Source organism: Kribbella sp. DT2, from assembly GCF_049844575.1.
In the GTDB taxonomy this organism is placed as follows: Bacteria; Actinomycetota; Actinomycetes; order Propionibacteriales; family Kribbellaceae; genus Kribbella.
In genome coordinates, this window is record NZ_JBNCLH010000006.1 from 382730 (window position 1) to 440218 (window position 57489).

Consider the following 57489-nt stretch of genomic DNA (forward strand, 5'->3'; position numbering starts at 1 on the left):
ACCAGCAGCAGGCACACGACAGGGTTCCGGATCCGTCGACCCGACTGGACCGCCCGGCGCCCCACGACGCACGTCCGATGCACGACCAGCCGGCCCCGCCGCGGAACCCCGGCGACATCGAGTCGCGTCTGCACCCGGACGGTCCGCCGGCGCCGCGTGCGCCGCGTGCGCCGCACGACCCGAACCGGATTGACAACCGTCTGCACCCGGACGGACCTCCCGCTCCGCGTGCGCCGCATGACCCGAATCGGATCGACGACCGTCTGCACCCGGACGGTCCGCCCGCTCCGCGTGCTCCGCACGATCCGAACCGGATCGACAACAGGCTCCACCCGGACGGACCGCCGGCGCCGCGTGACCCGAATCGGATCGACGACGGACTGAACCCCGACGGCCCGCCGGCACCGCGCGACCCGAACCGGATCGACGACCGGCTGAACCCTGACCGGCCGCCGGTGCGGGATCCCCGCGAGGACTTCATGCAGCGCCCGCCGCGGGACCCGCGTGAGGACTTCATGCAGCGCCCGGAGACGCCTCCGCGCGATCCCCGGCTCGATTACCGGCAGGACGGTCCCGGCGACGGTCCGGCCCCCGCCGGTGGGCACGACGGTCCGGCTCCGGCCGGTGGGCACGACGGTCCGCAGCAGGGACCTGACCGCGGCAACGGTCCGGACCCCCACGAGCCGGTCGCCGGGGGCAGCCACGACACCGGATCGAGCGGCCCCGACCAGCGGCACGGCGATCACGACCCGTTCGCCGACGACCGGATGGATCCGCAGCCGGCCGAGGACGGGGAGTTCATCGAGGGCGCGCAGGACGCCGAGGACCTCGCGGCCCAGAAGGTCTACCAGCGGGCCCGGGTGGCGACCGACGACGTCCCGAAGGTGGCCGACGAGATCGGTGTCGACCCTGACATCGTGCAGGTCGCCAAGGACAACCTGTTCACCAACAGGAACCAGGTGGTCGCGGTCGCTCCCGGCGTCGTGCGGGAGGGGTACTTCACCCCGCTCGGCCAGGTCGCCGACCTGTGGAAGAAGGTGATGAACGGAACGCCGCTGAAGCCTGGTGAGACGAACGCGTTGCGCGGCCTGATCGCGCACGAGTACGTCGAGGCCAAGCTGATGGAGTCCGGTGTGCCGTACAACTCGCCGCAGCCGGGCGCGTGGAAGAACGGCCGGTACGACGACAGCCGGGAGGCCGCGCGGGCCCACACCGTCGCGCCGCGGCCGTTGCAGGAGTGGGCCGAGGCGGATTTGCTGAAACACTGGAAGAAGATCGGCATCACGCCGCCCCCGGGCGGCCTGGCCGCCGACCTGTCGAACCTGGACGACATCGTCCGGGCCGCGAGAGAGGGAATGGGATGGTGACCGACGTCGCCGCCGCCGAGCGGATGATCGACCGGCTGGCGGCAGTCCGGTACGACGACGACAAGGCCTACGCGCAGCGGGAGTCGCGGGGCCGGCTCGCCCACGAGTTCCTCCGGCGTACGGCGCGGTGGGCGCTGGCGCTCGGCGCCGAGAACAAGTGGCCGCACTCCGACCTGGCGACGGCGCTCGACCCGGAGCTGGCGGTGGATCCCGGGCTGATCGAGAAGAAGATCGACTTCGACGGCGGGACCCGGGGGGAGTTCCCGGTTCGGCGCGAGATCGTCTACCCGATCGTGCACTGGGCGGCGCTCGGCGACCTGCCGAGGCAGCGCTTCCCCGAGCTCGACGACCCGTACGAGCCGTTGCTGCTGATGTTCGAGCGCAGCGGGGGCTACCTGGAGTACAACCGCTTCCTGGAGCTCGGTTACGGTGCTTTCCCGGTCGGGAAGCTGGCCGAGCGGGCCGAGCTGGAGGCCCTGCCGATCGATGTGCCGACGCTGGACGCGCTCGACGCGCAGAACGAGGAGAGCTGAGACATGAGCGAGGACGAGATCGGTCAGGACGAGCTGGAGCAGGCGCACGTGGCGCTGGCGCAGTGGTTCAACGCACGCTCGGGCCCGAACGAACCGCAGTTCGTGCCGGGGTCGTTCTCGGACTGGGATGCGGGCCGCCGGGAGGAGTTCCTGGTGATGGCGCCGTCCGGCGGCATGTCGAACCAGCTGTACCTGGTCGGCGGCGGTCTGGTGCACGCGTACTCGCCGGCGCACGAGACGCACCTCCAGGCGCTGGAGATCGCGCGCGGCGAGCGGGACGGAACGATCCCGGTCACGCCTCCGCAGCCGTCGCCGTTTTGAAGAGATCCTGAGATCGACCGCGGGGTACGGCGCGGAGGCGTGACCTCGCAGTACGGCGAGCGTCCCGCGCACCGCGCCGGACCGGGCGCTCCCAGCCACGGCCGGGAGCGCTGACCGAGGTCAGTTCCTGCGGCGCCGCCAGAACGGGGATCTGAGCGCCTTCGGCAGGGTCACCGAGGGCGTGACGTCCAGGTCGACCGGTAGCTCGGCCAGTAGTTCGCCGACGAGCCAGTAGACGCCGGGCGAGCACGGGTCGGTCGCGTCGGCGTGGGCCTTCGCGACCCAGCGGGCGAACTCGTCGACGCGTGCCTGCATGTCCTGCTTGCGGTCGACCGGGCAGACGACGAGCTGGTCGGTCGACGGCAGCGCCAGCACGGACCCGCGGCCTTTGCCGCCGCCCGGCAGGAGCTTGTCGTGGTCGACCAGCGCCATGCCGACAGTCTGGTCGCCAGGTCGTGTGAAGCGCTGGTACGGCGTACCGGCGACCTCCTGCAACGTCAGGCCTGTCAGGCCGTTCAGCGTCAGCTCCAGACCGGACGGACTGCCAGGCAGGTGCAGTCCGTGCATGACGCGCCGGGCCTGCGACAGCCGGTGCCAGTCCGGGCCACTCTGGATGCCGAACACGATCTCGAAGTACCGGCCGAACGGGACGCTGAGTCCGGCCAGCACGCTGTCGTACGACGCTGTCCAGCCCTGCGGCCGCAACGTGACCCGCTGGCGGTCGGCGACCGCGCCGTACAGGTGCTCGTCGGTGGCCGTGCCGATCTCGGCGACGACCGCGCGCAGCCAGTCGTCGACGGTGCGCGGCCACAGGTGGTTCGGTTGCTGACGGCATCGATCGACGAGCTCGGTCAGTCCGACCTCCGCGCTGGAGACCAGACCCCCGCGGCTCCAGCGGAGCTTGACGATCGGCCCGGCCGGGTCCAGCTCGGCGTCCGGCAGCAGGACCGGCAGCAGGTCGGCGACCAGGTCGAGGACCTGCCGCGGGTCGAACGGTGTATCGGTCATCGGTAGTGAGCCGCCCCTCCACTAGAGTCCGGTGCAGCATGCCATCTGAGGCGTTCATGTCGTGCAGTCGAGGGGCCGGTCGGGCCCAGCTGAGGAGAGACAGTGTCGACACGACTCGTGCACCGCCCGGCGCGGAGCACCCGGAGTATCGACACCGGGCAGCCGCGGGTCATCGAGACCCCGCCGCCCGGCGCGCGAGGCAAGGCCGGCGGCAACGCGATGCAGGCACTGATGCCGGCGGTCGGTGTGCTCGGCTCGGTCGGGATGATGAGCACGATGCGGACCGGGACGTCCGCGGTGATCGGCGTCGGTGTGCTCGCGCTGACCGTGGTCGGCACGTTCGGGATGATGTTCTCCCAGCGCGGCCGGTCCGGCAAGGAGAGCCGCGAGCAGCGCAACCGGTACCTGGACTACCTCGAGCGGCTGCGCGAGGAGTTCGGCAAGATGGAGCGGCAGAACCGCAAGACCGCGCTCGCGCTGAACCCGCCGGCCGACGCGCTGGTGGACTGCGTCCGCGACCCGGCCCGGTTGTGGGAACGCCGGCGCGGCGATCCGGACTTCCTGCTGGTCCGCTGCGCGACCGGGCGGATGCCCGTGGTGCCCGCGACGCTGGCACAGAGCGGTTCGATGATGGACCCGCCGGACCCGTTCATGATGGCCGAGGCCGAGGCGCTGGCCCGCCGGTTCGCGCTGATGCCGGACATGCCGCTGACCATCCCGCTGGACCTCGCGGGCAACGTCAGCATCGTCGGTGACCGCGACGGCGTCGTACGGATCGCGCGGGCGCTGATGCTGCAGGCGGCCGTGTTCCACGCGCCGGAGGACCTCGAGGTGGCGGCCACCTTCCCGGCCAGCGCGCTCGACCAGTGGCAGTGGGTCGGCTGGCTGCCGCACACCGTCGACCCGGAGCGCCGCGAAGGCCCGCACCCGTTCCGCCGGATCGCGTCGAAGCCGGGTGACCTGGCCGAGCTGATCCGGGACGACGTCGCCTCCCGCGTCACGCTGGCCAGCGAGGCCCGCCGCGGCTCGCTCGGCAGCGACCAGCGCCGGATGATCCAGCGCATGATCGTCCTGCACGACACGTACGGCGACGTGGCGACCGAGGTCGTCCCGGCCGACCCGACGCTGGGCATCGGCGAGCTGGGCGTGACCGTGCTGCACCTGGTCCAGGACCGGATGCAGGAGCCGAGCAACGTGGCCATCCGGATCACCGTCCAGGAGGGACGCGTCCTGGTCGAGGACCTGCGCGGCGGTGGCTACATGACCGCCGAGGGGCAGCTCGACGACACCCCGCTGGCGACGGCGGAGGGCCTGGCGCGTTCGCTGGCCCCGCTCCGCCTGTCGGAGGAGTCCCTCGAGGAGGACGCGTCGCTGAAGACCGTCGACTTCATGGGTCTGCTGCAGATCCAGGACCCGGGTGACCTCGACCTGCAGCAGATGTGGGTGCCGCGGCACGAGCGAGCCTTTCTCCGGGTGCCGCTGGGCGTGGACAGCCACGGTCAGCCCGTCGTACTGGACCTGAAGGAGTCGGCCCAGCTGGGCATGGGTCCGCACGGTCTGTGCATCGGTGCGACCGGTTCCGGCAAGTCCGAGGTACTACGGACGCTGGTCATGGGTCTGCTCGCGACGCACTCGCCGGAGGACCTGGCGATGGTGCTGATCGACTACAAGGGTGGCGCGACGTTCGCGCCGTTCGACGGCGTACCGCACGTGGCCGGCATCATCACCAACCTGGTCGACGACCCGAGCCTGACCGAGCGCGCCTACGCCAGCCTGGCCGGTGAGGTGCAGCGCCGGCAGCAGATGCTCAAGGACGCCGGCAACGTCGCCAACATCACCGACTACCGCCTCCTGCGCCAGCAGCGGCCGGAGATGCCGCCGTACCCGCACCTGTTCGTGCTGATCGACGAGTTCGGCGAGTTGCTGACCGCGCGGCCGGACTTCATCGACCTGTTCCTGTCGATCGGCCGGATCGGCCGGTCGATCGGTGTGCACTTGCTGCTGGCCAGCCAGCGGGTCGAGGGCGGCAAGCTGCGCGGCCTGGAGACCTACCTGTCGTACCGGCTCGGTCTGCGGACGTTCTCCGAGGAGGAGAGCCGCACGGTGCTCGACACGGAGGACGCGTTCCACCTGCCGCCGCTGCCGGGCTTCGGGTACCTGAAGGTCGACACCAGCGTCTACCAGCGGTTCCGCGCGGCCTACGTGTCCGGGCCGTACAAGGGCCGCGTGGTGCCGGAGGAGGAGAAGGCCAAGGACGGTCCCGCCGTCCGGCCGTACCTCGTCACGCCGTACCAGCAGCCCGACCTGGCCAAGCTCGCGGCCGAGGACGAGAAGAAGGACGACAAGGACGAGTCGACCGAACGCAGCACCGGGCCGACGGTGCTCGGCGTGTTCGTCGACCAGGTCAAGCCGGCCGCGACGCCGGTCCCGCAGGTGTGGCTGCCGCCGCTGCCGAAGGTCTGCACGCTGGACCAGGTCGGTGGCCCGGTCGACATCACCGCGGCGAGAGGTCTGCAGTACGCCGTACCGGCGCCGCCGATGGCGCCCGCGATCGGTGTGGTCGACGACCCGCGCAAGCAGAGCCAGAGCGTCTTCCGGCTCGACCTGACCCACACCGGTGGGCACGTCGCCCTGGTCGGTGGGCCGTCGTCGGGCAAGACGACGTTCCTGCGTACCCTCGTCACGTCGCTGGCGCACAGCTACACGCCGCAGGAGGTCGCGATCTACGCGATCGACCTGGCCGGTGGTGGCCTGCAGCCGCTGGCCGACCTGCCGCACGTCGGTGGCGTCGCGATCCGGACCGACCGGGAGAAGATCCGCCGGACGCTGGAGGAGGTCCGCGGCATGCTCGACCAGCGCGAGATCGTCTTCCGCGACCGCGGCATCGACACGATGGAACGGTTGCGCACGATGCACGCCGCCGGTGAGCTGCCCGAGCTGCCGGTCGCCGACGTCGTCCTGGTGCTCGACAACTACGGCGCGATCAAGACCACGTTCGACGAGCTCGAGGAGCCGATCGCGGACCTGGTCCAGCGCGGCAGCAGCTACGGGATCCACATGGTCACCGCGATGCTGCGCTGGAGCGACGTCCGGATGGCGACGCAGACGCTGTTCGGGACGGTGCTGGAGCTGCGGCTGAACGACCCGTCGGACTCCAACATCGACCGCCGGCTGCAGGAGACCATGCGCAACGCCGGCGCGGGCCGGGTGCTCACGCCGCGCAACAAGCTGTTCGGTCAGCTGGCGCTGCCGCGGACGGACAGCATGCTGCAGGACGACGACCTCAGCGAGGCGATCCAGGGCCAGGCGCTGGCGCTGAGCTCGGCCTGGCAGGGGCCGATCGCGCCACGGGTCCGGGTGCTGCCGCACAAGCTGGAGCGGTCGACCATGCCCGGTCCGCAGCAGGAGCCCGTCCGGGTGCCGATCGGTCTGGACGAGACGGCGATGGCGCCGGTCCTGCTCGACCTGTTCGAGCGCGACGGGAACCTGGTCATCTTCGGCGACACAGCGTCCGGCAAGACCAACCTGCTGAAGCTGATCATGGAGCAGCTCACCGACCGGTACAGCTCGGACGAGGTCGTGTTCGCGGTGATGGACCCGCGGCGTGGCCTGCGCGGGTTCCTCCCGGACAAGTACCTGGGTGGTTACGCGACCAGCGGCCGGGTCGGTGCCGGGCTGGCCGCAGGTGTGGCGGGCGAGCTGGAGAAGCGGCTGCCGGACGACCTGAACGACGCGGCTCCGCCGCCGGTCGCCGGTCCGAAGGTCATCGTCGTCGCGGACGACTACGACCTGCTGACCAGTGGCGGGCAGGCGCCCATGGACCCGTTCCTGCCGTACATCGCCTCCGGCCGCGACATCAGCCTGCATTTCGTGATCGCCCGCCGCGCCGCCGGTGCCGGGCGTGCAATGTACGAACCGTTCCTGACCACCGTGATGGAGTCCGGCACCGCCGGACTGGTGCTGTCGGGGGACAAGGCCGAAGGTGCCCTGTTCACCGGTGCCGCCCCGGGCAACTACCCGCCAGGTCGCGGGTTGTTCGTCCGGCGCGGCGAGCGGCCATCCCTGATCCAGACCGCGCTGGCGGACGGAACCACGTCCGCGGCCGACCCGAAGGCGGAGTGAAGTGAGCTACGACGTGGTGGCACTGATCGACGGCAGGCCGTCGTACCAGGACGTGCTCGCCGGCATGATGGCCGCGGGACCGGACTGGCTGGTGCGTGAGGTCTCGGACGGCGCCGTACTGCAGCTGTGCAGCCCAGAGGGGACTCCGCTGGCCTCGCTGGAGGCGCCGGTCCTGATCCAGGTGCCCGGTGAGGTCGAACGGCTGCTCGGCGCCGAGCTGGCCGGCACCAAGACCCCCGTGTGGTGGATGGAGGTCCGGGCCAACCCGCAAGAGGGTGGTCCGGAGCTGGCCGACCGGTACGCCGAGACGCTGGTCGAGCGGCTCGGTGGCAGGGTGTGGAAGCCGGTTCCGCCGCCGTTCAACCCGCCGACGCCGGCCGCTACCGCCCAGAACGTTGCTGGAGGCCAGAATGCCTAACCCGGTCGAGCTCAGTCCGGCGATCGACATCCGGACCGACAAGGTCGTCGTGATCATGCAGGACCGCCCGGTGGTCGGCATGTCCGCCTGGATGGTGGACGCGCTCGCCGCGGCGGAGGCGGACGGCCTCGGCCTGCAGCTGGTCACCCCGGCCACCACACAGCTCACCTTCAACGCCCGGACCACGCTGTTCCGGGGGCACGAGTCGCGCTGGGTCGTGACCGAGCCGAACGGTGAGGGCGCGTACGACGGCCAGGGCGGCTCGAAGCTGCAGTGGGACGGCGAGATGTTCTCGGCCGTCGCCGCCGGTGAGCAGGACAAGGTCGACATGAGCCCGACCTTCGCGGCGGTCGAGCTGGAGCTGCCCTGGCAGCTGATGATCACCGCCCGGGTCCGCTACCAGGCCCTGGAGACGACGGTGGTCGGCAAGGCCGCCGAGCAGCTGTTCAAGGACCTGACCGGTGCCGCGCCGGCGGGCTGGGGCACGGCCGAGCCGGTCACCCAGCCCTGGAACGTCGGCCAGCTCACGGCGTACTGCCGGCGGCGGGCACCGAAGCCGACCTGGCTGTCGCTGAGCGGTGGCAAGGACGGCCTGAGCGCGGCGGGTGCGGTCGAGATCCACCGCCGGCCCGCTGGGCTGGAGGAGGTCATCACGATGGCCGTCTCCACTCCGGAGGACCTGCCGTCGCCGGACGACGTACGCAAGGTGGGGGAGCGGCTGGCGAACTCCTTCGAGCTGGTCTCGTTCTTCGCCCAGGGCACGCGCGGCAACGGCAAGGACACCAACGCGATCCCGCACTGGACCGGCGTACCGGCTCCGATGGCGATGGCGGTCGGGAACGAGGCGCTGCAGGGCACCAACGCGGAGAAGGCGCTGGACCTGAACGGCGTCGCCGACATCACGCCGGTCAAGATCGGCCCGTCCGGTACGCCGGCGGTCTGGTACCCGATCGGTGACGGCAAGAACCAGCTGGACTGGAACGTCTACAGCGCGCTGCTCGGCCGGCTGGTCCCGCCGGGTGCGCCCGTGGCCGGCCAGTAGTAGTTCTCGCTCAGCACTAGCAACGATCAGAGAGGTGTGACGGTGGCTGCGGTCTACAGCCGGGTGACGATCATCGGGCGGCAGCGTCAGATGGACGCCGTACTGCCGGTCGACGAGCCGTTGGGCCGGCTGATGCCGGACCTGCTGCGGATGCTCGGCGAACCGGTCGATCCGTCGCCGCGGCGCCGGTACCTGACCACCCCGACCGGGCAGACGGTCTCGCTGGAGCTGACGCTGGGCTCGGCCCAGATCGGTGACGGCGCCGTGCTCCGGCTGGCCGCGGAGGGCGAGGTCCCGCCGCCGCCGACCGTGTACGACGTGGCCGAGGAGGCGGTGGACGACCTCGAACGGCGGGGCACCACCTTCCAGCACAAGCACCGCCAGTGGGCCGCCGGGGCCGCGCTGATCTTCGCCCTGCTGGCCGGAGCGATCGCGTTGGTCCGCGGGACCGAGCCTGACATCGCCGCGTTCGTGGTGCTCGTCGTCGGGATCGTCACCGGTCTCGGCGGCGTCCTCCTGGGCCGGGCCAATCAGCGGGCGACCGCGATCGCCCTGCTCGTGGTGACGCCGGTGCTGCTCGCCATCGTGGCCTGGTCGCTCGGGATGTCCGAGGACTGGTCGGTGCCGATGCGCGGTGGCATCGTCGCGCTCGCCCTGGGCGTCGGCCCGCTGCTGTTCGCGATGGCCGGCCTGGCCGGTGGCGGTCTGGTCGGCGGCGGTACGGCGATGATCTTCGCGGTGATCTGGATCATCGGCGTCGGTGCCGGGGTCTCCGCGGACAAGCTGAGCGCGCTGATCGCGGTCGTCGCGGTCCTGCTGCTCGGCGTCCTGCCTCGCCTGGCGCTGTCGCTGTCCGGGCTGACCGCGCTGGACGACGTACGGGCCCGTGGCAACGAGATCGGGCGCCCGGACGTCGAGGCGGCGCTGAACGCCGCCCACGTCGGTCTGGCGCTCTCGGCCACGGCGATCGCGCTCTGGTCGGCGGCAGCCGGCCTGGTGCTCGCGCTGCACGGCTCCGCCTGGACGGTGAGCATCGCGGCGCTGCTGGCACTGCTGCTGTGCTCCCGCTCGCGGCTCTACCCGCTGGCCGCCGAGGTGCTCGGACTGTTCGCCGCGGCCGGAGTTGTGATCGCCGCGCTGGTCCAGGATCTGTCCCAGCAGTCGGTGGGTGGCACACTGGTAGCAGTCGGGCTGCTCGTGGTGGTGGCGATGGTCGGAGGCTTCGGCCTCTGCTGGACACCGCAGGACCACGTGCAGGTCCGGCTCGGTCAGGTCCTGGACCAGGTCCAGGTGCTGGCTGTGGTGGCGCTGGTCCCGTTGGTGCTCGGCGCCTTCGGAGTGTTCAGCGATCTGCTCGACGTCTTCTGATCGGATGGTATGACCGGGCCGAACTGGCAGGCGGACATGATGGCCCGCCTCGACGACACGGCGGCAGCAGCCGGCCCACCGGCCGCTCAGCAGCCGCCTGCCCCTCAGCAGGCGCCGACGGGGCAGCCGATGACGCCTCCGCCCGCGCCGACGGGCCGCGGGTGGGGTGCGCCTGTGCCTCCGCAGCAGCAGGTTCCTCAGTACGAGCAGCAACCGCAGCAGTACCAGCAGCCTGGGCCGCCGCCCGCGCAGCAGCAGCAGGATCCCCGGTACCAGCAGCAGCAATGGCAGCAGCCGCCTCCTCCTCAGCAGCCGTACCAGCAGCAGGCGCCGTACTATCCGCCGCCGCAGCAGCAGTACGCGCCGCCGCCTCCTCAGCAGCAGTACCAGCAACCGCCGTACCCGCAGTACCAGCAGCCGCCGGTGCAGCAGTACGAGCAGCAGCCCCAGTACCAACCTCAGTACCAGCAGCAGTACGACCCGAACTACGCGCAGCAGCAGCAACCGCAAGGTGATGGCAGCTGGAACACCCCGCAGGCGCAGGAGCCGAGCGGCTGGGACAACCCCATGCCGGACGGCGGTCCCGGCCGCCAGGCCTACACGCCGCAGTACCACGATCCGCTGGGCGGTGCGTTGCCGGTGGCAACGAACACCGTCGGCCTGCAGCACGAGGAGAAGCCCGGCGGCTTCCTGCGCAAGGTGGGCCGGTTCGCGGCCGAGGCGGCGTACATCGCCGGTGCCTCGGGCCGGATGCAGCGCGACGTCGAGAACATCGCGGTGATCCGCCGCCCGATCGGGATCGGCCGGATGATCGGCGTGCTCGGCCCGGTCCCGCAGAGCGGTACGTCGACGGTGACCGCGTTGCTCGCCGACACGATCGCCTCCCAGCGCAGCGACATGGTGCTCGCGGTCGACGCGTTCCCGCTCGAGGGCAAGCTGACCCACCGGCTCGACCAGGGCATCGCGAACACGCCGAGCTCCCGGGTCCAGCTGGCCCGCGCCGAGTCGACCGCGGACGCGATCAGCGACGTCCTGGCCTCCCGCAACGTCGGCGGCGCGAACCAGATCCCGATCTCGCTGGTCGACTGCCCGGCCGGCCTGTTCGACGAGGCCACGGCGTACGTCGCAGGCTCGTCGCACGCGGTCGCCCTGGTGATCCCGACGGCCCGCGAGGACGCTCCGGCGAGTATCGCCCAGCTTGACCAGCTCAGCCCGGAGGGCCAGCAGATGCTGGTCCAGAAGGGGCTGGTGATCATCGCGGAGAACCGGCCCGACGACCCGGAACCGGTCCGCTGGCTGCAGTCGGCCGTGTCCGACCGCGGTCTCGGGTACGTCGTGCTCCCGTACGACGCGCACTTCCAGCACGCCTGGCCGCTGCGCCCGGAGATGCTCGAGCCGGCCACCCGGCGCGCGGCGCTGGAGATGGCCGCCCGGCTGGTCGAGCGCGCGACGCGTTGAACAAGTTTCTCGTCGCGCTTGAACCGATCGGTTGATCCAGCCGTTCCTCCTGGTACGACCCGGTTTGGCCGGGTCGGGTAGAACAGCAGGTAGCAAAGCGTTCAACTACATCCAGCTCACGGAGGTCCAGATTCATGAGCGACGACAGAACGGCCAAGCTCGACCGGGTGCCGCTCGACCAGGTGGTGGCAGACGTGCGGGACCGCCGATCGGTGCTGCGCGGTGCCGCCGTGGTAGGGCTGGCGGGCGTGAGCGTGCCGTTGCTCGCGGCGTGCGGTGACGACGGCGAGGCCGGCGGTACGCCGAGCAGCACCCAGACCAGCGCACCCCCGTCCGACGCCCCGACGTCGGCCCCCAGCTCGGCGCCCTCGTCGGCTCCGTCCGCGGGCGGCCCGGTGCTCGGCCCGGCCTCGGACGTCCCGGTCGGCGGCGGCGCGGTCTTCAAGGACGCGAAGGTGGTCGTCACCCAGCCGACCGCCGGGCAGTACAAGGGCTTCACCGCGGTCTGCACCCACATGGGCTGCATCGTGGCGAAGGTCGAGAACGGCGAGATCGACTGCAACTGCCACGGCAGCAAGTTCAGCGCGACCGACGGCAGCGTGAAGAGCGGACCGGCGCGCGACCCGCTCGCCGCGGTGACCGTCTCGGTCCAGGGCGGGAACATCGTCGGCTCCGCCTGACCCCGGTCCCGCACGCTTCCGACTTTGTGCACCGGCCGGCCACGAACTCGACGTTCGAACGGCTGACCGGTGCACAAAGTCGGAAGAGGTTGGCGCCGGCGATCGACTTTGTGCACCGGCCAGCCGGGAATTCGGGGGTCGGTTGGTTGATGGGTGCACAAAGTCGATCGGGCGACGGGGTGGGTTACTTCTGCGCGGCCGGGTCGACGGCGCCGACGAACAGCAGCTTGTTCGGCGAGCCGGTGCCCGGGTCGCCGACCTTGTCCGGCGTGGAGGCACCGAGCAGTCCGGTCGCCACCTCGGCCGGCGTGGCGTCCGGGTGGTCGGCCAGGTAGAGCGCGACCCCACCGGCGACGTGCGGCGTGGCCATCGACGTACCGCTCATCGTGTCGGTCGCGTCCGGTGCGGTGATGCCGACCGACTCGACGTCCACGCCCGGCGCGAACAGGTCGACGCACTCGCCGAAGTTCGAGAACGACGCCTTCGCGTCGGCGTCGTCGGTCGCGCCGACGGTGATCGCCGAGGGCTCCTTGGCCGGCGAGGTGCTGCACGCGTCCGCACTGTCGTTGCCAGCAGCAACGGCGTACGTGACGCCGGAGCCGACCGACGCCTTCACGGCCGCGTCGAGCGCCGCGTCCGCGCCGCCGCCGAGGCTCATGTTCGCGACCGCCGGCTTCTTCGCGTTGGCGGTCACCCACTCGATCCCGGCCACCACGGACTCGGTCGAGCCGGAGCCGGCGCAGTCGAGCACGCGCACGCCGAACACCTTCGCGCCCTTGGCGAGCCCGTAGGTCTCACCGGCGATCGTGCCCGCGACGTGGCTGCCGTGCCCGGCGCAGTCGATGCCCTCCTTGCCGTCGCCGACGGTGTCGGTGCCGACCGAGGCGCGGCCGCCGAAGTCCGTGTGCTCGGGGTAGATCCCGGTGTCGATCACGTAGACGTTCACGTTCTCCGCGGTCGACGAGCCGGTGTACTTCTTGTCCAGCGGCAGATCACGCTGGTCGGACCGGTCCAGGCCCCACGTCGGGTTGTCCTGGCTGGCCTGCATCTTCTGGTTCTGCTGCACGAACGCGACCCGCGCGTCGCCGGCCAGCTTCTTCGCCTGGTCCTCACTCATCGCGGCGGAGAAACCCTGGATCGACGCGCTGAACTGCTTGCGCACGGTCGCGCCGTACGACGTCGCCAGGCTCTGTGTGGTGGCCTTGGTCGCGGCGGCCGACCGCTCGCCCTTGAGGACGACGACGTAGCTACCGGGAATCGCCGTCGCGCTGCCGGCGCCGCGGACGGTGGCGGCGGCTGGCTCGTCGGCGTTGCTCGCGACGCCGGTGGCGACGAGGCCCGACACGGCCAGCGCCGAGGCGGCGGCCACGCCGAGCACTGCTCTGGTACGACGGGATGGGGTGACTGGGGACATGGGCGGTATCTCCCTCTGCAAGTGCGTGCGGCCCGGTGCCTCACGCTCGGTCCTGCCGTACACCCTGGGTGACAGACCGTGCAGACCGCTCATCCCAACCGGTGATCAGGTCTGAGGTATGGGGCGGTCCGCAACGAAACCGCCGGGGGACCGCAACGTGTGGCTCGGCGTGCCGACCGGTGTCGTGCTCGGCGTGACCACCGGTGTCCCGGTCGGCGTCGGCGTCGGCGTCGGCGTAGGCGTCGGGGTCGGCGTGGGAGTCGGCGTGACCGGGGGAGTGACCGGCGGGGTCACCGGCGTCGGCGGCACCAGGTACAGCAGCTTGTTCGGTGAGCCGGTGCCGGGATCCTTCACCGCGTCCGAGGTCGCCGCGTCCAGCAACGCCTTCGAGACCTCCTCCGGCGTCGCCTCCGGGTTGTCGGCCAGGTAGAGCGCGATCGCGCCGGCGACGTGCGGGGTGGCCATCGAGGTGCCGCTCTTCACGTCGGTCGCCTCAGGCCCGGTGATGCCGACCGACTCGATGTCGACGCCGGGTCCGAACAGGTCGACGCAGGAGCCGAAGTTGGAGAAGTCGGCCCGGGTGTCGCTGCGGTCGGTCGCGCCGACGGTGATCGCGGACGGCTCCCGCGACGGCGACACCCCGCAGGCGTCCGCACTTTCGTTGCCCGCAGCAACGGCGTAGTTGATGCCGGTGGCCACCGACGCCTTGACCGCCGCGTCCAGGGCCGGGTCGCTGCTGCCCCCGAGGCTCATGTTCGCGACGGCGGGCTTGACCGCGTTCGCGGTGACCCAGTCGACGCCCGCCACCACGGACTCGGTGGTGCCGCTGCCGGAGCAGTCGAGCACCCGCACGGCAACGATCTTGGCGGCCTTCGCGACGCCGTACTTGGTCCCGGCGATGGTGCCCGCGACATGGCTGCCGTGGCCGATGCAGTCGACCCCGTTCTGGCCGTCGGCGATGGTGTCCGTCCCGATCGAGGCGCGGTCGCCGAAGTCCTTGTGCTCGGCGTAGATGCCGGTGTCGATCACGTAGGCGTGCACCGTGCCGGCCGTGGTGTCGGACTCGAACTTCTCGTCCAGCGGCAGCTCGCGCTGGTCGCTGCGGTCCAGCCCCCACGGCGGATCGTCCTGGTCGGCCTTGATGACCTGGTTCTGCTGCACGAAGCCGACCCGGGGGTCGGCCGCGACCTGCTGGGCCTTCTCCTCGCTCATCGCCGCCGAGAAGCCGCGGACCGACGCGTGGAACTCACGGCGTACGGTCACCTCGTACGTCGACGCGAGGCTCCGGTTGGTCGCCCGGGTCAGCTCCTCCGACGGCGTTCCGCTGAGGACGACGATGTAGCTGCCCGGGACCGCTGTCGGGGTGTTCGCCTCCCGGATCAGCGGCTCGAAACGGTCGAGCTCCGGCGCGACCCGCGCGGCCGCGGGCAGGGCCGGAGCGCAGACCAGGACAGCGGCAAGAGCGGCGGCCAGGCCGCGCGAGTTCGTGGACAGCTTCATGAATGCTCCCTGACTCGGCACACAGCGGGTCGTTCGCACGCTAAAACCGGGTCGTTGCCCAGGTGTGCCGCCGACCGGGAGCAGAGGAGAAGCCGTAACACGATCTCAGCGCTGCCGAGACGTCAGCGGCCGCGGAAGTTCTCGTACTTGCGGACGGCGAACCGGTAGGCCAGCTCGGCCAGGGGCTCGAGCTCCTTCAGGGTGGTCTCCGACGGCGACACGACACAGATCCAGTACTGCGGGGCGTAGACCGGATGCGGCATCACGGTGTCGAGAGCTGTGTGGTCGACGTCGTCCGGCACGGTCGGGAACAGTCCCAGGTAGTCAGCCTTCGACAGGCCGAGGTTGAGCCGTTCGACGCCGGGACGGTCGAGGTTCGAGGCGCTGTCGTAGACGTCGGAGGTGACCAGGGTGGCCCAGGGCATCTGCCGCTCCGGCGGGAGGTCGCCGGCCGGGTCGTAGATCCAGAAGGTGTCGCCGTTGGCGGTCAGGGTTCGGCCGCCGGGCCGGTCGAGGTACTCCACGAGGTTCATGCCTTCAAGCGTCTCATTGAAGCTGCAGTAGAGACTTTCGCGCTTCGGCGACGGGATCGGCGAGAGTTGTCGGCGGGGCGAACTAGGGTGGTGCGGTGGCTGATCCATCGTCCTACCGCCCGGCTCCGGGCTCCATCCCCGACTCGCCCGGGGTGTACCGCTTCAGCGATGCCAACAACCGGGTGATCTACGTCGGCAAGGCGAAGAACCTGCGCGCCCGGCTGTCGTCGTACTTCCAGGACCTGGCGAACCTGCACCCGCGGACCCAGTCGATGGTGACGACCGCGGCGAAGGTCGACTGGACCGTGGTCTCGACCGAGGTCGAGTCGCTGCAGCTGGAGTACTCCTGGATCAAGGAGTACGACCCGAGGTTCAACGTGAAGTACCGGGACGACAAGTCGTACCCGTGGCTTGCGATCACCCTCAACGAGGAGTACCCGCGGGTGATGGTCGGCCGCGGCCCGAAGAAGAAGGGCGTGCGGTACTTCGGCCCGTACAGCCATGCCTGGGCGATCCGGGAGACCGTCGACCTGCTGCTGCGGGTGTTCCCGATGCGCTCGTGCAGCAAGGGTGTGTTCAACCGGCACCGCCAGATCGGCCGGCCCTGCCTGCTGGGGTACATCGGCAAGTGCGCCGCGCCCTGCACCGGCCAGGTCAGCCAGGAGGAGCACCTCGAGATCGTCGACGACTTCTCCGCGTTCCTGTCCGGCCAGACCGCGACGTACGTGCGCCGGCTGGAGAAGGAGATGAAGGCCGCCGCGGCCGAGCTGGAGTACGAGCGGGCCGCGAAGATCCGCGACGACCTGTCCGCGCTGGAGAAGGCGCTGGCCAAGAACGCGGTCGTGCTCGGCGACGGCACCGACACCGACGTGGTCGCGCTGAGCGAGGACCCGCTCGAGGTCGCGGTGCAGATCTTCTCCGTGCGCGGCGGCCGGATCCGCGGTCAGCGCGGCTTCATCGCCGACAAGGCCGACGGCACGGCGACGACCGGCGACCTGGTCTCGCGGTTCATCCAGCAGATGTACGCCGCCGAGACCGTCGACGCGATCCCGCGGGAGATCCTGGTCCCCGTCGTACCGGACGACGAGGCGGCGCTGACCGAGTGGCTGTCGCAGCGGCGCGGGTCGCGGGTCGCGATCCGGGTCCCGCAGCGCGGCGACAAGAAGGACCTGATGCAGACCGTCGAGCGCAACGCGCTGCAGACGCTCACCATGCACAAGACCAAGCGGGCCAGCGACCTGACCACCCGCAACCAGGCGCTGGAGGAGATCCAGACCGCGCTCGACCTGCCCGAGGCGCCGCTGCGCCTGGAGTGCTACGACGTCTCCAACCTGCAGGGCACCGAAGTGGTCGCCTCGATGGTGGTCTTCGAGGACGGCCTGCCGCGCAAGAGCGAGTACCGGCGATTCGTGATCAAGGGCGTCGAGGGGCAGAACGACGTCGCCTCGATCGCCGAGGTGCTGACCCGGCGGTTCAAGCGGATGCTCGACGAGCGGGTCAACGTCCCCGAGGGAGAGGACCCGACCGCCAACCTGATCGATCCCGAGACCGGGCGGGCGAAGAAGTTCTCCTACGCGCCTGGACTGGTCGTCGTCGACGGTGGACCGCCGCAGGTTGCGGCCGCACGGCAGGCGATGGACGAGCTCGGGCTCGGCGACATCCCGGTCTGCGGCCTGGCCAAGCGGCTGGAGGAGGTCTGGCTGCCCGACGAGGAGGACCCGGTGATCTTCTCCCGGACCTCCGAGGGGCTCTACCTGCTCCAGCGGCTGCGCGACGAGGCGCACCGGTTCGCCATCACCCACCACCGCAACCGGCGGTCCAAGTCGATGGTCGAGAGCGTGCTGGACGACGTACCAGGGCTTGGTGAGGTCCGGCGCAAGACGCTTTTGCGGCACTTCGGGTCCCTGCGCAAGCTGCGCGGCGCGACGGTCGACGAGGTCGCCGAGCTGCCCGGGTTCGGCCGCCGTACGGCGGAGTCGGTGGTCATCGCCGTGAACACCGCGGCAACGAAGGCCGACACCGGCCGGGCGCCGTCGGTGAACACCGCCACAGGCGAGATACTGGACGACGACGGACCGGGGCCCGCCGGTCCGCCGAACGGGGAGAACGTGAACTGATGGACGAGTCGAGCGGCAACCTGATCATCGTGTCCGGAATGTCCGGCGCGGGCCGGAGCTCGGTCGCGGACGTGCTGGAGGACCTCGGCTGGTTCGTGGTCGACAACCTGCCGCCGATGTTCCTGACCACGATCGTGGAGCAGGTCGTCGGGACCGGGGCGTCGCCGCGGCTGGCCGTCGTGGTCGACGTCCGGACCGGGATGTTCTTCGACGAGCTGGACTCGGCGCTGGAGGACCTGCGCACCAAGGGCTACCGGCCCCAGGTGCTGTTCCTGGAGGCCTCCGACGACGTGATCGTGCGCCGGCAGGAGAGCGTCCGGCGGCCGCACCCGCTGCAGGGCGAGGGCCGGCTGCTGACCGGGATCCAGCGCGAGCGCGCACTGCTCGGCGACATCCGGGCCGGCGCGGACCTGGTGATCGACACCTCGAACCTGAACATCCACCAGCTCGCCGCGAAGATCGTGAACGCCTTCGGCGACGAGGAGAACGCCGAGCTGCGGGCCACCGTGGTGTCGTTCGGCTTCAAGTACGGCATCCCCGTCGACGCCGACGTGGTGGCCGACATGCGGTTCGTCCCGAACCCGTACTGGCAGCCCGACCTGCGCCCGATGACCGGGCAGGACAAACCTGTGTCAGACTTCGTCCTCGGTCATCCGCTGGCCCAGCAGTTCCTGCAGAACTACGTGGACGTGCTGGACACCCTGCGGACCGGCTACCTGAACGAGGGCAAACGGTTCGTCACGGTCGCGATCGGCTGCACCGGTGGGAAGCACCGGAGCGTCGCGATGGCCGAGGAGATCGGGCGCCGGCTGCGCGAGAAGGGGTCACCGACGTTGGTGGTGCACAGAGATCTGGGGCGGGAGTGACGAGGGCTCCTCGAGTCGTCGCACTGGGTGGCGGGCATGGCCTCGCCGCATCTCTGTCTGCCCTCCGGCAGGTCACTGACCAGCTGACCGCTGTCGTCACGGTTGCCGACAACGGCGGGTCGTCAGGGCGGTTGCGCAAGGAGCTCGGTGTACTGCCGCCGGGCGATCTGCGGATGGCCCTGGCCGCGCTGTGCCGGGACGACGAGTGGGGCCGGACGTGGGCCGACGTGCTGCAGCACCGGTTCCGGAGCGACGGCGCGCTGCACGACCACGCGGTCGGGAACCTGCTGATCGTCGCGTTGTGGGAGCTGCTGGGCGAGGCCGTCGACGGGCTCGACTGGGTCGGTCGGCTGCTCGGAGCCCAGGGCCGGGTGCTGCCGATGTCCGCCGTACCGCTGGACATCACCGCACGGGTGATCGGGCTGGATCCGCTGCATCCCGAGGCGGTCACCGAGATCCGCGGGCAGACGGAGGTGGCGACGACCGAGGGGCACGTGGTCGACGTCGCGCTCGACCCCGCCGATCCGCCGGCCTGCCCGGAGGCGCTGGTCGCGGTCGCCGAGGCCGACTGGGTCGTGGTCGGGCCCGGGTCGTGGTTCACGTCCGTGATCCCGAACCTGCTCGTCCCGGCGCTGTGCCGCGGGCTCGAGCAGACGAGCGCGCGGCGGCTGGTGACGTTGAACCTGGGCGAGCAGAAGGGCGAGACCGACGGGTTCTCGCCGGAGACGCATCTCGAGGTCCTCGCCGCGCACGCTCCCGAGCTGCGCATCGACGTGGTCCTGGCCGACGAGGGCCACGTGCCGGACCCGGCGTCGCTGCGCCGTACGGCGGCCTCGCTGGGCGCGGAACTGGTGATCGCCGACATCGCCGACGACCACCAGTTGCTGCACCACGACCCCGCCAAACTGGCCAAGATCTACCGCGAGGTCTTCGCCTGACCCCGAGCGGCCCCGAACCCCTCAGATCGGGGCCGCCCAGGATCAGCCGTTTCGGAGAAGCCGGTTCAGCGCTTCGGGAAGATCGGGGCCCGCTCGACGGTCTTGCTGCCGGGGACGCCGACCTGGTCGTTCTGGAACGGGTTGGCGTTGAAGCGGGCCACCTCACGGCCCTGGGCGTCGGAGAAGATCGCCCAGATCGGCGCCGACGGGTCGCCGACGGTCGTCCGGTGTGACGGCCAGAGGAAGAAGCCGTCCTTCACCACGGCCGGCGTCACCGCGCCGTCGGCCGTCTTGAAGTCGACCTTGGCGACGCCCGCCGGGACGACGCCCTTCGAGCCGTTGCCGTCCGCCCAGACGACGTACGGCTTGTCGGCGGTCACCGACTGGCGCAGGTAGTCGTCCTTGGGGCCACTGGTCCCGGTGTTGTCGAGGCAGTAGGCGTACCGCTGGCGGTCCGGCGAGACCAGGACAGCCTGGAACCAGCTGCCGGAGCCCTGGGCGACCGCGACCTTCCAGCTGCTGATCGCCTCGGAGCCGCCGCCGGCCTTCGCCGCGCTCTGCCGGTACTGGTTGTCGCCGGTCGCGCAGCGGGCGAGCACCTGGGCGTCGCTCAGCACGGCCTTGCCCGTGACCTCACCGGTCGTGGTGTCCACGGTGACGGTGTTCTCCGGCAGGCCGAGGCCGGCCACCGGGGCGTCGTCGCCCTGGTTCGGCCAGACCGAGACCGCGGTGGCGATCCCGGCGACGGCCAGCGCGCCGCCGGCCACCGCGCCGATCCGGCGCAAGCGCTGGCCGCGCCGGCCACGTCGTACGACGTCGTCGACGGTGTGCCGCATCGGCTCCGCGGAGTCGTCGGCCGCGTCGACCAGCAGGTCCTCGATGTCGCTGCTCATGAAAGAACCCCTTCTTTGGTGTCGGCCGGGTCAGGGGCCGGTCGATTGAGCTGTTCGCGCAAAGCGCTGAGCCCTCGGGAGGTCTGGCTCTTGACCGCTCCGGTGCCGATCCCGAGCACCTGGGCGGTCTCCTCGATGCTGAGGTCGGCGTAGTGCCGCAGGACCACGCACGCCCGCTGCCGGGTCGGCAGGCCGGTCAGCGCCTGGACCACCGCGAGCCGCTCGTCGACGGCCGCGGAGGGGTCGGCCAGCATCTGGTCCGGCACCGCGTCGTCGGCGAACTCCCGCCGCCAGGGCCGCTTGGCCTGGTCGAGCACCACCGAGACCACCGCGCGGTGGGCGTAGGTGGTCAGTCCGGCGTCGTGGTCCAACCGGTCCCAGGCGCGGTAGATCCGGACCAGGGCGTCCTGGGCCGCATCCTCCGCCCGATGCCAGTCACCGCACATCAGGTACGCCGTACGGCGCAGGCGGCGCAGGGCCGCTTCGGCGAACTCCGTGAAGTCCGCCTCACTGCGTCGTCGCATCGTGCTCCTCCCGTGGCTGTCGGAAGAGGAACGACAGCCGTACCCCGAAAGGTTGCCACGAGGCGTAACACTGATCCAGGTGGGGGAGTTGAACCCTGAGTCCGCGGCGATCGGGAACACCGGGCCCGGGCCGGTGGTTGGTCCGGATACCGGGCGAGGGTCTTTGACAGCAGTGGGAGGATTTCGTACATGGCGATGACAGCACAGGTGAAGTCCGAGCTGACCAGCATCCAGGTCACCAAACCCTGCTGCCGCAAGGCCGAGGTCTCCTCGGTCCTGCGCTTCGCGGGCGGGCTGCACCTCGTCTCCGGCCGGATCGTCGTGGAGGCGGAGCTGGACAGCGCCCGCGCGGCCCGGCGGTTGCGCAAGGACATCGCGGAGATCTTCGGCCACCCGTCCGAGGTGGTGGTGATCTCGCCGTCCGGGATCCGCAAGCAGACCAAGTACGTCGTCCGCGTGGTGCGGGACGGTGACGCGCTGGCCCGGCAGACCGGCCTGGTGGACAACCGGGGCCGTCCGGTCCGCGGTCTCCCGCCCGCGGTGGTGTCCGGCGCCTCCTGCGACGCCGTGGCGGCCTGGCGTGGGGCGTTCCTGGCGCACGGCTCGCTGACCGAGCCCGGCCGCTCCTCGTCGCTCGAGGTGACCTGCCCGGGGCCCGAGGCAGCGCTGGCACTGGTCGGTGCGGCTCGGCGGCTCGGGATCGGTTCGAAGGCCCGCGAGGTGCGCAACGTCGACCGTGTGGTGATCCGCGACGGCGACGCGATCGGCGCGCTGCTGACCCGGCTGGGCGCGCACGAGTCGGTGCTGGCCTGGGAGGAGCGCCGGATGCGCCGCGAGGTGCGCGCGACGGCCAACCGCCTGGCGAACTTCGACGACGCGAACCTGCGGCGCTCGGCGCGGGCCGCGGTGGCCGCCGGGGCGCGGGTCGAGCGGGCGCTGGAGATCCTCGGCAACGACGTACCGGATCACCTGCAGGTCGCGGGCAGGCTGCGGCTGGAGCACAAGCAGGCGAGCCTGGAAGAGCTCGGCCAGCTGCACGAGCCGGCGCTGACCAAGGACGCCGTGGCCGGCCGGATCCGCCGCCTGCTGGCGATGGCCGACAAGCGTGCCTCCGACCTCGGCATCCCGAACACCGAGGCCAACCTGACGCCGGAGATGCTCGACCCGGCGTGATCGTGGGGATTCACCAGTAGGACCAGTGGTATTCACGTGGCGGCCCCGGGGAAATCCCCGGGGCCGTTGTGCGTGGGGTGGTCTGGTCCGGTGGCCTTCGGGGTGCTGGTGGTGGTCTCATGTGGACGCTACCAGTGGATCAAGTGGGCTGTTGGGCTAGTGTTTCGGCTGTAGCGGCAGTGCTCGACAGCTAGTTCAAGGAGACGTAGTCCCGTGACCGTACGCGTAGGTATCAACGGCTTCGGCCGGATCGGCCGTAACTTCTTCCGCGCCGTGCAGGCGTCCGGTGCCGACATCGAGGTCGTCGCCGTCAACGACTTGACCGACAACCAGACCCTCGCTCACCTGCTGAAGTACGACTCGATCCTGGGCCGCTTCCCGGGCGAGGTCACGGCGACCGACGACGACATCACCGCCGCCGGCCACACCTTCAAGGCGTTCGCCGAGCGCGACCCCGCCAACCTGAAGTGGTCCGACGTCGGCGCCGACGTGGTGATCGAGTCGACCGGCTTCTTCACCGACGCCACCAAGGCCAAGACGCACGCCGACAACGGCGCCAAGAAGGTCATCATCTCCGCCCCGGCGAAGAACGAGGACCTGACCGTGGTGATGGGCGTCAACCACGAGCTGTACGACGCCGACAAGCACACGGTCATCTCGAACGCGTCCTGCACCACGAACTGCCTCGCCCCGATGGCCAAGGCCATCCACGACGAGTTCACGATCCAGCAGGGTCTGATGACCACGGTCCACGCCTACACCCAGGACCAGAACCTCCAGGACGGCCCGCACAGCGACCTGCGTCGCGCCCGCGCCGCCGCGCTGAACGTCGTACCGACCTCGACCGGTGCCGCCAAGGCGATCGGCCTGGTCATGCCCGAGCTCAAGGGCAAGCTGGACGGCTACGCGCTGCGCGTCCCGATCCCGACCGGCTCGGCCACCGACCTGACCGTCAACGTCGGCCGGGAGACCACCGCCGAAGAGGTCAACGCCGCCGTCAAGGCCGCGGCCGAGGGCCCGCTCAAGGGCTACCTGCGCTACACCGAGGACCCGATCGTGTCGAGCGACATCGTCACCGACCCGGCCTCCTGCATCTTCGACGCCGGCCTGACCAAGGTGCTCGGCAACCAGGTCAAGGTCGTCGGCTGGTATGACAACGAGTGGGGTTACTCCAACCGCCTCGTCGACCTGGTCACCTACGTCGGCGCCTCGCTCTGACGTTCCACCACCCACAGCTTGCGTCCGGTCCGCCTTGTGCGGAGCCCGGGCGCAAGCCTGTTTGCTGAGGACTGCTGAACTGTGAAGACCATCGCGGTGAAAACTATTGAGGGCCTCGGGGACGTCGCCGGCCTGCGGGTGCTGGTCCGCTCCGACCTGAACGTGCCGATCAAGGGTGACCAGATCGGCGACGACGGCCGCATCCGGGCCTCCGTGCCGACCCTGCTGAAGCTGGCCAAGGCCGGCGCCAAGGTGATCGTCACCGCGCACCTGGGCCGCCCGAAGGGCAAGCCCGACCCGGAGTTCACTCTCGCCCCGGTGGCCAAGCGGCTCGGTGAGCTGCTGCAGGCCGAGGGCGTGAAGGTGCACTTCGCCACCGACGTGACGGGCGAGAGCGCGCAGGAAGCCGTCCAGGAGCTCGACGAGGGTGAGGTCCTGCTGCTCGAGAACGTGCGGTACGACCCGCGCGAGGAGAGCAAGGACGAGGCCGAGCGCGGCGCGCTGGCCGACGAGCTGGCCGGGCTGGCCGACGTGTTCGTCAGCGACGGCTTCGGTGTCGTGCACCGCAAGCAGGCCAGCGTGTACGACGTGGCCCGCAAGCTGCCGCACGCGGCCGGCGGCCTGGTGCTCGCCGAGGTCGAGGTGCTGAAGAAGCTGACCGAGGACCCGGCCCGCCCGTACGTCGTCGTGCTCGGTGGCGCGAAGGTGTCGGACAAGCTCGCGGTGATCGACAACCTGCTCGCCAAGGCCGACAAGCTGCTGATCGGTGGCGGCATGGTCTTCACCTTCCTCAAGGCCCAGGGCCACGAGGTCGGCAAGAGCCTGCTCGAGACCGACCAGCTCGACACGGTCAAGGGCTACCTGGAGACCGCGAAGGCCAAGGGTGTCGAGATCGTGCTGCCGACCGACATCGTGGTCGCGCCCGAGTTCAAGGCCGACGCGCCCGCGACCGTGGTCGCCGCCGACGCGATCCCGGCCGACCAGCTCGGCCTGGACATCGGCCCGGACTCCGGCAAGGCGTTCGCCGCCGAGGTCGCCGGCGCGAAGACCGTCTTCTGGAACGGCCCGATGGGTGTCTTCGAGATGGAGGCGTTCGCCGGCGGAACCAAGGCCGTCGCCGCAGCGTTGACCGAGGTGGACGGACTCAGTGTCGTCGGAGGTGGCGACTCGGCTGCCGCCGTACGGCAGCTCGGCTTCGCCGACGACCAGTTCGGGCACATCTCCACCGGAGGTGGCGCGTCGCTGGAATACCTTGAGGGCAAAGAGCTCCCTGGTCTCGTAGTTCTGGAAGAGGACTGACACCGATATGGCTGACAACGCTGCCCGTACGCCGTTGATGGCGGGCAACTGGAAGATGAACGTCAACCACGTCGAGGCCGTGCACCTGCTGCAGAAGCTGAGCTGGACGCTGCAGGACAAGAAGCACGACTTCGCGCGGGTCGAGGTGGCGGTGCTGCCGCCGTTCACCGACATCCGCAGCGTGCAGACGCTCGTCGACGGCGACAAGATGAAGATCGTGTACGGCGCGCAGGACGTGTCGGTGCACGACGAGGGTGCCTACACCGGCGAGATCTCGGCCGCGATGCTGACCAAGCTGGGCTGCACCTACGTCTTGGTCGGGCACTCCGAGCGTCGCCAGTACCACGGTGAGGACGACGCGCTCGTCAACGCCAAGGCGACCAAGGCGCTGGCGGCCGGGCTGACCCCGATCGTCTGCGTGGGTGAAGGTCTGGAGGTCCGCAAGGCCGACGGTCACGTCGCGCACTGCGTGAACCAGATCGACGGCGCGCTGGCCGGGCTGAAGGCCGACGACGTGCGCAAGCTCGTCATCGCCTACGAGCCGGTCTGGGCGATCGGCACCGGCGAGGTCGCGACCCCGGAGGACGCGCAGGAGGTCTGCGCCGCGATCCGTGCCCGGCTCGAGGAGTCGTTCTCACCCGCAGTGGCCGACTCGGTCCGAATTCTGTACGGGGGGTCGGTGAAGATGAGCAGCGCAGGTGGCATCATGGCCCAGCCGGATGTCGACGGCTGCCTGGTCGGGGGAGCGAGCCTCAAGGCGGACGAGTTCGCCGGTATCTGCCGTTACCTGGACCTTCAGTTAGGCTACTCCTCGTGATTCTCGCTTTTCAGATCGTTGTCGTCATCTGCAGCCTGATCCTGACGCTGCTCGTGCTGCTGCACAAAGGCCGCGGTGGTGGCCTTTCCGACCTGTTCGGTGGTGGGGTGTCGTCCAGCCTGGGCGGGTCCTCGGTCGCCGAGCGGAACCTCGACCGGATCACCATCGGTGTCGGTTTGATCTGGTTCGCCGGCGTGGTCGCGCTCGGACTTCTGTACAAGCTCGGCTGAGAGGCGTAGCCGTGGCTGGTAGTGGTGGTGCGATTCGTGGCAGCAGGGTCGGAGCAGGACCGATGGGCGAGGCGGAGCGTGGTGAGTCCGCGCCCCGGCAGCGCGTGGTCTTCTTCTGTGCCAATGGGCACGAGACCGCGACCGTCTTCGCCGTCGAGGCGGCCGTTCCGGAGGCGTGGGACTGTCCGCGGTGCGGTCTGCCGACCAGCACCGACGTGAACAACCCACCACCGCCGACGAAGATCGAGCCGTACAAGACGCACCTGGCGTACGTGAAGGAACGGCGCAGCGAGCAGGAGGCCGCCCAGATCCTCGAAGAGGCCCTGGAACGCCTGCGCGCCCGTCGCGCCAACGGCGAGATCATCTTCTAACTCGTACGCCGGACACCCGGGCAGCCCTCAGCGGGCCCGCCCGGGTGTTCGCGTTGGCGGCGTACGCCGGTCCTGCGCGGTGTTCGCGTTGCCGCAGTAAGCCGGTCAGCTGCTCCTGCGCGCGCCGTACCGGGCGAAGAGCTCGTTGAGCTCGCCCTGCGGGATCTGGCGTTCCGCGAAGCTCATCGTGCCCTGGGCGCGCAACTCTTCGGCCGCTCGCCGGACGAAGCCCAGCGCTGCCCGCGCGATGCTGCCGCCGAGACTGATCCGGGTGACCCCCGCGCCGGTCACGTCGGCGACGGTCAGCGTCGAGCTGCCCAGTCCCATGACGACGTTCAGCGGGCCATCGATCTCCGACACCAGTGTCCTGAGCTGGTCGAGGTCGTTGACGCCCGGCACGTACAGGCAGTCCGCGCCGGCCTCGCGGAACAGGTTCGCGCGCCGGATCGAGTCCGCCAGGGGAGTGGGCTCACCGAGCAACTGACCGTCCGTCCGGGCCGTCAGCACGAAGTCCGGACCGGCCGCCTCCCGGGCGGCGACGATCCGCTCGACCGACAGCTCCTCGGCGTACAGCTCGTGGCCGTCGTAGTCCTCGATGTTGCCACCGGCCAGCCCCGCGTCCCTGGCTCTGCGAATCGTCTTCGCGACGTCCTCCGGCCGGGCGCCGTACCCGTCCTCCAGGTCGCCGTTCACCGGTACGCCGACCGCGGTGGAGATCTGGTGGATCCGCTCGAACATCGTGTCGACCGAGACCGCGGGCGCGCCGTCGGGCAGCGTGTGGTCGCCCGCGCCGAGCGAGAACGCGATGCCCGCGCTCGTCGTCGCCAGCGCGGCGAAGCCGGCCTCGGCCAGCACGATCGCGCTCCCGGCGTCCCACGCGTTCGGCATCACGAACGACGCCTGGTGCAGCTCACGAAACTGTGTCATCCCACGATCTTCCCGCGGCATCGGTTCGGCCGGCGCCGAACGAGTTGTCCACAGTATGGATGTAACACTGGCTACATGGAAGCTCTGCTTGTAACTTTCGGTACCACACTTGTGCGGTACCGAAGGAGGCCTTCGTGGCGATCGTGGTCGAGGTGGCGTACGCCTACCCTCAGCTCTGGCGAATCCTGACCAAGTCCGGCTACTTCCTCAGCACCGGTCTGGCCGGCGGGAGCGTGCTGTTCCACACCTTCGTCCTGCGGCCGGTGCTCTACCGCACCGCCAGCGAGTCCGAACGCCGTGTCCTGCGCAACCGGTCGGCCGTGCTGCTCGCGATCGCGGGGACCGCGCTGCTGCTCGCGACGTACCCGCAGTTCGCCGGCAAGGTCACCCGCGCGACCAAGGGCATGGCGTTCTCCGAGGGCCTGCGGCCGTCGGCCGTGTGGGACTACCTGCAGACCGCGGCGCCGAAGAACGCGTGGTTCTTCTCCGGCGTCACGGCCGGCCTGCAGGCGCTGATCTACAGCCTCGGCGCGCTGCTGCTGATGAGCCTGTTCCTCAAGCCGGTCCGACGGCAGGTCGACAAGATCGCCGGGATCGGCGTCGCCGTCGTGCTCGTCGCAGCGTTGTTCCTGATGGTCCCGAGCCGCTCCGCCGATCTCGAGCCCGCCTACTTCGCGAGCCACCTGGTCACCACCCTGCACCCGTACGCCGGTGGCTTCTGGATCGGAGCGCTGATCGTGCTGTCCGGTCTGGCGCTGAGTCGCAGGCAGCTGTCCCAGGACACCGGCGGCCTGGTCTGGGCGTCGGTGTGGCAGCGGTTCAGCATCATGGCGCAGGCCTGCGTGACGGTCCTGCTGGTCTCCGGGCTGCTCGAGGCATGGACGGCGGTTGGGTCGGTGTCGATCGGCGACATCCTGTCCACGACGTACGGCAAGTACCTGCTGCTGAAGGTCCTGCTGGTGTTCTCGATCCTCGGACTCGGTGCGTTCAACGAGGCCGTGCTGCTGCCGAAGATCGCGCGGGTCCGTGCGGCCGGCGACGGGCGCAGCCTGTTCCACCTGGTTCTCGGTCACTTCCCGAAGGTGGTGCTGATCGAGGCCGTGCTCGGTGTCGGCGTGCTCGCGGTGATGCCGTTCCTGAACGGTTCGGCGCGCGAGGAGGTCGGGCTGGAGGCCGACCCGCCGCCGACCGGCGGGGTCGCGCTCGCGATGGTGCTGCTGTTCGTCGCGCTGCTCATCTCGTTCGTCGCCCGCTTCCAGATCCAGAAGGCGATCGAGCAACGGGCCGTCGCCGTGGAGGCGACGACCCGTGAGCCCGTACTGACCGAAGCTACCGACTGATCTTCGAGGCGGCGGCTTCGTCGAGCAGCCACAAGGTCCGCTCGTTGCCCTTCGGCGTCGCCGCCGGTACGTCGCCGCCGGAGAGCGCGGTCCGTACGGCATCGGCCTTGTCCTCGCCGGCCACGACGAACCAGACCTCGGCCGCCTTCGCCAGCGCGGCGAAGGTCAGCGAGACGCGGGTCGGCGGGGGCTTGGGGGAGTCGTGCACCGCCACCGCCGACGTGTCGTCGACCGCGAGCTGGGGGAAGCCGGGGAACAGCGAGGCCACGTGCCCGTCCGGTCCGACGCCCAGCATCAGGAGGTCGAAAGCGGTGACGGCCTTCAGCTCTTCCACGTACGCCGCGGCTGCTGCTTCCGGGCCCTGGCCGGTGTCCGCGGCCATCTCGTGCACCTTCGCCGGGTCGACGTCGACCCTCGACAGCAACGCGTCCCAGGCCTGGGTCGCGTTGCGCTCCGCATCGCCCTCGGGCAGGAAGCGCTCGTCGCCCCACCAGAACTCGACCCGCTGCCAGTCGATCGCCGTCCGGGCGGCGGACTCGGCCACCGCCCGGTAGACGGCGGACGCGACGCGACCACCGGTCAGTACGACGTGCGCCACCCGGCCACCGCTCTGCGCGTCGATCAACCGCGTGACGAACCGAGCGGCAACCGCCGCGGCCAGCGCGTCGGCGTCCGGAGCCACCAGAACAGTCGGTTCCGCACTCATGAGCGCCCAGCCACCCGTTTGCCGGTGGACTTCTTCGCCGGCGCCTTCTTGGTGGTCGCCTGCTTGGGCGCGGCCTTCTTGGTGGCCGGCGCCGCCGTCTTCCTGCGCGCCGACTTCGCCGCGGCGCTGGTCCTCTTCGCGGCCGCGGTCTTCTGCACCGCCGCCTTCGACGGCGCCTTCTTCTTCGCGTCGGCCGCGTGGGCCTCCAGCGCCGGTGACGCGGCCTTGCCGCTCGCGGCCGCCGTACGGACTGCTGCCTTCTCCGCCGCGGACTGCGCCGAGCGCCGGTCGATCGGGCTGACCTTCTTCGCCTCGGCCGGCATCTTCTCCCGCTCGACCATGCACGCCAGCGTCTGCGCGTACACGTCGTCGGGGTCGAGCCGCCGCAGCTCCTCGCTCAGCAGCTCGGACGGCGTACGACGCTTCAGCGCGACCGGCCGATCAGGCTGACCAGGAACGCTGAACGTCGCGATGGCGCCGTCCGGACGGCTCAGCTCGATCGGACCCGCCGGAGTGAACATCCGTACGGCGGTCAGGCCCGGCCCGCGGGATGTCTTCTGCTCGACAGCGACACCGAGCTTGCACTGCAGCCACGCGGCCATCAGGTCGGCGCTCGGGTTGCCCTTGGCCGACACGACCTCCGCGCCCGTGACGTGCGCCGGGTACTGGTCCAGGGCAGCCGCCATCAGCGCGCGCCACGGCGTCAGCCGCGCCCACGCGAAGTCGGTGTCACCCGGGCGGTAGCCCTCGGCGCGGGCCGTGAAGTCCACCGAGGCACGCCGCGTCGCCGCGGCGTCGGTGACCCGGCGCCGGCCGAGCTTGCCCAGCGGGTCGGTGGCGGGCACCTTCGGCCCACCGCCCGGCCACCAGACGATGACGGGGGAGTCCGGCAGCAGCAGCGGGGTGACGACCGACTCGGGCACCTTCGCGAGCTCGCCGTGCAGCCGCAGCAGCACCGCCTCACCCGGAACGCCCTCGCCGACCCGTACCTCCGCGTCGAGTCCGCCTTCACCGCGGCCCGGCCGCAGGATCGCGACCAGCACCCGGGACGGGTGCTCGCGGCCGGCCTCGTTCGCGGCCTTCATCGCGTCGTGGTGGGACGCCTCGTCGACGACCACCACGATCGTGCCGACCATGCCCATCGCCGGCGAGCCCGCGTTGCGGCGGGCCTTCAGCAGCGCCGACGCGATCTCGCTCGACGTCGTACCGGTCAGGTCGATGATCATGGCCGCCTCCAGGCGCGTCCGTCGCGGGCGAGCATCTCGTGGGCGGAGTCGGGGCCCCAGCCACCGGAGTCGTACTGCTCCGGCTCACCGTGCTCGGCCCAGAAGTTGATCACCGGGTCGAGGATCTTCCAGCCCAGCTCGACCTCGGTGTGCTGCGGGAACAACGGCGGGTCACCGAGCAGTACGTCGAGGATCAGCCGCTCGTAGGCCTCCGGGGAGGACTCGGTGAACGACCCGCCGTAGGCGAAGTCCATGTTCACGTCGCGGATCTCCATCATCGTGCCCGGCACCTTGGCGCCGAAGCGCATCGTGACGCCCTCGTCCGGCTGGATCCGCATCACCAGGGCGTTCTGCCCCAGCTCCTCGGTTTCGGTGGCCGTGAACGGCAGGTGCGGGGCGCGCTTGAACATCACCGCGACCTCGGTCACCCGGCGGCCGAGGCGCTTGCCGGTCCGCAGGTAGAACGGGACGCCGGCCCAGCGGCGGGTGTCCACGTCGACCCGCATCGCGGCGAAGGTCTCGGTCGTGGACGACTTCGGGATGGCGTCCTCCTGCAGGTACCCCTTGACCTTGGTGCCACCGGCCCAGCCGGCGGCGTACTGGCCGCGGGCGGTGTGCAGGTCGAGGCGCTCGGGCAGCTTGACGGCCGCGAGCACCTTCTTCTTCTCCTGCCGCAGCGACCACGCGTCGAAGCTGACCGGCTCCTCCATCGCGACCAGCGCGAGCAGTTGGAGCAGGTGGTTCTGGATCACGTCGCGGGCCGCGCCGATGCCGTCGTAGTACCCGGCCCGGCCGCCGATGCCGATGTCCTCGGCCATCGTGATCTGCACGTGGTCGACGTAGTGGCTGTTCCAGACCGGCTCGAACATGGCGTTGGCGAACCGCAGCGCCAGCATGTTCTGGACGGTCTCCTTGCCCAGGTAGTGGTCGATCCGGAAGACCGCCTCGGGCGGGAAGACCGACTCGACCACCTGGTTGAGCTCACGCGCGCTCTTCAGGTCGTGCCCGAACGGCTTCTCGATCACCACCCGCCGCCAGGACCCGGGGGTCTCGTCGGCGAGGCCGTGCTGCTTGAGCTTCTCCACCACCTGAGGGAAGAGGCCCGGCGGGATCGACAGGTAGAACGCGTGGTTGCCGCCCGTCCCGCGGTTGACGTCCAGCTCGTCCACGGTCTCCCGCAGCCGCTTGAACGCCTCGTCGTCGGTGAGATCGCCCGGCACGAACCGGAATCCCTCGGCCAGCTGCTGCCAGACCTCTTCGCGGAACGGCGTCCGCGCGTGCTCCTTGACGGAGTCGTGCACGATCTGCGCGAAGTCCTGGTTGGTGAAGTCACGCCGGGCGAACCCGACGAGTGCGAAGCCCGGCGGCAGCAGCCCCCGGTTGGCCAGGTCGTAGATGGCCGGCATCAGCTTCTTGCGGGCCAGGTCACCCGTGACGCCGAAGATCACCAGGCTGGAGGGCCCGGCGATCCGGGGGAGCCGCCGGTCCTGGGGATCCCGCAGGGGGTTCACCGGGCCGGTCGGCTCTTCTTCGAGTTCAGCGGTCATCGGCCGCTTGCCTCCGACTTGTCGTGTGCGTCGAGTAGGGAGATCAGCTGCTGTACGCCGGCCTGCGCGTCGGTCAGGTGCAGCCGCAGCACCGGCCGGCCGCGGTCGGCCAGGACACCGGCGTCACCCGCGGCCTGCGCCGAGATGAGCGTGCCGAAGGTGAACGGCCGGTCGGGGATCTCCACGTCGGTGGACTCCGAGGTGGAGATCTGCAGGAACACGCCCTGCGGGTGGCCACCCTTGTGGTACTGGCCGGTCGAGTGCAGGAAGCGCGGGCCCCAGCCGAAGGTCACCGGGCGACCGGTCTTCGCGGCGAGCGCCGGGCGGATCGCCATCAGGTTCTCGTCGCGCTCGGAGTCCAGGTAGGCCATGACGGCCAGGTACCCGTCGTCGGCGAGCTGGCCGAGCAGCGCGTCGAGCGCGCCCTTGGCGGTGTCGACGCCGTCGAGCAGACCATCGGTCCCGCGAACCTCCACGGCGCCGTCGGTGAACGCGGCGGTCTCAGGCTCGGGCTGCGCGTCGAGCAGACCGCGTGCGGCCTTCTTGGCGCTCTCCACGTCCGGCTGGTCGAACGGATTGATCCCGAGCAGGTACCCGGCGACCGCGGTCGCCGTCTCCCAGAGCAGGAACTGCCCGCCGAGCGAACCCGACGTCAGAGCGGTCGGTACGTCGCTGTTCGCCTTGTCGGCGAGCAGCGCGTGCACCAGGTCCGAGGCGGTGCTGTGCAGCTCGGGCGCGTGCACGCCCTTCACCGCGACCGGCAGGACACCCTTGCCGTTCTTGCCGGTGCTCTCGGCGATCAGCTGCTCGGCCCAGTCCGGGAAGCCGACGATGTCGGAGCTCTCGGCCGCGATGATCGCCTTGTCCCGGCCCGCGCTGGCAGCCAGTACGGCGCCGAGCACGAGGGCCGGGTTGTCGGCGGAGTCGACCTGGAGCGCCGGAGCCGCCTCGGCCGCCTGGTCGAGCAGGTCGGCGACGTCCGCGCCGGCCAGCGCCGATGGGACCAGACCGAACGCGGTCAGCGCGCTGTAGCGGCCGCCGACGTGCGGGTCGGCCAGGAAGGTCTTGCGGTAGCCCTCGTCGGCCGAGAGCTTCTCGAACGGCGAGCCCGGGTCGGTGACAACGACGACCCGCGAGGAAGCGTCGATGCCCGCGTCGGTGAAGGCCTTCACGAAGACCCGGCGCTGGCTGTCGGTCTCGACGGTGCCGCCGGACTTGCTGGACACGACGATCACCGTGCGCTGCAGGTCACCCGCCAGGGCCCGGGCGATCACGCTCGGGTTGGTGGAGTCCAGGACGACGAGCTCGACGCCCGCCGTCCGGGTGATGACCTCCGGCGCGAGCGACGATCCGCCCATGCCGGCCAGGACGATCCGGTCCAGGCCCTCGGCCCGCAGGTCGGCCTGCAGGGCCTCGATCTCGGCCAGCAGCGGCCGGGACGAGTCGTGCAGGTCGACCCAGCTGAGCCGGATGGCCGACTCCGACTCGGCCTCCGGACCCCAGATGGTGGCGTCCTTCGCGGCGATCCGGGAGGCGATCTTCTCCGACACCAGCCGGTCGATCGTCGACGCCCAGTCGCCGTTCGCGGTGCTGACTGCGGGCTTGGTCACTTCGCCGCCGCCTTCAGCGCCGCGGTGACGGTGTCCTGCAGCTCGGTCCACGAGACGTCGAACTTGCTGACGCCCTCGTCCTCGAGCACCTGCACGACCTCGTCGTAGGAGATGCCCAGCTTCTCCAGGTCGGCGATCACCTTGCGGTCCGCGTCGTAGTTGCCGCGCACGGTGTCGCCGGTGATGTCGCCTTCCTTCGCGACCGCGTCGATGGTTGCCTGCGGCATCGTGTTGACGACGCCCGCGGTGACCAGCTCCTCGACGTACATGGTGCTCTTGTACGCCGGGTCCTTGACGCCGGTCGACGCCCACAGCGGCCGCTGCGGCTTGGCGCCGGCGGTCTCGATCTCGCGCCAGCGGTCCGAGGCGAAGATCTCCTCGTAGGCCTCGAAGGCGAGCCGCGCGTTGGCGATCGCGGCCTTGCCCTTCAGGGCCTTGGCCTCGTCCGTGCCGATCGCGTCCAGGCGCTTGTCCACCTCGGAGTCGACGCGGCTGACGAAGAACGAGGCGACACTGGCCAGCTTGGTCACGTCGTGCCCGTTGTCGAGCGCCTTCTCCAGGCCGGTCAGGAACGCGTCCGCGACCGCCTTGTAGCGCTCGAGGGAGAAGATCAGCGTCACGTTCACGCTGATCCCGGCGGCCAGCGTCTCGGCGATCGCCGGGATGCCTTCCTTGGTGGCCGGGATCTTCACGAACACGTTCTCGCGGCCGACGGTCTCCCACAGCTCCTTGGCCTGGGCGATCGTCTTGGCGGTGTCGCGGGCGAACCCGGGCTCGACCTCGATCGAGACCCGGCCGTCGACACCCTCGCTGTCGTCGTACACGGGCTTGAACAGGTCCGCCGCGTTCCGGACGTCGTCGGTGGTGATCACGCGGATCGCCTGGTCGGTCGACACGCCCTCGGCGGCCAGCCGCTCGACCTGCTCGGCGTAGGCGTTCTTGTCCGAGATCGCCTTCGCGAAGATGGTCGGGTTGGTGGTCACCCCGCTGACGTGCTGGTCGTGGATCAGGGTCGCCAGACTGCCGCTGGTCAGCCGCTGACGGGAGAGATCGTCGAGCCAGATCGAGACACCGGCGTCGGCGAGGTCTTGCAAACGATCGTTCATTGTCCGAAGCCTCCGAGTTCCTGTGGTTGTCAGTTGGCGGCGTAGGTGTCCGCCGGACCGACCGGTCCGGCCGCGGCACGTCCTGCCGGTACACCGCTGCCACCGAGCTCGGCTGCCGCGGCAATGCTGTCCTTCGCGGCCTGTACGACGGCGCCGGCGGTGATGCCGAACTCCGAGTACAGCCGCTTGTAGTCGGCCGAAGCGCCGTAGTGCTCCAGGCTGACGCTGCGCCCGGCGTCGCCGACGAGCTCGCGCCAGCCGAGCTTGATGCCGGCCTCGACCGAGACCCGCGCCCGGACCCCGGCCGGGATGACCGAGTCGCGGTAGGCGTCGTCCTGCTCGTCGAACCACTCGCGGGAGACCAGCGACACGACGCGGGCCTTGATGCCCTCGGCCGCCAGCGTCTCGCGCGCCTCGACGGCCAGCTGCAGCTCCGAACCGGTGCCGATCAGGATCACGTCGGGCGTGCCGTCGGTGTCGAGCAGCGTGTACCCGCCCTTGTGCACGTTCTCCGTGGTGGCGTAGCCGTCGGTCCCGCGCGGGAAGGTCGGCACGTTCTGCCGGGTCAGCACCAGGCCGGCCGGGCGGTCGGTGTGCTCGAGGATCGTCTGCCACGCGGCGGCGGTCTCGTTCGCGTCGGCCGGGCGGACCACGTCCAGGCCCGGGATCGCCCGCAGGGCCGCGATGTGCTCGACCGGCTGGTGGGTCGGGCCGTCCTCGCCGAGGCCGATCGAGTCGTGCGTCCACACGTACGTGACCGGCAGCTTCATCAGCGCGGCCAGCCGGACCGACGGGCGCATGTAGTCGCTGAAGGTGAGGAACGTGCCGCCGTACGGGCGGGTGCCGCCGTGCAGGGCGATGCCGTTCAGCACCGCGCCCATGCCGTGCTCGCGGATCCCGAAGTGCAGGACGCGGCCGTACTCGTTGCCCTGGAACTCCTTGGTGGCGTGCTCGGCCGGGATGAACGACGGCTGGCCCTTGGGCGTCGTGTTGTTCGAACCGGCGAGGTCGGCCGAACCGCCCCACAGCTCCGGCAGCTCCGGTGCGATCTTGGTCAGCACCTCACCGGACGCGGCGCGGGTGGCGACACCCTTGGCGTCGGCGTCCCAGCTCGGCAGCGCGTCCTTCCAGCCGGCCGGCAGCTCGTGCTTGTCGAGCCGCACGTGCAGGGCGGCCTGCTCGGGGGAGGCCTGCTTCCACGCGTCGTACTTGGTGGTCCACTCGGCCTGCAGCGCCTTGCCGCGCTCGACGGCCTCGCGGGTGTGCCCGATCACCTCGTCGGCGACCTCGAAGGTCTGCTCCGGGTCGAAACCGAGCACCTCCTTGGTGGCGGCCACCTCGGCGGCCCCCGCGGCCGAGCCGTGGATCTTGCCGGTGTTCTGCGCGTTCGGCGCCGGCCAGCCGATGATCGTGTGCAGCCGGATGAACGTCGGCTTGTCGGTGACGGCGTGACCGGCCTCGATCGCGTCGTACAGGGCCTGGACGTTCTCCTCGTAGCCCGTGCCGCCTCCTGTCCAGTCGACGTCGTGGACGTCCCAGCCGTACGCCGCGTAGCGGGCGGCGACGTCCTCGGAGAACGCGATGTTCGTGTCGTCCTCGATGGAGATCTTGTTGGCGTCGTAGATCACCGTCAGGTTGCCGAGCTTCTGGTGCCCGGCCAGCGACGAGGCCTCCGAGGAGACGCCCTCCTCCAGGTCGCCGTCGGAGGCGATCGCGTAGATCTGGTGGTCGAACAGGCTCTCGCCCTTGGCCGTGTCGGGGTCGAGCAGACCGCGCTCGCGGCGGGCCGCCATCGCCATGCCGACGGCGTTGCCGACACCCTGGCCCAGCGGACCGGTGGTGGTCTCGACGCCGGGGGTGTGGCTGTACTCCGGGTGGCCCGGGGTCGCGCTGCCCCACGTACGCAGGGACTTCAGGTCGTCCAGCTCCAGGCCGAAACCGGCCAGGTACAGCTGGATGTAGAGCGTCAGGCTGGAGTGCCCGGCCGAGAGGACGAAACGGTCGCGGCCGGCCCAGTGCGGATCGGCGGGGTTGTGCCGCATCACCTTCTGGAACAGCAGGTACGCGGCCGGCGCGAGGCTCATCGCCGTTCCGGGGTGGCCGTTACCGACCTTCTCCACGGCGTCCAGCGCGAGGACCCGCACGGTGTCGACCGCGCGTCGGTCCACATCGGTCCATTCGAGCTTGGTGCTGGTCTTCTCCGTCACGCCGGCGGCGCTCCTCTCGATGGTATTTTTTGAGGCCCGACAGGCCTGCACATCACCATGAGCGAGCCTACTCGTAAGCCTTCTGATCACCCTTCATCCCTCGCAACCCGTATGTCGCCCGTGTTGTTCCCCCAGGGGGCGGTTCGGGACCTCCTACGGGCCGTCGTAGACTCTCTGAACGTCAGCGCCGGTCCCCGGCGTCAACCCCACTGAGTTCGAGGTGTTCGTGACGGCCGTCGACCCGCGTCCAGCCGCGACGACGTCGTACCCGGCGCCGCGACCGACCGAACCGGCTCCCGAAGAGGTGCCCGGCCCGTCGGTGCGCGACGTGATCAAGGCGTACGTCGGTCTGACCAAGCCGCGCATCATCGAGCTCCTGCTGGTGACGACCATCCCGGTGATGTTCCTGGCCGCCGGGGGAGTCCCCGGGCTCGGTGTCGTGGCCGCGACGCTGGTCGGCGGCATCCTCGCCTCCGGCAGCGCGAACACGATCAACTGCGTGCTCGACCGCGACATCGACGAGCAGATGCGCCGGACCCGCCGCCGCCCGCTGCCGCGGCACGCGGTCAGCCCGCGCTCGGCGATGGTCTTCGGGATCGTGCTCGGCGTGCTGGCCACGCTGGAGCTCGGCTTCTTCGTCAACTGGCTGTCGTCGGTGCTGGCCCTGGTGGCCAACCTGTTCTACGTGTTCGTCTACACGATGGTGCTCAAGCGCCGGACCGTGCAGAACATCGTCTGGGGCGGGATCGCCGGCTGCTTCCCGACCCTGATCGGCTGGACCGCGGTCACCAACGAGCTGGCCTGGACGCCGCTGGTGCTGTTCGGCGTGGTGTTCCTGTGGACGCCGCCGCACACCTGGGCACTGGCGATGCGCTACCGCGAGGACTACGCCTCGGTCGACGTACCGATGCTTCCGGTCGTCGCGACCCCGGTCGCGACCGCGCGGCAGATCCTCGTCTACAGCATCCTGATGGTGATCACCTCACTGGCCCTGTGGCCCGTCGCGGACACCGGCTTCGTCTACCCGCTGGCGGCCATCGTGCTCGGCGTGGTCTTCCTCCGCGAGGCGTTCGCCCTACTGGCCCGCGCCAACACCGGCGCCGACGGCGCGGCCCTGCGGCCAATGCGCCTGTTCCATTTCTCGAATATTTATCTCGCCCTTCTCTTCATTGCCGCCGCGATCGACCCGCTGCTGCACTGATCCACTGGTTGCTGTCGGCACCCGTGCGGGTGCGCAGAGTCCTCCCGTTGACCTGCACGGCTCGCGGTGCTGCCATGGGGTGGTCTGTGGAGAACTCCACCCTGGGGAGGCAGACACACTAGGGGGAATCTAGTGGGGGTTACGAAGGCACGTCTGGCCGCTGTCTCGGCGGCCGTGCTGGTCGGATCGGTTCTGGTGGCCGCTCCGTCCGAAGCCACCGGCGGGGGAAGTCTCAAGCCGGTCGTGACCGGCGTCGACTCGCCGCGCGGCGTCTCGACGTACTGGTCGAAGGTCATCTACAGCACCGGCGACGGGTCGGTCTGGGAGGCCTGGTCGAGCGGCCAGAAGATCCGCAAGCTCGGTACGGTCCCAGGTGGTTTCGCACCCGCCATCGACACCAACGCCTGGGGTGCGACGTACGCGCTGACCGGTGCCGGTGGTGAGCCGGGAGCGCCGCCCACTCCGGGGTCGTCGACGCTGTACAAGCTGCGCCCGGGCAAGGCGCCGCTGAAGGTCGCGGACATCGGCAAGTACCAGCTGAAGGATCCGGACCCGTACGACCAGGAGAGCAACCCGACCGAGAGCAACCCGTTCGGCGTCGCGGCGCTGCGGGACGGGACGGTGCTGGTGGCCGACGCCGCCGGCAACGACCTGCTGCGGGTCTGGCCGAACGGACACATCAAGACCGTCGCCCGGCTGAAGCCGCGCACGGTCAAGGTTCCGGCCGGTTACCCGCCGCCGCCGGACTTCCCACCGGCCGGTACGCCGGTCAACAGCGAGGCCGTCGCGACGTCGGTCACGGTCGGCTCGGACGGTTACTGGTACGTCGGCGAGCTGCGCGGCTTCCCGGCCACGCCGGGCACGTCGCAGATCTGGCGGATCAAGCCGGGCTCGGTGGGCGCGACTTGTGATCCGTACAAGCCGAACAAGGGCAACTGCCAGCGCTGGGCGGACGGCTACACGTCGATCGTCGACCTGGCCGGTGGTCCGCGCGGTGCGATCGCCGCCGTCCAGTTGGCACGGGACAGCTGGCTGAAGTGGGAGGCGAGCGGGCAGCCGACCGCTGTCGGTTCGCTGATCGTTCAGTGGCCCAACAAGTGGCACAACGGCGGTCCCCGCAAGGAAGTGGCCCGTGGCAAGCTTCAGCTGCCGGGTGGGGCCGCGTGGAGCAAGTGGGGTGACCTGTACGTCTCGTCGCCCGTGTTCGGTCCAGGAGCGATCTACCGAGTGAAGTAGCAGCTCCCCGAACAGCCCGGGGCGTCCGGCCGTCTCACCCGACCGGATGCTCCGGGTGCTTAGGGGGTGTTGCCCGGTCTCCCGGCAACACCCCCACTACGTCGCGGGAGTGCCGCGTTCGCCGTACACGGCCGTGACCAGCGCGATCAGTGCGGCGGCGAAGAACATGTGGATGAGGACGAGCACCCAGGGCAGGCCGGTGAAGTACTGGGTGAAGCCGACGACGCCCTGCACCAGCTCCATCGCCAGCAGCCAGGCGGCGAGCTTGCGCAGCGTCCGCGAGGTCGCGGTGACCCGGGTCGCGATCACCAGCGCGATCGTGACGCCGAGCAGGGCGAACACGACGTCGGCGTGCAACTGGCTGATCAGCTCCTCGTCGAAACCGTTGCGGCCGGTCTCGGGATCACCCGAGTGCGGGCCGGCGCCGGTGACAAGGGTGCCGAGGGCAACGGTCAGCCAGGCCGCCACGACCGAAGCTGTCGCGAGTGCGCGGACGACCGGGGGAGTGTGTGGATAAGGGCTGGTGCGCGAGCGGCGCATCATCGACACGGTCAACGTGATGATGATCGGCGAGACCAGGAAGTGCGCGGACACGATCCACGGGTTCAGCCCCGTCAGCACGCTGACGCCGCCGATCACGGCCTGCAGCGGGACGCCGAGCGCGGCCGCGGTCGCCAGCCGGCGCAGGTCCTTGCGCTTCGGCCGGTACCGCATCACGGCCAGCCAGGTGCCGATCGCGACGATCGCGACGACGAAGCCGAGCATCCGGTTGCCGAACTCGATCGCGCCGTGGATCCCGAGCTCCGGGTGCGGCACGTACGACGAGTCGGTGCACGACGGCCAGGTCGGGCAGCCGAGCCCGGAGCCGGTCAGCCGGACCAGCCCGCCGGTCACCACGATGCCGATGTTGACGATCACGGACGTCCAGCCCCAGCGCCGGACGACGTCCAGGCTCGGCTCGGGCACCAGTCGCCAGAATCCGGTGACGGGCGGCTCGCTGGCGGGGGCCGGGGTCTCGGTGCTCATCACCGGCACACTCTAATGTGCCTCCCAGAGCAAGCAGTGACGGGTGGGCGGGGTGGCCCCGCCGTGCGTGAGAGGCATCACGTACGGCGTACCGGCTCAGTCCCAGCGGAACGTGCGGGACACCACGTAACCCAGTACGGCGGCCCATAGTGTCAGCGACAGTACGGCGGCCCAGGGGATCACGCCCTGGACGGTGGAGTGGGTGAAGCCGCTGGCCAGCGCAGCGCTCGGCAGGAGGCGGACGACGCCCTGCAGGCCTTCCGGGTACTCGTCGACCGGCGTCATGATCGCGCCGCCGACCAGGAGCAGCAGGTAGAGCAGGTTGGCGGCGGCCAGGGTCGCCTCGGCGCGCAGGATGCCGGCCATCAGCAGTCCGAGCGACGCGAACGCCGCCGTACCGCACAGGACCATCAGCACGATGCCGATCACCGCGCCGGCCCCGCCGACGGGCTTCCAGCCGAGCGCGAACCCCGCGCCGACCAGGACGATCAGCTGGACGAGCTGGATGGCCAGCACCGAGCCGATCTTCCCGGCGAGCAGCCCGGTCCGCGACAACGGCGAGGCACCGAGCCGCTTGATCACGCCGTACCGGCGTTCGAACCCGGTGGCGATCGCCAGCGAGGTGAACGCCGTGGACAGCACGGCCAGCGCCAGCACCCGCGGCACGGCCAGGTCGACAGCAGGTCCGTCACCCAGCGGCAGCCGGTCGCCCAGCCCGGTCCCACCGAGCAGCAGCAGGAGCCCGAGCGGGATAACCAGCGCCAGCAGCAGCTGCTCGCCGTTCCGCAGCAGCAGCCGGAACTCCATCTGCGCGTGCGCGATCACCTTGCGGGGCCAGGGAGCGGAACCGGGCCGCGGGGTGTAGCTGGTGACAGGTGTTTCGGGCACGGTCCTACTCACTTGGCTTCCCGGGCTGGCGGCGCGGTCAGCGCCAGGTAGACGTCTTCCAGAGTCTTGGTGCCGTGCTCGGTCAGGGAGTCCGGGCTGCCGGACGCGATCACCTTGCCGGCCGAGAGCACGTGCACCTGGTCGGACAGCTGCTCGGCCTCGTCCATCGCGTGCGTCGTGAGGACGACGGTGACGCCGTCCTCGCGCAGGTCGCGGATCAGCTGCCAGATCTCGCGGCGCCCGTGCGGGTCCAGGCCGGTGGTCGGCTCGTCCAGGAACGCGATCTCCGGGCGCCCGACGATCGCCAGGGCCAGCGACAGCCGCTGCTTCTGCCCGCCCGACAGCCGCCGGTACGGCGTCTTGCCGCACGTCCCGAGGTCGAGCCGCTCGACCAGCGCCGGCAGCTCGAGCGGGTGGGCGTGCAGCGAGGCGACGTACCGGAGCATCTCGAGCGCCCGGACGCCGGACCACGCGCCGCCCTCCTGCAGCATCACGCCGATCCGTGGCATCAGCTCGTCGTGGTCGGCGATCGGGTCGAGCCCGAGCACCCGGACCGAGCCCGAGTCCGGACGGCGGAAGCCCTCCAGGGTCTCCACCGTGGTCGTCTTGCCGGCCCCGTTGGGGCCGAGCACGGACGTGACTGTCCCGCCGGTTACGGTGAGAGTGAGGCCGTCGACAGCGGTCTTCTCGCCGTACCGGACGACTAGGTTGTCGATCTCCACCGCGACTGGCACGTGTGCAGTGTAGGAAACCCCGCGACGTGACGCTGCTCACGGTCCTGGTTGGGCTGAGGCGGAACGACGTGAACCGGTTAGGGCAGCCTTATTTGAAGGGCCCCGGTAATTACGCGACACTGATGTTGTGAAAACTCCCGCGACGTCCTCCCCCCGGGGGAACAGCCTGCCTTCGGGCAGTGCTCAGGCGCGCGACGAGTCCACCCGGGACCGGGTCGCCCGCTCGATCCTGACCAACGGGCCGTCCAGCGCCGCGGTGCTGGCCGAACGGCTCGAACTGACCCCGGCGGCGGTCCGCCGGCACCTCGACCACCTGCTCGGTGAGGGGCTCGTCGAGTCCCGCGAGGAGCGGATCTACGGACCGCGCGGACGGGGCCGTCCGGCCAAGGTGTTCGTGCTGACCGACTCCGGCCGGCACGCGTTCCACCAGGCCTACGACGACCTGGCCGCGACCGCGCTGCGGTTCATCGCCGAGGCCGGCGGTGACCAGGCCGTGGCGGAGTTCGCCCGGCGCCGGGTCGCCGAGGTCGAGGACCGGTACCGCGAACTGCTGGACGTGGCCCCGGAGAGCGAGAAGGCGGAGGTGCTGGCCCAGGCGCTGAGCAGCGACGGGTACGCCGCCTCCACCCAGCAGGCCGGTGCCGGCGAGCAGTTGTGCCAGCACCACTGCCCGGTCGCGCACGTGGCCGAGCAGTTCCCCCAGTTGTGCGAGGCCGAGACCGAGGTTTTCTCGCGGTTGCTCGGCAAGCACGTTCAACGACTGGCCACCATCGCCCACGGCGACGGTGTCTGTACGACGCACATCCCCGGCTCCCAGCCGGTTTCACCTGTATCCGACGGCGAATCTGCGAGGACTGCACGATGACGCAAACCGCTCACCCGGAGCTCGATGGGCTCGGCACGTACAAGTTCGGCTGGTCCGACAGTGACGCTGCCGGTTCCGTCGCCAAGCGCGGCATCAGTGCCGAGGTGGTGCAAGGCATCTCGACGCTGAAGAGCGAGCCCGAGTGGATGCTCGACCTGCGGATGAAGGGCCTGAAGCTCTTCGACCGCAAGCCGATGCCGTCGTGGGGTGCCGACCTGTCCGGCATCGACTTCGACAACATCAAGTACTTCGTCCGCTCGACGGAGAAGCAGGCCACCAGCTGGGAAGAGCTTCCCGAGGACATCAAGAACACCTACGACCGGCTGGGCATCCCCGAGGCGGAGAAGCAGCGCCTCGTGGCGGGCGTCGCCGCGCAGTACGAGTCGGAGGTCGTCTACCACCAGATCCGCGAGGACCTGGAGGAGCAAGGTGTCATCTTCATGGACACCGACACCGGCCTGAAGGAGCACCCGGAGCTGTTCAAGGAGTACTTCGGCTCCGTGATCCCGGTCGGCGACAACAAGTTCGCCGCGCTGAACACGGCGGTCTGGTCCGGCGGCTCGTTCATCTACGTGCCCAAGGGCGTCAAGGTGGACATCCCGCTGCAGGCCTACTTCCGGATCAACACCGAGAACATGGGCCAGTTCGAGCGGACCCTGATCATCGTCGACGAGGGTGCCTACGTGCACTACGTCGAGGGCTGCACCGCGCCGATCTACAAGTCGGACTCGCTGCACTCCGCGGTCGTCGAGATCATCGTGAAGAAGGGCGCCCGCTGCCGCTACACGACGATCCAGAACTGGTCGAACAACGTCTACAACCTGGTCACCAAGCGCGCCACCTGCGAAGAGGGCGCGACGATGGAGTGGATCGACGGCAACATCGGCTCCAAGGTGACGATGAAGTACCCGGCGGTGTACCTGATGGGTGAGCACGCCAAGGGCGAGACGCTGTCGATCGCGTTCGCCGGCGAGGGCCAGCACCAGGACGCCGGGTCGAAGATGGTGCACAACGCGCCGTACACGTCGAGCTCGATCATCTCCAAGTCCGTCGCCCGCGGCGGCGGCCGGACGTCGTACCGGGGTCTGGTCGAGGTCGCGCCGGGCTCGCACCACAGCAAGTCCACGGTGCGCTGCGACGCGCTGCTGATCGACTCGATCAGCCGCTCCGACACCTACCCGTACGTCGACGTCCGCGAGGACGACGTGGCGATGGGGCACGAGGCGACCGTGTCCAAGGTCAGCGACGACCAGCTCTTCTACCTGATGAGCCGCGGGATGGCCGAGGACGAGGCAATGGCGATGATCGTCCGCGGCTTCATCGAGCCGATCGCCCGCGAGCTCCCGATGGAGTACGCGCTGGAACTCAACCGGCTCATCGAGCTGCAGATGGAAGGGGCCGTCGGCTGATGTCAGCCACCGAAACCCTGGTTGCCACCGGCAACCAGGCGCACTCCCACGGACCGGGCTCCCCGGTGCCGTTGCAGGCCCGCAGCGAGCGGACCACGTCGTACGACGTGGCCGACTTCCCCGTGCCGAACGGCCGTGAGGAAGAGTGGCGCTTCACCCCGGTCAAGGCACTGAAGGCGCTGTTCGCCGACGAGGCCGGCACGGAGACGGTCAAGATCGACGGTCGTGGCCCCGAAGGTGTCGTGATCGAGACGATCGCCGCCGACGCGGTCAAGGCGCTCACCCCGCAGGACCGGATCGCCGCCGTCGCGTGGAAGCACGCCGGTGAGACGCTGGCCGTGCGGATCCCGAACGACGCCGAGCTGACCGAGCCGGTGCACGTGAACATCGCGGGCCTCGGCGGCCGGAGCTTCGGCCACGTGGTGATCGAGGCCGGTCGGCACAGCCGCGGCATCGTGATCCTCGACCACACCGGCGCCGGTGAGTACGGCGCGAACGTGGAGATCGTCGTCGGCGACGGCGCGGATCTCCGGGTCGTGTCGATCCAGCAGGGCGACAACGAGTCGATCCACATCGGCCAGCACGACGCCGTGGTCGGCCGCGACGCGAAGCTCAACCACGTCGCGATCACGCTCGGCGGCAAGATCGTCCGGCTCTCCACCAACGTCCGGTACGCCGGTCCGGGTGGCGACGCCGAACTCCTCGGCGTGTACTTCGCGGAGACCGGTCAGCACCACGAGAACCAGCTGTTCGTCGACCACGAGGCGATCAACTGCAAGAGCAACGTGCTCTACAAGGGCGCGCTGGCCGGTGACCACGCCCGTTCGGTGTGGATTGGCGACGTGCTGATCCGGGCCGCGGCCGAGGGCACCAACACCTTCGAGCTGAACCGCAACCTGGTGCTCACCGACGGCGCCCGCGCCGACTCGGTGCCGAACCTGGAGATCGAGACCGGCGAGATCGAGGGAGCCGGGCACGCCTCGGCGACCGGCCGGTTCGACGACGAGCAGCTGTTCTACCTGCAGGCTCGCGGCATCCCCGAGGACGAGGCCCGCCGGCTGGTGGTGTCCGGCTTCTTCAACGACATCATCGGGCGGATCGGCGTACCGGAGGTGGCCGAGCACCTGCACGAGGTGATCGAGCAGAAGCTGGCCCGGACGGCGGCGCTGACCGAGGCGAGCAAGGCCTGAGCATGAGTGACACGTTCGAGCGCGCGTGTGCCTTCGCCGACCTCCCGGACGAGGGAGTGCTGGCGACCGAGGTCGGAGGCGTGGAGGTGGCCGTCGTGAAGAGCGAGGGCCAGGTCTTCGCCGTCCGCGACGAGTGCTCGCACGCGCAGATCCAGCTGTCCGAGGGCGACGTCGGCAACTGCGAGATCGAGTGCTGGCTGCACGGCTCCCGGTTCGACCTGCGCACCGGCGAGCCGACCAGCCTGCCGGCGTACGACCCGGTCCCGGTCTACCCGGTCCGGCTCGACGGAGACGACGTGCTGGTCGACGTCAAGAACCCCCTGAACCAAGCTTCCTAAGCAGACGGAGATAGAAGAAAACCCATGGCGACACTCGAGATCCGCGACCTGCACGTGTCGGTCGACACCGAGAACGGCCCGAAGGAGATCCTGCGCGGCGTCGACCTGACCATCGCCGGTGGTCAGACGCACGCGATCATGGGCCCGAACGGTTCCGGCAAGTCCACGCTGGCCTACTCGATCGCCGGCCACCCGAAGTACAACGTCACCGGCGGCACCGTGACGCTGGACGGCGAGGACGTGCTGGACATGGCCGTCGACGAGCGCGCCCGGGCCGGCCTGTTCCTGGCCATGCAGTACCCGGTCGAGGTCCCCGGTGTGTCGGTGTCGAACTTCCTGCGCACCGCCAAGACCGCGATCGACGGCGAGGCGCCGAAGCTGCGCACCTGGGTCAAGGACGTCAACAAGGCGCTGGCCGACCTGGACATGGACGCCGACTTCGGCACCCGGAACGTGAACGAGGGCTTCTCCGGTGGTGAGAAGAAGCGCCACGAGATCGTCCAGCTGGAGCTGCTCGACCCGAAGATCGCGATCCTCGACGAGACCGACTCCGGCCTCGACATCGACGCGCTGAAGGTCGTCTCCACCGGCGTCAACCGGTTCGCGGAGAAGGGTGACAAGGGCGTTCTGCTGATCACCCACTACACCCGCATCCTGCGCTACATCACGCCGGACTTCGTGCACGTCTTCGTCGACGGCAAGGTCGCCGAGGAGGGTGGCGCCGAGCTCGCCGACGAGCTCGAGGCCAACGGCTACGAGCGCTTCCTGAAGACAGGCGCCAAGGCATGAGCGACGCCCGGACCTTCAGCAGTCCGCTGGACCTGAACTCGGTCCGGGCGGACTTCCCCATCCTCGCGCGAGTGCTGGCCAACGACTTCCCGCTGGTCTACCTGGACTCGGCCAACACGTCGCAGAAGCCGGTGCAGGTCGTGAAGGCGCTGGAGGAGCACTACCTCCGGCACAACGCCAACGTGGCCCGCGCCATGCACCAGCTCGGTGCCGAGGCGACCGCGGCGTACGAGGGCGGCCGGGACAAGGTGGCCGCGTTCATCGGCGCGGCCAACCGCGACGAGATCGTCTTCACCAAGAACGCCTCCGAGGCGCTCAACCTGGCGGCGTACACGCTCGGTGCCGGCCTGAAGCCCGGTGACGAGGTGGTGATCTCCGAGATGGAGCACCACAGCAACATCGTCCCGTGGCAGCTGGCCTGCGAGCGGACCGGCGCGACGCTGAAGTGGTTCGGCGTCACCGACGACGGCCGGCTGGACCTGTCGAACATCGACGAGCTGATCAACGAGCGCACCAAGGTCGTCTCGCTGACCTGGGTGTCGAACGCGCTCGGCACGATCAACCCGATCACCGAGATCGCCGCCAAGGCGCACGCCGTCGGCGCCGTGATGGTGGTCGACGCGTCGCAGGCCGTGCCGCAGTTCCCGGTCGACGTCTCGACGCTGGGCGCCGACCTGCTGGCCTTCACCGGCCACAAGGTCGTCGGCCCGACCGGCATCGGCGTGCTCTGGGGCCGGTACGACCTGCTCGCCTCGCTGCCGCCGTTCCTCGGTGGTGGTGAGATGATCGAGGTGGTCCGAATGACCGGTTCGACGTACGCGCCGCCGCCGGCCAGGTTCGAAGCCGGTACGCCGCCGATCGCGCAGGCGGTCGGTCTCGGTGCCGCGCTCGACTACCTGTCCGGGATCGGGATGGACAAGGTCGCTGCCCACGAGCAGGCCATCACGGCGTACGCGCTGGAAGGCCTGCAGACCGTGCCGGGGCTGAAGATCCTCGGGCCGACCGAGTCGGTCGACCGCGGCGGCGCGATCAGCTTCGAGCTCGACGGCGTCCACCCGCACGACGTGTCCACCGTGCTGGACACCCGGGGCATCGCGGTCCGCGCCGGGCATCACTGCGCGCGGCCGGTGCACGAGCGGTTCGGAATGCAATCGTCAACCAGAGCGTCTTTCTACCTGTACACGACACCCGAGGAGGTCGACGCGCTCGTCGACGGACTCGGATTTGTCCGTTCCTTCTTCAAGGTGGACTGAGATATGCAGCTCGACAGCTTGTACCAGGAGATCATCCTGGATCACTACCGCAGCCCGCACCACGCGGGGCTCGCGGAGCCGTACGACGTGGAGGTGCACCACGTGAACCCGTCCTGCGGGGACGAGGTCACGCTCCGGGTCGAGCTCGACGGCGAGACCGTGACCGGCGTGACGCACCAGTCGGTCGGCTGCTCGATCAGCCAGGCGGCCACGTCGGTGATGAGCGACCTCGTGATCGGCAAGCCGGTCGCCGAGGGCATGGCGACGTACGAGAAGTTCCTGGAGCTGATGCAGGGCCGCGGGAACGTCGAACCGGACGAGGACGTGCTCGAGGACGGGGTCGCCTTCGCGGGCGTCGCGCAGTTCCCGGCCCGGGTGAAGTGTGCGCTGCTGGGCTGGTCGGCCTGGCGCGACGCCACCGCCCAGGCGCTGGCCAAGACTGAGGGAGTGAGCAATGCCTGACCAGACCGAAGAGAAGATCGAGCTGCCCGAGGTGGACCTCGAGGCAGCCGCGGCCCCGGCCGGCGGCGGTGTCGCCGTCGAGGACGTGACGGAGGCGCTCAAGGACGTCGTCGACCCCGAGCTCGGCATCAACGTCGTCGACCTCGGCCTGATCTACGGCGTGACCGTCGACGACAGCAACACCGCGATCATCGACATGACGCTGACGTCCGCGGCCTGCCCGCTGACCGACGTGATCGAGGACCAGACCCGGATGTCGCTCGACGGCCTGGTCAACGACTTCCGGATCAACTGGGTCTGGATGCCGCCGTGGGGCCCGGAGAAGATCACCGACGACGGCCGCGAGCAGCTGCGCGCGCTCGGCTTCAACGTCTGAGCTTCTCCCCAGTACTGCAAAGCCCGGGTCAGGTGGCCCGGGCTTTCGCATGCCCGGCGCCGGTCCGTGACAATGGACGCATGAGCGAACCCGTGCGCGTGATCCGCGAGGTCGACCTGATCGAGTCCGACCCGACCAGCGGCATGCTCCGGAAGAAGGCGTTCGAGCTGCCGATCCTCTGGGCCGGCCGCGTCGAGACAGCGCCCGGCGCCATCTCCGGCTGGCACCACCACGACCGCAACGAGACCAGCCTGTACGTCGTCTCCGGCATCCTCCGCCTGGAGTTCGACGGCGGCCAGGGCTACCTCGACGCCGAAGCCGGCGACTTCATCCACGTCCCCGCGTTCACCATCCACCGCGAGTCCAACCCGACCGACGAGCCGTCAGTCGCCATCATCGCCCGGGCCGGCGGCGGCATCCCGACCGTGAACGTCGAGGACTTCCGCAGGTGACACGCGTCGTCTCCGTCCCGCCCGAGCGGCTCGACCGCTGGCTGACCGGCTTCGGTGAGCGGCACGGGAGCACGGCGTACGAGGTGGGGCCGGTGGTCGTTCGGCTGGTGGGGGAGGACGGTGCGGTTGCCGAGATCGTCGTGCCGTTCGGTCCGTTGCTCGAGCTGAGCCGGGACGGGCTGGTGGCGCACGTGCTGGCCGAGCGGCGGATCGGGCTGTTGCTCGTACGGCGCGGAGGCTACGGCGCCGGTGTGTTCGTGGGTGGCAAGCTGATCGACTCGAAGGTGGGGTCGCGGCACGTGCAGGGGACGACCAAGGCGGGTGGGTGGTCGCAGCAGCGGTTCGCGCGGCGGCGGGACAACCAGGCGCGGGAGGCGTTCAACGCGGCGACCGAGGTCGCCGTACGGATCCTGGGGCGGGTGAAGCTCGACGCGGTGGTGACCGGCGGAGATCGCAAGGCGATCGAGACGGTGCTGGAGGACCCTCGGCTCAAGCAGCTGCGAGAGCTGGTCCGGCCACCCTTCCTGGGGGTGGCCGATCCCCGGCAGAAGGTCCTCGAGCAGGCCGGTGCCGATGCCCGGGCGATCCGGATCGAGCTGACCGACCCTGAAGCTCAGGCCTCGCCGTAGAGCTTGCGGAAGTCGATCAGCGTGTCGCGGTAGAACTCGTAGTCCTCGGTCAGCCGCTCGCGGGTGAACAGCTCGCGGTCCATCTCGTGCGTGCGCAGGCCGAGCTCGGTCCAGAACCCCTCGTCGGGGACCTCGTCGGCGCCGTCGGGCAGGAACTTCAGCGCCTCGAGCATCGCGTCGCGGGCGAACTCCCAGTTCAGCTCGACCGGCGCGCGGTCCTGGCCGGGCTGCCCGGTGTACTCCAGGTCGGCGTCCTGCGCCCGCCGGGCCCACACCGACGCCAGCTGCACCCAGTCGCCCGCGTCGAGCAGCAACGAGTTGGCCAGGCCGAACCGGGCCTCGCTCAGCCGTGCCGCCTCTTCGGTCCGGTAGAGCACCTGCACCTCGCCGTACGGCGAACTGACCGTCCAGCCGTCCTGGCCCTCGGTCAGGGTGATCTCGGGCGTCGCGGTCACCCGCGGCGCCTCGACGGCGGTGGCCAGCACGCTCAGGTAGACCTCTGCCTCGGCCAAGGTCCTCGCGGTCAGCATCAAACAACTCCCGGATCGCTGTAGCTGTCACGGACGACGAGCAGTCGCTCCACCCGGAACCTACCCGGTTCGGCGTCGCGCAGCGCACGCCCCTCGTCGGTCCAGAAGGCATCCTCCGGTACGGCGTCGCCGTCCGGCGGGACGAACTTGATCACTTCCTCCACCGCCGCCCGGGCGATCAGCATCACCGTCGCGGCCCGCTGGTCCTCGGCGGCGGCGTCCACGGGCACCGAGCCGGCCGCGCTGTCGGCGACCGCCATCCACTGCCCGGCGTCGAGCAGCTCCGACGGTTCGGGCCCCCCGAAGTTCGGGAACGGCCCGACCGACTCGTGCTCCGGCAGCCCGAAGAGGTACTCGCGCGACGCCCCGCAGCCGGAACAGACACCGGAGTAGCTGATCACCAGCTCGCCGTCCTCGTCGGCGAGCCCGTGCTCCCAGGGCGTCTCGATCGAGCCGCAGTCCGGGCACGGGTTGAACTCCAGGAACAGCAGCGTCTCGTCGCCGGTCCGGGCGATCGCGTACGTCGGGTCGTGGTCGGTCACTGCACTCCCATTCCGCTGCCGCGTTTGCCGCGGGCCATCGCCACGTGCCGGGCCGCGTGCGCCTTGGCTTCCTGTGCCTCTTCGGGTGCGTTGTGCGGCGCCGACCGGGTGTGGTCGAGCCCGGTCAGTGCCGACGCCGCGACACCCTTGTGCTCCAGGGCCTCGACGACGGTCCCGCTGAACCGCTCGCCCGCGCCCTTGCCGTCGTACAGCGCCCGCAGGTCGATCTTGTTGTCCTCGGCCAGCATCGCCAGCGAGGGGTGCAGGTTCCCGAACGCCGCGCCGAAGCCGTCGTCGTTCTTGCCGACGCCGACCATCGTGCCGTTCGGCAGCGCGCGGTAGACCTGCTTGCCGCCGCCCTCCTCCTTCATGGTGACGACGACCTCGACCTGCTCCTTGCGCGCCTGGGCCAGGGCGTCGACCAGCGGCCGGTACGGCGCGACGGTGCGCGTCCCGTCGGCCGCGGTGACGACCTCGCTCGCGGTCACCCGCCGGACCGGAACGCGCTTGGCCATCTTCGCCAGCTCGTCGGGGTTCCAGTTCCGCATCGGGGCCTGACCGGCCTCCATCCGGGCCTGCATCTCCTCGAACTGGTGCCGGAACAAGCTCAGCGTCACGACGCCGGTCGCGGCGTTCGCGAAGGTCTTCTCGCGGGTGGTCTTCGACTGGTGGTCGCGGGTCGTGCGCTGTCGCCGGGCATCGACGTGGAAGGTGACCAGCAGCTGGACGGTGACCACCTCCCCGGACTCGTTGGAGTTGGTCTCGTCGCGGTTTCCGGAGGTGTCGGACGTCTTCTCCTTCGCCTGCTCGCCGGCCGACAGTCCGACCTTCACCCCCGTGACCGGGTCGGAGACGTTGACGTTCTGGCTGGTCGGCGCGAGCCGGGTGCTCTCCTGACTGTTGTTGACGCTGACCGCCCTGCGGTGGGCCTCTCCGAGCTGCGCCTGCCCGGAGCTGCCGGAGACGAGCTGGAGACCGGACAGGTCGGCCCGCAGCCGCAGCTGGACCTGCCGCGCACCGTGGCCCGGGACCGGCAGGCCCGGCGTCCACGGGCTGCCGGTGCCGTCGGAACGCTCGAACGCGATCCGGCGGGCACTGCCGTTCAGCTCGTCGCGGATGATGCCCTTGTGCAGCTGGACACCGGCCTGGGTCAGCCAGCGACGGCCGGCCAGCTCGCTGGTGACTCGCGTGACCAGCGCGTCGTCGAAGTTCGGGTCCTCGATCGTCTCCTGCTCGTCGGGCAGGTTGCCGTCCTGGTCGTGCAGCTGGATCCCACGCAGGAACTTCTTCGTCGACAGCGCGACCGGGCGGTGGTCGGTGAAGGCCGGCGCCTTCAGCGGGACCTGGTTGACGTCCGAGGCCGGGACGAGCAGCGTCAGCCGCCCGGTCGCCTCGCGGCGGTGGGACGGGCGGTTGGCGTCGTCGCGCAGGCGGCCGACGGTCTGGCGCAGCCTGCCCTTGGTGTCCGCTCCGGCGCCCGGTGTCTCCCAGACGTCGACGACGAGCCGGACGTCGTGCTCGACCCGCTTGGCCTCCCACAGGCCCCGGCTCAGGTGGGTGCCCTGGTCGACGGTCTGCTCGGTCTCGGTCATGCTCAGCTCGGTGTTCAGACCGGCCGACCCGTCGTCCCCCTCGACCTGTCCGCCTCCGAGCTCACCCTTCCACCCGACGGTCCGGGAGATCGCGCGGCCCTCCTCGGTGTAGTCGTAGCCCTGGAGGATGATCATGGCGTTCGCGTTCTGCTGCGCCTTCTTCGCCTCCTCCGCCTCCTTCGACCCCGGCTTCGGCGTGGGCTTCGGCGGGACCTGCGGAGCGCGCTTCCAGGCCGGTGCCTCGTCGATGGTGATCGGCCCGCTGCGGACCATCCGGACCCGGACCCGGAGGTTGCGCGGCGACGTGCCGGGCTCCTCACCGCCGAAGGGCAGCTCGACGTTCAGGCCGTTCGGGTCCTTGATCTTCTCGGCGTGCCCGCGGTAGCGCAGCCCGGCCAGCTGGCTGCGGAGCGCGGCGCCGACGGCCGGGTCGCGGAGGGCGTCGGGCACGCCCTCGGCGACGGCCGCCTCCACCTCACGCGCCACCGTGGTGACGTTGCCGCCGGCGTCCCGGAAGATGTCCTTGTCGATCAGCCCCGCGCCCATCGTGGTCCGGTAGTGGTCGGGCAGCGTCGCCTCGGCCCGGCGCGCGGCCACCTTCTCCGCCTTGGCGGCGACCTGCTCGAACCCCTGCCGCTTCGACCGCGGCCCGGTCGACTTCGTCGTCCGCCGGAGCAGGACCTTCAGCTTCTCGTCGGTGTGCGTGACGGCGAGCCCGGTGGTGACGCCCTGCTTGTCGCGCTGGTAGCGGCGGATCATCGCCTGAGCGGTCCGCCGGTCCAGGCTGAGATTGCCGTCCTGCAGCCGCTCGACCGCGTCCGACACCTTCTCCAGCGGCAGGTCCAGGTCCTTCTCGCCGTACATCTTCAGCGCGTCCTGCTCCGGGATCGTCAGCATCACCCGGCCGCCGTCCAGCGGGACCCGTTGCGGCCTCGCCAGACCGGACGCCTTGACCCGCGCCTCCAGCTTCAGGTCGGCGACGAACTGGTAGTGCTGGCCGTCCTTGATGTTCAGTCGCTCGACGCCACGGATCGCCAGCTCGCTGCTGGAGCTGGAGATGCTTCCTGAGCGGCTCACACCGACCGAGGCGCTCATGGCGTCACCGGAGGCCTGCGCCGACCCGCTGCCGCCGTCGATGCCCGCGGTGTTGCCGGTCGAGGCGCCGGTGGTGAAGCCGGCGCTGTCGAGGGTGAGGTTGATGTCGCCGATGATCGGGTGCCCGCTGCCGACGTACCGTAGGTTCTCGATCTTGGTGGTCAGCGCGACGCTGCCGCGGCGGGGCGTGAAACCGCGCTGGGCGACCGCTTGCGTCAGGTCCGACGGCGCCGGGCTGACCGCGAGGTCGGTCCTGTACTCGCTGGTGAGCATCTCGGGGTGCGCGTTGAGGTTGCGCACGTTGACGAAGGCTGCCAGGTGGTGCAGGGCGGCGGAGTCGGCCCGCGCGACCGCCGGCATCGCGGCGGTCAGGCGTGCCTCGATGTCGCCGCCGTCGAGGTGCTGCCAGGTCGCCGTCTGCAGCAGTTGCGCGTCGACCTCGCCGTCGATCGCCACGCACTGCGGCTCGCCGCGGTCGCAGAACTCGCTGTCGATCGACACCTTCGCGCTGCCCTCGACGGAGACGATCTCGGAGTCGCCCTCGGAGAGCACCTCGCTGACGGTCAGCGTGTGCGAGATCCGGAAGTCGGCCAGCGGCCCCGAGCTCTCGGTCAGCGTCACGCCGTTGACCGTCGTACCGGTGACCCAGTTGAAGAACCGGCCGAGCGAGGACCGCCCGTACGCCGGTCCGCCGTCCGGCGTACTGCCGGCCTGCCCCTCCAGGGGCTTGTCGCTGAAACCGAGCCGGACCTTCCAGGGCAGCCCCTTCGAGCGGCTCCGGGACCGGCTGGTGGTGTTCGACCCGATGTGCAGGTTGGCGGCGGTTTGCGAGCTGTTCAGCCCGAGCCACCTGGGCTTCCTGGGGCCCGTCTTGTCGAAGTGCTGCTTGATCGCGATCCGGTAGGTCCGCTCCCGGGGCGTGTGCCGGTTCTGGTGCTGGGTCAGCGCGAACGTGATGCCGCTCTGACAGGCCGTGTCGTACCCGGTCTCCAGCCGGTGCCGCGACAGTTGCTGCGCGACCCGCTCGAGGTTGGCCAGCTGGCTGGCGACCAGCGCCGGGTCCTTACCGACCAGCGTGCTCATGATCGGCCGGAACTTGTCGTCCAGCTGCGGCACCATGCCCTCGTCGCTGAGGTGCCGCACGAAGGCCTTGTACGCCGGGTCGGCGCCACGGAGCTTCTGCACCAGCGCGGGCCCGGCGCCGCGCAACTGTCCCTCCCCGTCACCCAGCCAGACCGGGAGGCTCAGCTCCTCACCCGGCTGGGCGCACCCGCGGGTCAGGACGCCCCCGTCCGCGCTGAGCTGCGCCTTGCCGTTCTCGTCGAGCACCAGCGCGGCCTTCGGGACCGGGAGGTCGTAGTCGGCCGCCTCGTTCTCGGGCAGCCGGATCACCGCGTCGCCCGTGTGCCGGACGTCGAACGACACGTCCTGGTCGAGCCGGTGGAAGGTCAGCGTCTTCTTCAGCTTCAGCTTGACCCCGACGGTCTGCTCGGTGCGCTGGACGCTCGGGTGGATCGCGACGTCGCTGACGCTGAGGCTGTCACCGCGGGAGACCGACCGGCCGCCGCGCAGGACCGGGCCGAAGTCGGTCGTGCCGTCACCCAGGTCGGACACCCCCGTGCCGAGGGTGGCCGTGACCGAGGAAGACGTCCCGAAGGACTGGCTGCCGCTCGCGCCGGAGAAGCCGACCCGGATCCGCTCGATCTTGTGGTCGGGGGAGCTGTCGCTGAGCAGCTCGGCGGAGTCCTTGTCGACCTCCACCTCGAACTGCGCGTACGCGACCGCGCGCCCGTTGTTGTAGATGACCCGGCCGAAGCCGCCCGTCCGGCTCGCCTCGGTGAGCGAGGCCGGCGCGTCCTCGGTGCAGAGCGCGCGGATCTGGTCGTGCGCGGTCCGGTCGAGCGAGCCGATCCGGGCCTGCAGCCCCGCGATGCCCTGGTCGGCCAGCTCGTCCACGCCGTCGACCCGCGTCGCGACGTGCTCGGGCAGTTCCTCGGCCCGCACCAGGTCGACCGCGGGGTCGACGTCCGGCCCGAACTCGAGATCGTCCAGCCGGACGGTGTCCTCCGGCGGGGCGACGGTGTAGCTGTGGCTGATCCCGAGCACGAGCTGGGTGGAGTCCTCGGCATCGCCTGCGTCGACCACGTTCGTCTGCGACCACGGCGCGGTCACCCCCTCGCGGACCTGCCAGCGCCACTGCGGGGCGTCGGCGGCGTAGCGCAGGATCTCGTCGTTCAGGATCTCGACCGCGCCGTAGAGGCCGTTCTCCTGGGCGCTCGTGGAGACCGAGTGGGTCTGGCCGACGGCGAACTCGAAACCGGGCGTGACGACGTTCGAGACGGCCTTCAGCGCGCTGTGGTCGGGAAAGACCGACGTCAGGGTCTTGAGGCCGGCGCCACCGTTCTCGCCGAGTGACTGGACAGTGGTCGTCGCGACGCTGAAGCCGCCCTGCCGCAGCTGGGCCAGCGCGCCCTCGTCGAAGGTCAGCGGCGATCCCATGACCTCGCGCAGCTCACCGGGGCTCAGCTTCAGCTTGAACTGGACCAGGGTGTCGACGTCGGCGCGGGGGTCGTTACCGACGGTGAGGAGCAGGCCGTCCGGTGCGAGCACCCGCCGGGTCCTCGACCGGAGCTCACGGTGCAGCATCTCCGGCGTGAAGCGGAAGGGACTCTTCCGGGCGGCCAGCTCCTGGTTGAGCTCGCGGGTGAGCCTGGTCAGGTGCGGGATGCGGCCGGACGTGATGGCGGTGTGCTGGATCTCCGGCGACGGCAGGGTGGCCGCGGCGGCGGTCCGGTACGCCGAGACCTTCTCGGTCGCCGCCTGGGCCAGCTGCTTGATCTCCGGCCCTGGCGTGCCGCCCGAGGCCTCCAGCTCGTCCAGCTTGGTCAGCAGAGCGCCGTACGCCGTACCGGCCTCGCGGGCCTTCGTCGCCGCGACGTCGCAGGTCTTGGCGATCGTCGTGTGCCGCCCGGCCTTCCTGGTCGACGACGCCGCCGCGTTCCGGAGCTTCCGCCCACGCACGGGCGCGGCGGAGTCGTTGCGACCTTCCTCGACCACTGCTTCTTCGACCGACAGCGTGGCCGCCGCGGTGGCAGCCTTGGCCGTCGTACGGCGGAACTCCGCGCGGCTGTCGAGCGCTCCGGCGGCCTTCTCGAGGCCGGCCATCTCCTGGACCACCTGCTCGCGCAGGTGCGCCGGTGTGTTCGGTGCGGGCGGAGCCGGCACGGTCTGGGGCTGGGCGACGACGTGCAGTGCGCGGGGCGAGTCGGGAAGTGCGGGAGCCGGCCGTCCGGTCCGCTCGATCGCCTTGGCCAGCTGCTCGAGCTGGCCGCGCAGCCGGGTCAGCTCGGCCTGGTCAGGCGTGGCCTGGAGCTGCGCTTCCCGCCAGTTGCGACTGACCAGCCGGAACTGGTCGTACTGCCCTGCCGCCCGCCGTTCGCGGCCCTGGAACTGGGGGAACTGGGCGCTGAGCCTGCCGACGAGGGTGGTGGGCGGCTTGGTGCTGATCTCCCGGAGGGTCCCACCGATCTGGCTGGTCCAGACGCGGGGGAGCTGCTCGGCCGGCACCCGGCCGGCGATCCGCACCACGTGCGGGTCGTTCAGGGTGCCCGCGCGCACTGTGGTCTGCGCGACCAGGCGGCCCGGGGGCTCTTCCTCTGCCACCCGGAAGTACTGGGGGCCGTGCTCGGCGGTGGTGACCAGAGCGAGCCGGCGGTTGGTGACGTCGTTCGGGATGGTGATCTCGCCGGGCAGGTCGCCGGGCTGGACGGACCTCAGGGCAGCGAGCGCCTCCGGAGGAGTCAGCCTCGGCTCGGACTCCGGGCGGCCCGTTGCGGTCAGCCCGCCGACAGCCGGTGTGACGGCTGTGCGGGCGCCTTCGGCCTTGCGGTGGCGCGCTCCGGCCTGACGCCGGTGCCGGCCTGTCCCGGTCGGTCGTCGTACGACAGCTGGGGGAGTGCCCGGGCGACCGAGCAGCTCGGCCTCGCGCTGGATCGTCGCGGCC

Annotated in this window: 49 protein-coding genes and 1 pseudogene (1 of these 50 running past the window's edge); 31 read left to right on the forward strand and 19 right to left on the reverse strand. The window is 70.3% G+C overall.

Annotation, left to right across the window (positions count from 1 at the left end; translation table 11 throughout):
- The 3 genes and pseudogenes from ACLQ2O_RS26375 to ACLQ2O_RS26385 form a co-directional block, all read left to right on the forward strand.
- Positions 1 to 1367, forward strand: a pseudogene (locus tag ACLQ2O_RS26375) (hypothetical protein); the annotation flags it as partial.
- The gene (locus ACLQ2O_RS26380; RefSeq protein WP_425835975.1) at positions 1361 to 1900 is read left to right on the forward strand and encodes a hypothetical protein; all 540 of its coding nucleotides are present in this window, start codon (positions 1361 to 1363) and stop codon (positions 1898 to 1900) included. The pseudogene ACLQ2O_RS26375 and the gene ACLQ2O_RS26380, both read left to right, overlap by 7 nt.
- Positions 1901 to 1903: 3 nt before the next feature.
- The gene (locus ACLQ2O_RS26385) at positions 1904 to 2221 is read left to right on the forward strand and encodes a hypothetical protein (RefSeq protein ID WP_425835977.1); all 318 of its coding nucleotides are present in this window, start codon (positions 1904 to 1906) and stop codon (positions 2219 to 2221) included.
- A gap of 120 nt (positions 2222 to 2341) precedes the next feature.
- Here ACLQ2O_RS26385 and ACLQ2O_RS26390 read toward each other — a convergent pair whose 3' ends face one another.
- Positions 2342 to 3229 (reverse strand): hypothetical protein, encoded by an 888-nt coding sequence (locus tag ACLQ2O_RS26390; protein ID WP_425835979.1) that lies wholly within the window; start codon positions 3227 to 3229, stop codon positions 2342 to 2344.
- A 102-nt stretch (positions 3230 to 3331) separates the two neighbouring features.
- Here ACLQ2O_RS26390 and eccCa point away from each other — a divergent pair, with 102 nt between their 5' ends.
- The 6 genes from eccCa (at position 3332) to ACLQ2O_RS26420 (ending at position 12317) form a co-directional block, all read left to right on the forward strand.
- Positions 3332 to 7351 (forward strand): type VII secretion protein EccCa, encoded by a 4020-nt coding sequence (gene eccCa, locus ACLQ2O_RS26395; protein WP_425835980.1) that lies wholly within the window; start codon positions 3332 to 3334, stop codon positions 7349 to 7351.
- A 1-nt stretch (position 7352) separates the two neighbouring features.
- Complete coding sequence (locus tag ACLQ2O_RS26400) at positions 7353 to 7769, forward strand: hypothetical protein (RefSeq protein WP_425835982.1); 417 nt, start codon at positions 7353 to 7355, stop codon at positions 7767 to 7769.
- Positions 7762 to 8811 carry a DUF6177 family protein gene (locus ACLQ2O_RS26405; protein WP_425835984.1) on the forward strand — a complete coding sequence of 350 codons (1050 nt, stop codon included), beginning with the start codon at positions 7762 to 7764 and terminating at the stop codon, positions 8809 to 8811. Before ACLQ2O_RS26400 ends, ACLQ2O_RS26405 begins: the two co-directional genes overlap by 8 nt.
- Positions 8812 to 8853: 42 nt before the next feature.
- Entirely contained in the window at positions 8854 to 10179 is a 1326-nt protein-coding gene (gene eccD / locus ACLQ2O_RS26410) for a type VII secretion integral membrane protein EccD (RefSeq protein ID WP_425835986.1), read from the forward strand.
- Between the two features lie 9 nt (positions 10180 to 10188).
- Positions 10189 to 11637, forward strand: a complete 1449-nt coding sequence (locus ACLQ2O_RS26415; RefSeq protein ID WP_425835988.1) for a MinD/ParA family ATP-binding protein — start codon at positions 10189 to 10191, stop codon at positions 11635 to 11637.
- Between the two features lie 134 nt (positions 11638 to 11771).
- Positions 11772 to 12317 (forward strand): Rieske 2Fe-2S domain-containing protein, encoded by a 546-nt coding sequence (locus tag ACLQ2O_RS26420; RefSeq protein WP_425835990.1) that lies wholly within the window; start codon positions 11772 to 11774, stop codon positions 12315 to 12317.
- Positions 12318 to 12501: 184 nt separating this feature from the next.
- Here ACLQ2O_RS26420 and ACLQ2O_RS26425 read toward each other — a convergent pair whose 3' ends face one another.
- The 3 genes from ACLQ2O_RS26425 to ACLQ2O_RS26435 all read right to left on the reverse strand — a co-directional run bounded on the left by ACLQ2O_RS26425 (position 12502) and on the right by ACLQ2O_RS26435 (position 15764).
- Complete coding sequence (locus tag ACLQ2O_RS26425; protein WP_425835992.1) at positions 12502 to 13731, reverse strand: S8 family peptidase; 1230 nt, start codon at positions 13729 to 13731, stop codon at positions 12502 to 12504.
- A gap of 105 nt (positions 13732 to 13836) precedes the next feature.
- Entirely contained in the window at positions 13837 to 15231 is a 1395-nt protein-coding gene (locus ACLQ2O_RS26430) for a S8 family serine peptidase (protein WP_425835994.1), read from the reverse strand.
- A gap of 122 nt (positions 15232 to 15353) precedes the next feature.
- A complete protein-coding gene (locus ACLQ2O_RS26435; protein WP_425835996.1) occupies positions 15354 to 15764 on the reverse strand; it encodes a DUF6194 family protein in 411 nt (136 codons plus the stop codon).
- A 95-nt stretch (positions 15765 to 15859) separates the two neighbouring features.
- On the opposite strand from ACLQ2O_RS26435, the gene uvrC reads away from it, so the two are divergent.
- Genes uvrC through ACLQ2O_RS26450 form a run of 3 tightly spaced genes read left to right on the forward strand, consistent with a single transcriptional unit; the run spans position 15860 to position 19685 of the window.
- Complete coding sequence (gene uvrC / locus ACLQ2O_RS26440) at positions 15860 to 17881, forward strand: excinuclease ABC subunit UvrC (protein ID WP_425835998.1); 2022 nt, start codon at positions 15860 to 15862, stop codon at positions 17879 to 17881.
- The gene (gene rapZ / locus ACLQ2O_RS26445; RefSeq protein WP_425836000.1) at positions 17881 to 18747 is read left to right on the forward strand and encodes an RNase adapter RapZ; all 867 of its coding nucleotides are present in this window, start codon (positions 17881 to 17883) and stop codon (positions 18745 to 18747) included. Before uvrC ends, rapZ begins: the two co-directional genes overlap by 1 nt.
- Positions 18744 to 19685 (forward strand): gluconeogenesis factor YvcK family protein, encoded by a 942-nt coding sequence (locus ACLQ2O_RS26450; protein WP_425836002.1) that lies wholly within the window; start codon positions 18744 to 18746, stop codon positions 19683 to 19685. Before rapZ ends, ACLQ2O_RS26450 begins: the two co-directional genes overlap by 4 nt.
- Positions 19686 to 19750: 65 nt before the next feature.
- Here the strand turns inward: ACLQ2O_RS26450 and ACLQ2O_RS26455 are convergent, their stop codons facing one another.
- Both ACLQ2O_RS26455 and ACLQ2O_RS26460 read right to left on the reverse strand, forming a co-directional pair.
- Positions 19751 to 20578, reverse strand: a complete 828-nt coding sequence (locus ACLQ2O_RS26455) for a hypothetical protein (RefSeq protein WP_425836004.1) — start codon at positions 20576 to 20578, stop codon at positions 19751 to 19753.
- Positions 20575 to 21102, reverse strand: a complete 528-nt coding sequence (locus ACLQ2O_RS26460; RefSeq protein ID WP_425836006.1) for a SigE family RNA polymerase sigma factor — start codon at positions 21100 to 21102, stop codon at positions 20575 to 20577. The genes ACLQ2O_RS26455 and ACLQ2O_RS26460 overlap by 4 nt, the downstream gene beginning before the upstream one ends.
- A 189-nt stretch (positions 21103 to 21291) precedes the next feature.
- Here ACLQ2O_RS26460 and whiA point away from each other — a divergent pair, with 189 nt between their 5' ends.
- The 6 genes from whiA (at position 21292) to ACLQ2O_RS26490 (ending at position 26210) form a co-directional block, all read left to right on the forward strand.
- Entirely contained in the window at positions 21292 to 22275 is a 984-nt protein-coding gene (whiA, locus tag ACLQ2O_RS26465; RefSeq protein ID WP_077013978.1) for a DNA-binding protein WhiA, read from the forward strand.
- Between the two features lie 213 nt (positions 22276 to 22488).
- Positions 22489 to 23493 (forward strand): type I glyceraldehyde-3-phosphate dehydrogenase, encoded by a 1005-nt coding sequence (gene gap / locus ACLQ2O_RS26470; RefSeq protein WP_184794736.1) that lies wholly within the window; start codon positions 22489 to 22491, stop codon positions 23491 to 23493.
- Positions 23494 to 23589: 96 nt separating this feature from the next.
- Entirely contained in the window at positions 23590 to 24792 is a 1203-nt protein-coding gene (locus tag ACLQ2O_RS26475) for a phosphoglycerate kinase (protein ID WP_425836515.1), read from the forward strand.
- 7 nt (positions 24793 to 24799) lie between these two features.
- A complete protein-coding gene (gene tpiA / locus ACLQ2O_RS26480; RefSeq protein WP_425836009.1) occupies positions 24800 to 25609 on the forward strand; it encodes a triose-phosphate isomerase in 810 nt (269 codons plus the stop codon).
- Entirely contained in the window at positions 25606 to 25839 is a 234-nt protein-coding gene (gene secG, locus ACLQ2O_RS26485) for a preprotein translocase subunit SecG (protein WP_425836011.1), read from the forward strand. Before tpiA ends, secG begins: the two co-directional genes overlap by 4 nt.
- A gap of 11 nt (positions 25840 to 25850) precedes the next feature.
- The gene (locus tag ACLQ2O_RS26490) at positions 25851 to 26210 is read left to right on the forward strand and encodes an RNA polymerase-binding protein RbpA (protein WP_425836013.1); all 360 of its coding nucleotides are present in this window, start codon (positions 25851 to 25853) and stop codon (positions 26208 to 26210) included.
- Positions 26211 to 26315: 105 nt separating this feature from the next.
- On the opposite strand, the gene ACLQ2O_RS26495 is transcribed toward ACLQ2O_RS26490, so the two are convergent.
- Positions 26316 to 27137, reverse strand: coding sequence for an isocitrate lyase/PEP mutase family protein (locus ACLQ2O_RS26495; RefSeq protein WP_425836015.1), 822 nt, complete (start codon positions 27135 to 27137; stop codon positions 26316 to 26318).
- Between the two features lie 134 nt (positions 27138 to 27271).
- On the opposite strand from ACLQ2O_RS26495, the gene ACLQ2O_RS26500 reads away from it, so the two are divergent.
- Positions 27272 to 28477, forward strand: coding sequence for a CopD family protein (locus tag ACLQ2O_RS26500; protein ID WP_425836017.1), 1206 nt, complete (start codon positions 27272 to 27274; stop codon positions 28475 to 28477).
- Here ACLQ2O_RS26500 and pgl read toward each other — a convergent pair.
- From pgl to tkt, 6 genes are read right to left on the reverse strand one after another with little or no spacing between them, the layout of a single operon-like run.
- Entirely contained in the window at positions 28467 to 29183 is a 717-nt protein-coding gene (gene pgl / locus ACLQ2O_RS26505; protein WP_425836019.1) for a 6-phosphogluconolactonase, read from the reverse strand. The two genes, ACLQ2O_RS26500 and pgl, sit on opposite strands and share 11 nt — an antisense overlap.
- A complete protein-coding gene (locus ACLQ2O_RS26510) occupies positions 29180 to 30409 on the reverse strand; it encodes a glucose-6-phosphate dehydrogenase assembly protein OpcA (RefSeq protein WP_425836021.1) in 1230 nt (409 codons plus the stop codon). Before ACLQ2O_RS26510 ends, pgl begins: the two co-directional genes overlap by 4 nt.
- A complete protein-coding gene (gene zwf, locus ACLQ2O_RS26515; protein ID WP_425836023.1) occupies positions 30406 to 31956 on the reverse strand; it encodes a glucose-6-phosphate dehydrogenase in 1551 nt (516 codons plus the stop codon). Before zwf ends, ACLQ2O_RS26510 begins: the two co-directional genes overlap by 4 nt.
- Complete coding sequence (locus tag ACLQ2O_RS26520) at positions 31953 to 33566, reverse strand: glucose-6-phosphate isomerase (RefSeq protein WP_425836025.1); 1614 nt, start codon at positions 33564 to 33566, stop codon at positions 31953 to 31955. Before ACLQ2O_RS26520 ends, zwf begins: the two co-directional genes overlap by 4 nt.
- A complete protein-coding gene (gene tal / locus ACLQ2O_RS26525) occupies positions 33563 to 34672 on the reverse strand; it encodes a transaldolase (protein WP_425836027.1) in 1110 nt (369 codons plus the stop codon). The genes ACLQ2O_RS26520 and tal overlap by 4 nt, the downstream gene beginning before the upstream one ends.
- A gap of 29 nt (positions 34673 to 34701) precedes the next feature.
- On the reverse strand, positions 34702 to 36879 hold the full coding sequence (gene tkt, locus ACLQ2O_RS26530; protein WP_425836029.1) for a transketolase: 2178 nt from the start codon (positions 36877 to 36879) through the stop codon (positions 34702 to 34704).
- A gap of 226 nt (positions 36880 to 37105) precedes the next feature.
- Here tkt and ACLQ2O_RS26535 point away from each other — a divergent pair, with 226 nt between their 5' ends.
- Together ACLQ2O_RS26535 and ACLQ2O_RS26540 are read left to right on the forward strand one after the other, a co-directional pair.
- A complete protein-coding gene (locus ACLQ2O_RS26535) occupies positions 37106 to 38080 on the forward strand; it encodes a heme o synthase (protein WP_425836031.1) in 975 nt (324 codons plus the stop codon).
- 132 nt (positions 38081 to 38212) lie between these two features.
- Positions 38213 to 39316, forward strand: a complete 1104-nt coding sequence (locus tag ACLQ2O_RS26540) for a ScyD/ScyE family protein (protein WP_425836033.1) — start codon at positions 38213 to 38215, stop codon at positions 39314 to 39316.
- A 96-nt stretch (positions 39317 to 39412) separates the two neighbouring features.
- Here the strand turns inward: ACLQ2O_RS26540 and ACLQ2O_RS26545 are convergent, their stop codons facing one another.
- The 3 genes from ACLQ2O_RS26545 to ACLQ2O_RS26555 all read right to left on the reverse strand — a co-directional run bounded on the left by ACLQ2O_RS26545 (position 39413) and on the right by ACLQ2O_RS26555 (position 41964).
- Entirely contained in the window at positions 39413 to 40342 is a 930-nt protein-coding gene (locus tag ACLQ2O_RS26545; protein ID WP_425836035.1) for a COX15/CtaA family protein, read from the reverse strand.
- Between the two features lie 96 nt (positions 40343 to 40438).
- Positions 40439 to 41230: an ABC transporter permease gene (locus ACLQ2O_RS26550; protein ID WP_425836037.1), complete on the reverse strand. Its 792-nt coding sequence runs from the start codon at positions 41228 to 41230 to the stop codon at positions 40439 to 40441.
- A gap of 8 nt (positions 41231 to 41238) precedes the next feature.
- On the reverse strand, positions 41239 to 41964 hold the full coding sequence (locus ACLQ2O_RS26555) for an ABC transporter ATP-binding protein (RefSeq protein ID WP_425836039.1): 726 nt from the start codon (positions 41962 to 41964) through the stop codon (positions 41239 to 41241).
- Between the two features lie 166 nt (positions 41965 to 42130).
- Between ACLQ2O_RS26555 and ACLQ2O_RS26560 the strand changes: the two genes are divergently transcribed.
- The 10 genes from ACLQ2O_RS26560 (at position 42131) to ACLQ2O_RS26605 (ending at position 49727) form a co-directional block, all read left to right on the forward strand.
- On the forward strand, positions 42131 to 42829 hold the full coding sequence (locus tag ACLQ2O_RS26560; RefSeq protein WP_425836518.1) for a helix-turn-helix transcriptional regulator: 699 nt from the start codon (positions 42131 to 42133) through the stop codon (positions 42827 to 42829).
- Positions 42826 to 44238, forward strand: coding sequence for a Fe-S cluster assembly protein SufB (sufB, locus tag ACLQ2O_RS26565; protein ID WP_425836041.1), 1413 nt, complete (start codon positions 42826 to 42828; stop codon positions 44236 to 44238). Before ACLQ2O_RS26560 ends, sufB begins: the two co-directional genes overlap by 4 nt.
- The gene (sufD, locus tag ACLQ2O_RS26570) at positions 44238 to 45428 is read left to right on the forward strand and encodes a Fe-S cluster assembly protein SufD (protein WP_425836043.1); all 1191 of its coding nucleotides are present in this window, start codon (positions 44238 to 44240) and stop codon (positions 45426 to 45428) included. The genes sufB and sufD overlap by 1 nt, the downstream gene beginning before the upstream one ends.
- Before the next feature lie 2 nt (positions 45429 to 45430).
- Positions 45431 to 45766, forward strand: coding sequence for a non-heme iron oxygenase ferredoxin subunit (locus ACLQ2O_RS26575; RefSeq protein ID WP_425836045.1), 336 nt, complete (start codon positions 45431 to 45433; stop codon positions 45764 to 45766).
- Positions 45767 to 45790: 24 nt separating this feature from the next.
- Positions 45791 to 46555, forward strand: coding sequence for a Fe-S cluster assembly ATPase SufC (gene sufC, locus ACLQ2O_RS26580; protein ID WP_425836047.1), 765 nt, complete (start codon positions 45791 to 45793; stop codon positions 46553 to 46555).
- Positions 46552 to 47808 (forward strand): cysteine desulfurase, encoded by a 1257-nt coding sequence (locus tag ACLQ2O_RS26585; RefSeq protein ID WP_425836049.1) that lies wholly within the window; start codon positions 46552 to 46554, stop codon positions 47806 to 47808. Before sufC ends, ACLQ2O_RS26585 begins: the two co-directional genes overlap by 4 nt.
- Before the next feature lie 3 nt (positions 47809 to 47811).
- On the forward strand, positions 47812 to 48270 hold the full coding sequence (sufU, locus tag ACLQ2O_RS26590; RefSeq protein WP_344171432.1) for a Fe-S cluster assembly sulfur transfer protein SufU: 459 nt from the start codon (positions 47812 to 47814) through the stop codon (positions 48268 to 48270).
- Complete coding sequence (locus ACLQ2O_RS26595) at positions 48263 to 48646, forward strand: metal-sulfur cluster assembly factor (RefSeq protein WP_425836051.1); 384 nt, start codon at positions 48263 to 48265, stop codon at positions 48644 to 48646. The genes sufU and ACLQ2O_RS26595 overlap by 8 nt, the downstream gene beginning before the upstream one ends.
- Positions 48647 to 48726: 80 nt before the next feature.
- Complete coding sequence (locus tag ACLQ2O_RS26600; RefSeq protein ID WP_425836053.1) at positions 48727 to 49098, forward strand: cupin domain-containing protein; 372 nt, start codon at positions 48727 to 48729, stop codon at positions 49096 to 49098.
- Positions 49095 to 49727: an acVLRF1 family peptidyl-tRNA hydrolase gene (locus ACLQ2O_RS26605; protein ID WP_425836055.1), complete on the forward strand. Its 633-nt coding sequence runs from the start codon at positions 49095 to 49097 to the stop codon at positions 49725 to 49727. Before ACLQ2O_RS26600 ends, ACLQ2O_RS26605 begins: the two co-directional genes overlap by 4 nt.
- On the opposite strand, the gene ACLQ2O_RS26610 is transcribed toward ACLQ2O_RS26605, so the two are convergent.
- The 3 genes in view from ACLQ2O_RS26610 to ACLQ2O_RS26620 are tightly spaced (each overlapping or abutting the next) and all read right to left on the reverse strand, a layout consistent with a single transcriptional unit that may run on beyond the window.
- Positions 49712 to 50257 carry a hypothetical protein gene (locus ACLQ2O_RS26610; RefSeq protein ID WP_425836057.1) on the reverse strand — a complete coding sequence of 182 codons (546 nt, stop codon included), beginning with the start codon at positions 50255 to 50257 and terminating at the stop codon, positions 49712 to 49714. The genes ACLQ2O_RS26605 and ACLQ2O_RS26610 overlap by 16 nt on opposite strands.
- Positions 50257 to 50799, reverse strand: coding sequence for a hypothetical protein (locus tag ACLQ2O_RS26615; protein ID WP_425836059.1), 543 nt, complete (start codon positions 50797 to 50799; stop codon positions 50257 to 50259). The genes ACLQ2O_RS26610 and ACLQ2O_RS26615 overlap by 1 nt, the downstream gene beginning before the upstream one ends.
- A protein-coding gene (locus ACLQ2O_RS26620; protein ID WP_425836061.1) for a hypothetical protein crosses the window boundary here: on the reverse strand, positions 50796 to 57489 show its 3' portion. It continues 503 nt past the right edge of the window; only the last 6694 of its 7197 coding nucleotides appear in the window; its start codon lies off the right edge, out of view — the gene reads right to left on this strand; it ends in the stop codon at positions 50796 to 50798. The genes ACLQ2O_RS26615 and ACLQ2O_RS26620 overlap by 4 nt, the downstream gene beginning before the upstream one ends.

Coding starts and splice junctions, on each gene's coding strand:
- ACLQ2O_RS26380 (WP_425835975.1), top strand. CDS start 1,361: ATGGTGACCGACGTCGCCGCCGCCGAGCGGATGATCGACCGGCTGGCG.
- ACLQ2O_RS26385 (WP_425835977.1), top strand. CDS start 1,904: ATGAGCGAGGACGAGATCGGTCAGGACGAGCTGGAGCAGGCGCACGTG.
- ACLQ2O_RS26390 (WP_425835979.1), bottom strand. CDS start 3,229: ATGACCGATACACCGTTCGACCCGCGGCAGGTCCTCGACCTGGTCGCC.
- ACLQ2O_RS26405 (WP_425835984.1), top strand. CDS start 7,762: ATGCCTAACCCGGTCGAGCTCAGTCCGGCGATCGACATCCGGACCGAC.
- ACLQ2O_RS26415 (WP_425835988.1), top strand. CDS start 10,189: ATGACCGGGCCGAACTGGCAGGCGGACATGATGGCCCGCCTCGACGAC.
- ACLQ2O_RS26420 (WP_425835990.1), top strand. CDS start 11,772: ATGAGCGACGACAGAACGGCCAAGCTCGACCGGGTGCCGCTCGACCAG.
- ACLQ2O_RS26425 (WP_425835992.1), bottom strand. CDS start 13,731: ATGTCCCCAGTCACCCCATCCCGTCGTACCAGAGCAGTGCTCGGCGTG.
- ACLQ2O_RS26430 (WP_425835994.1), bottom strand. CDS start 15,231: ATGAAGCTGTCCACGAACTCGCGCGGCCTGGCCGCCGCTCTTGCCGCT.
- ACLQ2O_RS26435 (WP_425835996.1), bottom strand. CDS start 15,764: ATGAACCTCGTGGAGTACCTCGACCGGCCCGGCGGCCGAACCCTGACC.
- rapZ (WP_425836000.1), top strand. CDS start 17,881: ATGGACGAGTCGAGCGGCAACCTGATCATCGTGTCCGGAATGTCCGGC.
- ACLQ2O_RS26455 (WP_425836004.1), bottom strand. CDS start 20,578: ATGAGCAGCGACATCGAGGACCTGCTGGTCGACGCGGCCGACGACTCC.
- ACLQ2O_RS26460 (WP_425836006.1), bottom strand. CDS start 21,102: ATGCGACGACGCAGTGAGGCGGACTTCACGGAGTTCGCCGAAGCGGCC.
- whiA (WP_077013978.1), top strand. CDS start 21,292: ATGGCGATGACAGCACAGGTGAAGTCCGAGCTGACCAGCATCCAGGTC.
- tpiA (WP_425836009.1), top strand. CDS start 24,800: ATGGCTGACAACGCTGCCCGTACGCCGTTGATGGCGGGCAACTGGAAG.
- ACLQ2O_RS26495 (WP_425836015.1), bottom strand. CDS start 27,137: ATGACACAGTTTCGTGAGCTGCACCAGGCGTCGTTCGTGATGCCGAAC.
- pgl (WP_425836019.1), bottom strand. CDS start 29,183: ATGAGTGCGGAACCGACTGTTCTGGTGGCTCCGGACGCCGACGCGCTG.
- ACLQ2O_RS26510 (WP_425836021.1), bottom strand. CDS start 30,409: ATGATCATCGACCTGACCGGTACGACGTCGAGCGAGATCGCGTCGGCG.
- zwf (WP_425836023.1), bottom strand. CDS start 31,956: ATGACCGCTGAACTCGAAGAAGAGCCGACCGGCCCGGTGAACCCCCTG.
- tal (WP_425836027.1), bottom strand. CDS start 34,672: ATGAACGATCGTTTGCAAGACCTCGCCGACGCCGGTGTCTCGATCTGG.
- ACLQ2O_RS26545 (WP_425836035.1), bottom strand. CDS start 40,342: ATGAGCACCGAGACCCCGGCCCCCGCCAGCGAGCCGCCCGTCACCGGA.
- sufB (WP_425836041.1), top strand. CDS start 42,826: ATGACGCAAACCGCTCACCCGGAGCTCGATGGGCTCGGCACGTACAAG.
- sufD (WP_425836043.1), top strand. CDS start 44,238: ATGTCAGCCACCGAAACCCTGGTTGCCACCGGCAACCAGGCGCACTCC.
- ACLQ2O_RS26575 (WP_425836045.1), top strand. CDS start 45,431: ATGAGTGACACGTTCGAGCGCGCGTGTGCCTTCGCCGACCTCCCGGAC.
- sufC (WP_425836047.1), top strand. CDS start 45,791: ATGGCGACACTCGAGATCCGCGACCTGCACGTGTCGGTCGACACCGAG.
- ACLQ2O_RS26585 (WP_425836049.1), top strand. CDS start 46,552: ATGAGCGACGCCCGGACCTTCAGCAGTCCGCTGGACCTGAACTCGGTC.
- sufU (WP_344171432.1), top strand. CDS start 47,812: ATGCAGCTCGACAGCTTGTACCAGGAGATCATCCTGGATCACTACCGC.
- ACLQ2O_RS26595 (WP_425836051.1), top strand. CDS start 48,263: ATGCCTGACCAGACCGAAGAGAAGATCGAGCTGCCCGAGGTGGACCTC.
- ACLQ2O_RS26600 (WP_425836053.1), top strand. CDS start 48,727: ATGAGCGAACCCGTGCGCGTGATCCGCGAGGTCGACCTGATCGAGTCC.
- ACLQ2O_RS26610 (WP_425836057.1), bottom strand. CDS start 50,257: ATGCTGACCGCGAGGACCTTGGCCGAGGCAGAGGTCTACCTGAGCGTG.